The sequence below is a fragment of the Cellulosimicrobium sp. SJTW-1 genome (assembly GCF_047716875.1).
In the GTDB taxonomy this organism is placed as follows: Bacteria; Actinomycetota; Actinomycetes; order Actinomycetales; family Cellulomonadaceae; genus Cellulosimicrobium; species Cellulosimicrobium funkei.
The window spans coordinates 2,860,455-2,918,125 of sequence record NZ_CP136680.1 but is presented as its reverse complement, the minus strand read 5'-3'; the positions used below and the strand labels follow the sequence as shown (position 1 = coordinate 2,918,125).

Genomic DNA, 57,671 nt, shown 5'->3' with positions numbered 1-57,671 from the left:
CGAGGACCTGGAGGAGCTGGCTCGTCGCGATCATCGTCGCGAGGTTCGCCGTCTGGCCGCGGCTGAAGCGCGCCGCACGCTCGTGCCCGGGGTGGCGGGCGGCGGTCTCCGCGAGCGCCTCGCGCGCCTCAGCGGGCGAGCGCAGCCCGACGAACAGCACGACGAGCAGCGCGAAGAACGCGCCGAGCACGAGGTCGGCGACGCCGTGCGTGCGGTCGAACACCTGCCACACCTCGGCGTTGTAGAAGAGCACGAGGGAAAACACGAGCAGCAGCGGCAGCAGGCGCACGAGCCGCAGCAGGGCGGCGCCGAGCTCGTCGGTGACGCGCGCGAGCCCCCACCACAGCGACGACAGCACGCCGTACCCCACGACGACGCGCACGATCCCGAGCAGCACGAGGTTGCCGACGACGGTGAGCAGGGCGTCGCCCCACTGCCCGCCGAACACGACCGGCAGGAGGGCGGGCACGAGCACGAAGAACGCGAGCTCGGGGACGCCGACCGACTGGGGGAGCGTGGACCACGGCCGGCCGCGCACCACGTTGAGCCCCGCGTACGCGGCCGCGACGAGGGCCGCTGCGCCGAGGAGCGCGAGCGCGTTCGCCCACGCGGGCCAGCCCGAGCGCACCGCGCCGGAGAGCTCGGCGAGCAGCACGACGAGCAGGAACGGCGCCGACCGCCCGAACACGTCGCGGTCGAGCGAGTGCCCCTCGACGAGCAGCGGGAGCCCGTTGCGGCGGAACAGGCGCTCGCACGCGGCGGTGTCGAGGTGGTCGACCGCCGCGGGGGCGCCGGGCGCGGGGGCCGGGGACGCGTCGTCGGGCACGGTCATGGTCGCCGACCCTACCCGGGTCAGCCCAGGTCGGCGGCGACCGCGCGGCCCGCGACACGGCCGGAGTAGAGGCACCCGCCGAGGAACGTCCCCTCGAGCGCGCGGTGGCCGTGCACGCCGCCCCCGCCGAACCCGGCCGCCTCGCCCGCGGCCCAGAGCCCGGGCAGCACGGACCCGTCCGCGCGCAGGACCCGCGCGGAGGTGTCCGTCCACAGGCCGCCGAGCGTCTTGCGCGTCAGCACGGAGAGGCGGACGGCGAGCAGCGGCCCGTCCTTCGGCGTCGTCAGGGGTCGTGGCGGCGACACGCGGATGAGCCGGTCGACGCGGTAGCGGCGCGCCATCGCCGTCGCGACGACCTGCGGGTCCTTGCCCAGCCCCGTGCGGACCTGCTCGTCGCGCAGGCGGACGACGCGCGCCAGGGCCGCCGGGTCGACGTGCCCGCGCGAGCCCGGCGTCGCCTCGACGAGCGCGTTCATCCGGGCGGCGAGCTCCTCGGGGGTGTCCGCCCACACGAACTCCGGCGACTGCTCGGCGAACCGTGCGACCGGCCCGACGGCGCCGGGCAGCACCCGCTGGGCGAGGAGCCGCACGTCCTTGCCCGTGAGGTCGGGGTTCTGCTCCGAGCCGGACAGCGCGAACTCCGACTCCATGATCGCCTTGTTGAGCACGAACCAGGAGTGGTCGTCGCCGCGCTCGGTGACGTGCTGGAGCGCGCCGAGGGCGTCGAAGCCGGGGAACAGCGGGGCGGGCAGCCGGTTGCCGTCGGCGTCGAGCCACAGCGAGCTCGGACCCGGCAGGATGCGGATCCCGTGGTCCGTCCACACCGGCGAGTGGTTCGCGATCCCCTCCGGGTAGTGCCACATGCGGTCCTCGTGCACGAGGGCCGCGCCCGCGTCGGCGGCGACGCCGATCATGAGCCCGTCGGTCGAGTCGGGCACTCCGGAGAGCATGCGGGCGGGGAGCCGGCCCGCCGTCTGCGGCCAGCGGGAGCGCACGAGCTCGTGGTTCGCGCCGATGCCGCCCGAGGTCACGACGACGGCGCTCGCCGCGATCTCGACCTCCCCGACGACGTCGCGCGACGACGGCACCCCGCGCCCGGCGTCCGACGGCGCGAGCACCTGCGCGCGCACGCCCGTCACCGCGCCGTCGGTCACGACGAGCGACGTGACCCGGTGCCGGAAACGCACGTCGAGCAGGCCCGCGGCGCGCGCGTCCAGGGCGGCGCGTACGAACGGCTCGAGGATGCCCGGGCCGGTGCCCCACGTGACGTGGAAGCGGGGCACGGAGTTGCCGTGCGCGCCGGCGGCGGACCCGTCGGCGCCCGAGCGCACCGGGTACCCGCCGCGCTCCGCCCACTGCACGAGCGGGAACCACCGCACGCCCTTGTCGTGCAGCCAGCCGCGCATCTCCCCGGCGGCGAAGTTGACGAAGCCCTGCGCCCACGCGTAGCCGTGGCGGTCGGGGCCCTCGCCGCGGTCCGCGCCGGGCGCGAACTGCGCGGACCCGAGCCAGTCGTCGAACGCGAGCTCGGCGGAGTCCGTGACGCCCATGCGCCGCTGCTCGGGCGAGCCGACGAGGAAGAGCCCGCCGAACGACCACCACGCCTGGCCGCCCAGGCTCGCCGCCGGTTCCTGGTCGAGCAGGATCACCCGGCGACCCGCGGCCGTGAGCTCGGTCGCCGCGACGAGACCGGAGAGCCCGGCCCCCACGACGACGACCTCGGGGTCCTCGATCGTGGGCGGGGTGGGGGAGGAGTCGACCGCGCTGTCACTCATGCGGGAAGAGTAGAGCACGTGTCCAGACCCGGGCGGGCGACCACGCCTCTACTCCGGGGACCAGGCCTCTACCCCGGGCGACCAGGCCTCTACCCCGGGCGACCGGACCTCTACTCCGGGGGACCACGGCTCTACCTCGGGAGACCTCGGCTCTACCTCTGCGGGGTGGGGGAGACGTACACGCGCAGGCTCAGCGCCTCGAGCCCGACGACGTCGCCCGGGCGGGCGGCGCTCTCGCCCGGGGAGCGGTCCGGGTCGTCCGGGTGCTCCCAGTCGGAGTCCCACACGAGCTCCCAGCGCTCGGGCTCGCCGCCCGCGGCGGCCCGCAGGCGCGGGAGCGTCACGTCGACCGGGTCGAGCGCCCCGGTGAGCACGACGAGCACGTCGGCGTCGCCGGGCTCGGGGGCGGTGCGCAGCATCTGGAGCGTCCGGACGCCCGGGTCGTGCCACGCCCCGTGGTCGAGCGGTTCGCCGTCGGCGTCGAACCACGCCAGGTCGGGCACCGCCGTCGGGCGGGGGCCCTGCCCGCCGCCGGCCGCGGTGCCGGCCCCCGTGCCGCCTTCCCCACCGGTCCCCGTGCCGGCTGCCGCACCAGCCCCCGCACCGGACGCCGCGCCGCCGGGGCCGTCCGGCGCCGCCGGGCGCGGGCGGCCGGTGAAGAACGCGTCGGGGCGCAGCGCGGGGTGCTCGCGCCGCAGCGCGAGGAGGTGGCGCGCGGTGGCGAGCAGGTCCTTGCGCCACGGGGACAGGTCCCACGACACCCAGGACGTCTCGTCGTCCTGCACGTAGGCGTTGTTGTTGCCGCGCTGGGTGCGGCCCATCTCGTCGCCCGCGGTGATCATCGGGGTGCCCGCGGCGAGCACGAGCGTCGCGAGGAGGTTGCGGATCGAGCGGCGCCGCAGCGGGGCGATCTCGACGCCGAGCCCGTCGAGCACGCCGCCCGCGGTGGCGTCCGGGGTGACCGGGCCCTCGAGCCCGTGGTTCCAGGACCGGTTGTCGTCCGTGCCGTCCCGGTTGTTCTCGCCGTTCGCGAGGTTGTGCTTGTGGTCGTAGGCCACGAGGTCGGCGAGCGTGAAGCCGTCGTGCGCGGTCACGTAGCTCACCGACGCGACCGGCCCGCGCACGAGCGGCGGGTCCGAGTGGCCGAACAGGTCGGCCGACCCCGCGAGGCGCGTCGCGAGGTCGCGCACGCCGTGCCCCGGGCGCCCGTGCGACGCCTCGCGCGCGTCCGCGAGCCAGAACTGGCGGGCCGCGTCGCGGAACCGGTCGTTCCACTCCGCGAGCGGCGGCGGGAACTGGCCGGTGCGCCAGCCCCCGGGGCCCACGTCCCACGGCTCGGCGACGAGCTTGAGCCCGCACAGCACCGGGTCGGTCTGGAGCGCGACGAGGAACGGGTGGTCCGGGTCGAACCCGGTCGCGCCGCGGCCCAGCGTCACGGCGAGGTCGAACCGGAAGCCGTCGACCCCGACGACCTCGGCCCAGTACCGCAGCGAGTCGAGCGCGGCCCGCACGACCGCGGGGCGGCGGAAGTCGAGCGAGTTGCCCGTCCCGGTGACGTCCGCGAGGCGCGCGGGCGTGCCACCGTCGTGCAGGTAGTACCCGGCGTTGTCGAGGCCGCGCCACGACAGGTGGTACCCGTCGGCCCCGCCCTCGCACGTGTGGTTGTGCACGACGTCGAGCAGGACCTCGATCCCCGCCTCGTGCAGCAGGTGCACCATGCCGCGCACCTCGTCGAGCACGGCGGCCGGCCCGGCGTCCTGCGCGGCGCGCGTCGCGTACGCGGCGTGGGGCGCGAAGAACCCGAGCGTCGAGTAGCCCCAGTAGTTCGTGCGGCCGCTCGCGAGCAGGTGCGGCTCCGGCACGTTCGCGTGCACGGGGAGCAGCTCGACGGTGGTCACGCCGAGGCTCCGCAGGTGCTCGATCGCCACCGGGTGCGCGACGCCCGCGTACGTGCCGCGCAGGTGCTCGGGCAGCGCCTCCAGGCGCTGCGTGAGCCCGCGCACGTGCGCCTCGTAGACCACCGTGTCGCGCCACGGGACGCGGGGGCGGGGAGCGAGCGTCCCGGCCGGCTCGGCGACCACGACGGCGTGCGGGACGAACGGCAGCGAGTCGCGCGGGTCGGGCGGGCCGTACGGGTCGTCGCCGACCTGGCCGCGGATCGCCGGGTCGTCGACGAGCTCGCCGACGAGGCCCCGCGCGTACGGGTCGACGAGCAGCTTCGCGGGGTTGTGGCGCAGCCCGGCCGCGGGCTCCCACGGGCCGTGGACGCGGAAGCCGTAGCGCTGGCCGGGGCGGACGCCCGGGACGTGCGCGTGCCAGACGCCGTAGGCCGGCCCGGCGAGCGGGACCCGGCACTCGCGGTAGCGCGCCGGGTCGTGCGCGGGCAGCGCCGGGTCGACGACGTCCACGAGGCACAGCTCGACGGCGGTCGCGTGCGACGCGAGCACGGCGACGTCGACGCCGTCCCCGGCGGGGCGCACCCCGAGCGGCGGGACGAGGGCGTGCCGGTCGACGCTCCCGGGCGCGGTCGGCGGGGCGGGTCTCGGGTCGGGCGACGGCTCGTGCACCCGTCCATTGTGGCGGGTGTCACCGGCTCCTCCGGTCGCCCGCCGGTAGGCTTCGGCGGAGCGGGCCGGGTACCTCTCCGGCCGACCGCCCAGCGCACAGGGAGAGCAACCGATGCGGATCGTCGTCGCCGTGAAGTACGTCCCGGACATCCACGCCGACCGGGGCTTCGAGGACGGCCGCGTTGTGCGCCGGGCCGACGAGGGCACGCTCAACGAGCTCGACGAGAACGCGGTCGAGGCCGCGCTGCGCCTCAAGGAGGCGCTGCCGGAGGCGGAGCGCGAGACCAGCGAGGTGGTCGTGCTCACCGTCGCGGGGCCGGACGCCGACGGCGCCGTGCGCCGCTCGTTCCAGCTCGGCGCGGACCGCGGCGTGCGCGTGAGCGACGACGCGATCGCGGGCTCCGACTACTTCGGCACCGCGCGCGTGCTCGCCGCCGCGGTGCGCCGCCTCGCGGACGAGGCCCCGGTGGACGTCGTCGTCACGGGCATGGCCGCGCTCGACGGCCTGGGCTCCGTCGTCCCGGCGCTCCTGTCGGCCGAGCTCGGCCTGCCGCAGCTCACGCTGGCCGGGAAGCTCGAGGTCGAGGGCGAGCCGGGCGCGCGCACCGCGCGCGTCACGCGCGAGCTCGACGGCGTCGAGGAGGTCCTCGAGGCGCCGCTGCCCGCCGTCGTGTCGGTCACCGACCACGCGAACGACCCGCGCATGCCCAACTTCAAGCTCATCATGGCGGCGCGCACGCGCCCCGTGGAGGCGTGGAGCCTCGCCGACCTCGGCGTCGACGCCGCGCTCGTCGGCGACGCCGGAGCCCGCACGCGCGTGCTCGACGCGTCGCCGCGGCCGCCGCGCCCCGACGCCGAGATCGTCGTCGACAAGGGCGAGGGCGGCCGCGCCCTCGCCGAGTTCCTCATCCGCAACGACCTGGTCTGAGAGGCGTCCGCACATGAGCACCCCCGGGGCCCGTACCGTCCTCGTCCTCCTCGACTCCGCGGCCACCGAGCTGCGGACGCCCGTGCTGGAGCTGATCACCCTCGGCCGCGCGCTCGGGCGCGTGGAGGCCGTCGCGCTCGAGGCGCCGAGCGTCGGCGTCCTCGCCCAGCTCGGCGCGCACGGCGTCGCGCTCGTGCGCCAGGCCGAGCCGTCGTCGGGCGGGGAGGTCGTCACCGGCGACGCGCTGCACCTGACGCCCGTCGTCGCCGAGGTCCTCGCCGCCGCCGCGCGCGCGTCGCACGCCGACGCCGTCCTGCTGACGTCGTCGTTCCCGAACAAGGAGGCCGCGGCGCGCCTCGCGTTCCTCACGGGCGCCGGCCTCGTCGTCGACGCCTCCGCGCTGCACGACGACGGCACCCACCTCGTGGCCGACAAGCGCGTCTTCGCGGGCTCGTGGGACGTGCGCAGCGAGATCCTCACCGACCCGGCGGTGCTGACGCTCCGCGCGAACTCGGTCGTGCCGCAGCCGGCGGACGCCGCCGTCGCGACCGAGGTCGAGGCGCTGCGCGTCGAGCTGACGCCGGCGGCGACCGCGGCGCGCGTCGTGTCCCGCACGGTCGACGCGTCCGCGGGCGCGGGGCGCCCCGCGCTCGGGGAGGCCGCGATCGTCGTGGCCGGGGGCCGCGGCACGAACGGCGACTTCGGCCCCGTGGTCGAGCTCGCCGACGCGCTCGGCGCCGCCGTGGGCGCGACGCGCGACGCCGTCTACGAGGGCTGGCACGACCAGTTCGTCGGGCAGACGGGCGTCACCGTGGCGCCGCGCCTGTACATCGGCGCGGGCATCTCGGGCGCTCCGCACCACCGCGGCGGCATGCAGGCCTCGCAGGTGATCGTCGCGGTGAACAACGACCCGGAGTGCCCGCTGTTCGAGATCTCGGACTTCGCGGTCGTGGGCGACCTCGCGGACGTGCTGCCGCAGGCGGCCGAGGTGCTGCGCGAGCACCGGGCGTCGCAGGGCTGATCACCCGGCCGGCGCCGAGAGTTCACCCGGTGTCCTCCGGGCGGTGGCCGGCCGGTCATCGATCGTTCCTAGCGTCGGGCCGACTCCTCGGTGACGGGGAGGCCCCCCGACCCGTGGAGACGACCGATGACGATCACGCCTGCCCCTGAGCATCGCCCCCTGCTCTCCGTCGCGCCGCACGCGCGCGGCAAGCGCAGCCCCGTCACCTGCCGGCTGAAGTGCGCAGACGCGTGCTCGCACCCGGTCCCCAACGAGAGCGCGAACGAGACGTTCCGCGACGTGGTCGCGGGCGCGCTGTCGCGCCGCGCGCTGCTCGGCGGGCTCGCGGTGGGAGCCGCGGCCGTCGTGCTCGGCGCGCAGACCGTCGCCGCGCCGTCCGCCGCCGCCCAGGGCGTCGTGGCGCACGGCGGCCACGGCGGGGGCCGCCCGCAGAAGGGCCTCGCGTTCGGCGCGATCTCGCCCCAGCCCGCGACGCGCGACGCGCTCGTCGTCCCCGAGGGTTACCGGTGGCGCCCGGTGATCCGCTGGGGCGACCCGATCCTGCGCGGCGGTGCGCCGTTCGACGTCTCGCGCCAGACCCCGGAGCAGCAGGCGCGGCAGTTCGGCTACAACAACGACTACCTCGACATCCTGCCGTTCGAGCGCCAGCACGCCCTCGCCGGCGGCCGTGGCGCGGGCAAGGGGCCGGGCCGGGGGACGCGCGGGCTGCTCGTCGCGAACCACGAGTACACGAACCCGGCGATCATGTTCGACGCCTCGTACGACGCCCCGACCCGCCGCGCGATCGAGCGCGCGGCGCACGGCATGTCCGTCGTCGAGGTGCGCCGTCGTCGGACCGGGACGCCGTGGGACTACGTGGCCGACAGCCGGTACAACCGCCGCGTGCACCTGACGACCGAGTTCCGCCTCACCGGGCCCGTCGCGGGGTCGGACCTCGTCAGGACGGTCGCCGACCCGTCGGGCACGCGCGTGCTCGGCACGCTCAACAACTGCGCGGGCGGCACGACCCCGTGGGGCACCGTGCTCTCGGGCGAGGAGAACTACAACGGCTACTTCCGCACGTCGGGCACGGGTCACGACGCGCGCTACGGCCTGCGCGACGCCGCGACCGGGTACGGGTGGGAGCTCGACGACCCGCGGTTCGACGCCCGCAACCCCGGGTACGAGAACGAGCCGAACCGGTTCGGCTGGATCGTCGAGATCGACCCGTACGCGCCCGACGAGCCGCCGGTGAAGCACACCGCGCTCGGCCGGTTCAAGCACGAGGGCGCCAACGTGATCCTCTCGCGCCGGGGGAACGCGGTCGCGTACATGGGCGACGACGAGCGCTTCGACTACGTGTACAAGTTCGTCTCGTCGCGCACGATGCGCCCGGGGAACAGCGAGGGCGCGCGCCGCCACAACAAGACGCTGCTCACCGAGGGCTCGCTGTACGTCGCGCGGTTCCGCGGCGACTCGCCGGCGTCCGAGATCGACGGCTCGGGCGCGGTGCCGTCCGACGGCGCGTTCGACGGCCGGGGCGAGTGGGTCCCGCTCGTCGTCGACGGGCGCAGCGAGGTCGAGGGCATGAGCGTCGAGGAGGTGCTCGTCTACACGCGCGTCGCGGCCGACAAGGTCGGGGCGACGAAGATGGACCGCCCCGAGGACGTCGAGCCCAACCCGGTCACGGGTCGCGTCTACGTCGCGTGCACCAACAACACCGCGCGCGGGCCGGCGGCGGCCGAGGCCGCGACCGAGCCGAACCCGCGCAACACCAACCGCGACGGGCACGTCGTGGAGATCGTCGAGGACCGCGACGACGCCGCGTCGCTGACCTTCCGCTGGAACCTGCTGCTCGTCGCGGGCGACCCCGCGACGAACACCTCCACCTACTTCTCGGGCTACCCGAAGGAGAAGGTCTCCCCGATCTCGTGCCCGGACAACCTCGCGTTCGACGCCGAGGGCAACCTGTGGATCTCGACCGACGGCCAGCCGAGCACGATCCAGAAGTGCGACGGCCTGTTCAAGGTCACGCTCGACGGCCGCGAGCGCGGGCGGGTCGAGCAGTTCCTCTCGGTGCCGCGCGGCGCCGAGACGTGCGGGCCCGTCGTGGACTCGGCGGACCGCATGGTCTACGTCGCGGTGCAGCACCCCGGCGAGGACGGGACGTTCGACGCGCAGGTGTCGCACTTCCCGGACTACCTTACGCCGGGCGCCCCGGTGCCGCCGGGAGCCTTCGCCGGGCCGCGGCCCGCGGTCGTGCAGGTCTGGCAGGACTGACGCCCGGGCCCCACGCCACGACGGCCCCGGCGCCACGACGGCGCCGGGGCCGTCACGCGCTCAGAGCCCGAGCTGCTCCAGCCACGCGACGGCCGCGACGCCCTGGGCGCGCTGGAACGGTCGCAGGCGAGGGATGGTCGGGATCGCGGGCTGCCGCGCGGAGTGCAGAAAGTACCCGGCGATCCCCGCGACGACGGCGCGCAGGTCCGTGGGGTGCACGTCCTGGCCGAGCGGGTGCGCGGCGAACGTCGCAGCCGCCCAGGCGCCCCCGCGTGCGCGTCGCGCCGGGTCGGCGCTCACGGTGACGGGCTCGCACACCTCCCGGACGCCCTGCATGACGACGCTCGGCAGGAGCATCGCGAGGTCGAGCCACGCGGCGCCGCGCGACGCGTACGGCCAGTCGACGAGGTACACCTTCTCCGGGGTCAGCAGCACGTTGTCGGCGCGCAGGTCGCCGTGCACGAAGGACTCGCCCTCGCACGCGACGAGCGCCCCGCGCTCGGCCTCCGCGAGCGCGTCGAGGTGCGCCGCGGCCCAGGGCACGAGCGTGGCGAGGCCGGGGTCGGGGTGCGCGCGCAGGGCCCGCCAGCCGGTCGCCATGTCGGCGAAGTCGGGGCCGGTCGGCGGCAGGCGCATCGCCCGGGCGCCGGGCACGGACGCGACGCGGACGAGCGCCGCGAGCACGCGGTCGAGCTCGTGCGGGTCCCACGGCGTGCCGGGCGAGCGCCCGTCGACCGCCTCGTACGCGAGCGCGACCCAGTCGCCGTCGCCGTGGCCCCAGGCGAAGCGCGGCGCCGGGACCGCGCGGGGCAGCCGCGTCGCGACCTTCGCCTCGGCGCGGTGCAGGTCGGCGGCCACGGGCTCGTCGGCGGTCCGTGCGGCCTTGACGAAGAGGCGGGTGCCGTCGTCGAGCGTGAGGACGGACGCGAGCCCCGGGCTGAACCCCGCCGGGACCGACCGCTCGTGCACGACCCTGCCCCCGGCGACCGCCTCCAGCTCGTCGCGCAGCGCGAGCGGCAGGTCGGCCCAGAGCAGGCGCCGGCCGCCCGAGGCGACCGGGACGTCCCCGGCGGCCTCGACGGCGGGCGGCGCGACGTCGTCGGGCATCGAGAGGCCACTTCCCCTGTCGGTGGCTGGACGGTCCCGCCCGCGGCACGTTCCCGTCCCGCGGCGACGTGTGGCGCGCGACGGCGGTCCTGCGACCGGGCGAGCGCCCGGCGACGGCCGGGCGTAGATGTCCCACAACCTAGCGCTTTCCGCCGGGATGTCCAGCGCCGCCCACCCCTCGGACCACGAGCGCGGCCCTGCGGTTCGTAGACTGGGTGACCGTGACCCCTGCTCCCGGCCCCGCGACCGGCGCCCGCCCCGGCGCGCACGGCGGGCCGACCCCCGTTCCCGTGACGGCGTACCTCGACCACGCCGCCACGACGCCGCTGTCCCCGGCGGCGCGCGACGCGTTCGTCGACGAGCTGACCCGCACGGGCAACCCGTCGTCGCTGCACGCCGCGGGGCGCGCCGCGCGGCGCACGGTCGAGGAGGCGCGCGAGTCGGTCGCCGCCGCGCTCGGCGCGCGACCGAGCGAGGTCGTCTTCACGGCGGGCGGCACGGAGGCCGACAACCTCGCGGTCAAGGGCCTGTTCTGGGGCCGGCGCACCACCGACCCGCGCCGGCGGCGCATCGTCGTGTCCGCCGTCGAGCACCACGCGGTGCTCGACCCCGCGTTCTGGATGGCGGAGCACGCGGGCGCCGAGATCGTCCTGCTGCCCGTGGACGCCGAGGGGCGCGTGGACCTCGCCGCCCTGCGCGCCGAGATCGCGGAGCACGCGGACGAGATCGCCCTGATCTCCGTCATGTGGGCCAACAACGAGGTGGGGACGCTGCAGCCCGTGCCGGAGGTCGTGCAGCTCGCGCGCCCGCACGGCATCCCGGTGCACTCCGACGCCGTGCAGGCCGTCGGGCAGGTGCCGGTCGACTTCGCCGCGAGCGGTCTCGACGCGATGACCGTCTCCGGGCACAAGCTCGGCGGCCCGGTCGGCGTCGGCGCGCTCGTCGCCCGGCGCGACGCCCCGCTCACGCCCGTGCTGCACGGCGGCGGCCAGGAGCGCGGCGTGCGCTCGGGGACGCTCGACGCCCCCGCGATCCGCGCGTTCGGCGTCGCGGTCACCGAGGCGGTCGCGCACCGGGCCGAGCGGGCCGCGCACCTCGCCGCGCTGCGCGACGAGCTCGTCGCGGGCGTGCGCGAGCGCGTCCCGGACGCCGTCCTCAGCGGGCCCGAGCCCGGCGCGCACGACGACGTCGACCGCCTGCCCGGCAACGCCCACTTCACCTTCCCGGGCGCCGAGGGCGACTCCCTGCTCTACCTGCTCGACTCCGCGGGCGTGCAGGCCTCGACCGGCTCGGCGTGCCAGGCCGGCGTGCCGCAGCCGTCGCACGTCCTGCTCGCCATGGGCGTCCCCGAGGCGGACGCGCGGGGTGCGCTCCGCTTCTCGCTCGGCGTGACGTCCACGCGCGACGACGTCGCGCGCCTCCTCGACGCCCTGCCCCGGGCCGTGGAGCGCGCCCGGGCCGCAGGCCTCGCGTCGAGCCCGGCGCGCACGCGCGTCACGAGCCGCACGGGGGGTGCCGCGTGAGGGTCCTGGCCGCCATGTCGGGCGGCGTCGACTCGGCCGTCGCCGCGGCGCTCGCGGTCGAGGCCGGGCACGAGGTGGTCGGCGTGCACATGGCGCTCTCGCGCGACCGGGACCAGTTCCGCACCGGCTCGCGCGGGTGCTGCTCGATCGAGGACGCGGGGGACGCGCGCCGCGCGGCCGACGTGCTCGGCATCCCGTACTACGTGTGGGACCTCTCCGAGCGGTTCGAGGACACGGTGGTCGCCGACTTCCTCGCCGAGTACGAGGCCGGGCGCACGCCCAACCCGTGCGTGCGCTGCAACGAGCACATCAAGTTCGAGGCGCTGCTCGACAAGGCGACCGCGCTCGGGTTCGACGCGGTGGCGACCGGCCACTACGCGCGCGTCGAGACGCGGGAGGTCCCCGACGCGTCCGCGCCGGACGGGGTGCGCACGGTGCGCGAGCTGCACCGCTCCCCGAACACGGCGAAGGACCAGTCGTACGTCCTCGCGGTCATGGGTCCCGAGCGGCTCGCGCGGGCGATCTTCCCGCTCGGCGGCTTCGCGTCGAAGGACGAGGTGCGCGCCGAGGCGGCGCGGCGGGGTCTGTCGGTCTCCGCGAAGCCCGACTCCTACGACATCTGCTTCGTCGCCGACGGCGACACCCAGGGCTTCCTGCGCGCGCGCCTCGGCGCACGGCCGGGGGAGATCGTCGACGCGGAGGGCACGGTGCTCGGCGAGCACGACGGCGCCTACGCGTACACGGTCGGGCAGCGCAAGGGGCTCGGGATCGACCGGCCCGCGCCCGACGGCCGCCCGCGCTACGTGCTCGACGTCCAGCCCGCGAGCAACCGGGTGGTCGTCGGCCCGGCCGAGCTGCTGAGCGTCGACCGGATCGAGGCGGGGTCCGCCGTCTGGTTCGACGACGCGCGCCCGCCCGCGGGCGAGGCGGCCGACGTCGAGGTGCAGGTGCGCGCGCACGGCGCGCCCGTCCCCGCGCGCGTGCGCGCCGTCCCCGGCGGGTCGATCGAGGTCGAGCTCACGGGCACGCCGCTCCGGGGTGTCGCGGCCGGTCAGTCGCTCGTCGTCTACGCCGGCACGCGCGTGCTCGGGCAGGGCACGGTCGACCGGGCGTACCGGACCGGCCGAGGCTCCGGCGCCCCGCGCGAGCCGGAGGCTCAGCCGACGCCGACGGCCGCCGGGTGAGCGAGCGCCCGCACGAGCGCCGACTCGTCGCGCACGCACCAGTGCTCGGCCGCGCGTCCCTCGGTGAAGCGGAGCACGTGCATCTCGCGGACGCGGAACCGGCGGCCCGTCGGCGCGACGCCGCGGAAGTAGCCGGTGTGCCGCGCGCTGAGCTCGACGTGCAGCGCCACGAGGTCGCCCTCCGCGACCGCGTGCAGCACCTCGACGTGCTGGTCCTCGAACGCGTCCGCGTACCAGTGCATGGTCGCGACGAGGCCCTCGTCGCCGCCGTCGCCGCCCGGTGCCGCGTCGTGGTTGCGGAAGCCCGGCGCGAGCAGCGCCGCGACGGCGTCGGCGTGGTTGCCCGGGATCGCGTGCGTGTGCACGGCGACGGCGGCGGCCTTGTTCTCGTGCGTGCCCATGGCGGGGTCCTTCCGCGGGACGGCCGTGCGGCCCCCGGACCCCGGCGGGGTCGCGGCACGGCTCGGTGTTCCGGTGTGCTCCTGGAGAGAGGTGGACGGCACGTGGTTCGTGACGAGGTGCGCGGTCTCCCGCGCGAGGCGGCCCGCGGGGGTGCGGCATGACCGCGGTGAGCGGGCTCGGGCCGTGGCCCGGCGGCGAGGGCGCGGACGTCCTCGAGGCGCAGCTCACGGTGCTCGGCGACCTCGCCGACGTGCCGACGGGCGTGCGGGGCGTGCCGTTCCTCGTCCAGCTCCCGGGCCGCGGGCCCGGGGCCGACGCGACGGGGCGGACGGCGGCGCTGCTGCCCGGGCTGCCCGTCGAGCTCGGCCCCCACGGCTGGAAGCTCGCGGACCACGGCGGGGCGGACCTGCGCCGCGCGGAGGCGTACCTGCGCGAGGACGTGGAGGCGCTCGCCATCGCGGGCGCCGGGTACGCGGGGCCGCTCGCCGTGACGGTCACCGGGCCGTGGACGCTCGCCGCCGAGGTGTACCTCGCGCGCGGCGACCGCGTGCTGTCCGACCGCGGCGCGGTGCGCGAGGTCGTCGAGGCGCTCGCCGCGGGCGTGGCCGAGCACGTCGCGCAGGTGCGCCGCCAGGTCCCGGGGGCGGACGTCGTCGTGCAGGTGGACGAGCCGCTGCTCGCGCAGGTGGGCGCGGGCGTGCTGCCCACGTTCTCGGGCTACTCGCGTCTGCGCACCGTCCCAGGCCCGGACCTCGTGGACGGGCTGCGCCCGGTGCTCGACGCCGCGCGCGCCGCGTCCGCGTCGACGGTCGTCCACGTGGGCCCCGCCTGGGTGGGCGTCGCGCCGGTCGTCCTCGCGGGCGCCGACGCGGTCGGCCTGACGCTCGGCGCCTGGGACGAGCGGTCCTGGGAGACGGTCGCGCGCGCGGTCGAGCGCGGCGTGCGCCTCTGGGCCGCGCTGCCGCCCGCGAAGGTCTCGCAGTGCGCGGGGCCGGCGCTGGGTGAGCTCGCCGACCTCGTCAGCGTGCCGTGGCGCCGCATCGGGCTCGGGCTGCCCGCGCTCGACGACGTGACGCTCCTCGGCGCGCCGCGGTCCGGCGTCGGGGGTGACCTCGGTGGCGGGGTCGCCGGCACGCCCGACGAGCACCGCGCGCTGCTCGCGAACCTCGGCCGCGTCGCCGACGTCCTGGCCGAGCGCGCCCACGCCTGAGCGTCGCCCGGACACGCCCTGAGCGCTTTCCGCGCACGGCTCCGGGTGCGTACGCTTGACCTCGCGCGACGGTCACGACGGCGACGTGCGGACGGCCGTCCCGCGGCCTCCGGACGGCGCGGGAACGGCCGGGCGCAGACCCTCGTCCCCCCACCGCGAAGGATCTCCATGCCCGTCCTGCGAGCCGTGCTGTTCGACCTCGACGGCGTCCTCACGCCGACCGCCGAGCTCCACATGCGCGCCTGGGAACGGCTGTTCGCGCCCTACTGCGCCGCGCACGGCCTCGCCCCGTACACCGCCGCGGACTACTTCGCGTCGATCGACGGGAAGCCCCGGTACGACGGCGTCGCGACGTTCCTCGCGTCGCGGGGCGTCACGCTGCCGCGCGGCGAGGTCACGGACGCGCCGGGGGAGTCCACCGTGTGCGCGCTCGGCAACCGCAAGGACGAGATCGTCAACCGCATGTTCGCCGAGGAGGGCATCGCGCCGTACCCGGGCTCGGTCCGGTTCCTCGACGCCGTGACCGCGGCGGGCGCGGCGGTCGCCGTCGTGTCGTCGTCGCGCAACACGCCCGCCGTCCTCGCGGCGGCCGGGCTCACGCACCGGTTCGCGGTCGTCGTGGACGGGAACGTCGCGGCGCGTGAGCACGTCGCTGGCAAGCCCGCACCGGACACGTACCTGTACGCGGCCCAGCTCCTCGACGTCCCCGCCGCGGAGGCCGTCGTCGTGGAGGACGCGCTCTCGGGCGTGCAGGCCGGCGCGGCCGGCGGGTTCGGGCTCGTGCTCGGCGTCGACCGCGGGGTGGGCGCGGACGCGCTGCTCGCGCACGGGGCCGACGTCGTCGTGGCCGACCTCGGCGAGCTCGACGCGACGGTCCTCGACCGTCCTCGCGCGGCGACCGCCGACGCCGTCCGTCCCGCCGTGACCGCCCCCGCCGACGAGGAGGCGGGCGCGTGATCCGCCGGACCGCCGACGAGCGCGGCACCGTCGACCGCCTGCGCTTCCCGGCCGACCCGTGGCGGCTCGTCGAGTCGCAGTTCTCCGCGGAGGACCTGGGGGTCACCGAGACGCTGTTCGCCGTCGCGAACGGCTACCTCGGCATGCGCGGCAACGTCGAGGAGGGCCGCGAGTCCCACTCGCACGGCACGTTCGTCAACGGCTTCCACGAGACGTGGCCCATCCGGCACGCGGAGGAGGCGTACGGCTTCGCGCGCGTCGGGCAGACGATCGTCAACGTCCCGGACGCCAAGGTCATCCGCCTCTACGTGGACGACGAGCCCCTCCTGCTGCCCGTCGCGGACCTCATCGACTACGAGCGCTCGCTCGACCTCCAGGACGGCGTCCTGCGCCGCGAGCTGCTGTGGCGCACGCCGTCGGGCAAGCGCGTGCAGATCCGCTCGCAGCGCATGGTGTCGTTCGTCGAGCGCCACCTCGCGGTCATGACGTTCGAGGTCACGCTCCTCGACGCGGCCGCGCCCGTCGCGATCTCGTCCCAGATCCTCAACCGCCAGGACGGCCAGGACGAGTACCACGTGCGGTCCGCGTCGCTGGGGGAGGGCTTCGACCCGCGCAAGTCGAACCAGTTCACCGGGCGGGTGCTGCAGCCGCAGACGCAGTTCGGCGACGACGAGCGCCTCGTGCTGTCCTACCGCTGCACCAACTCCGGCATGACGCTCGCCGTCGCGGCCGACGACCTGCTCGAGACCGAGAACGAGTGGGACGTGCGCACGCTCGCCGAGGACGACCTCGCGAAGCACGTGTTCCGCGTGCACGCCGAGCCCGGGCGGCCGATCCGGCTCACCAAGCTCGTCGCGTACCACACGTCGCGCGGCGTGCCGTCGCGCGAGCTCGTGGACCGCTGCCGGCGCACGCTCGACCGGGCGCGCGAGACCGGCGTCGAGGCCCAGCTCGCGCTCCAGCGCGAGTGGCTCGACGACTTCTGGGCCCGCTCCGACGTCGAGATCCCCGGCCAGCCGGGCGTCCAGCAGGCCGTGCGCTGGAACCTGTTCCAGCTCGCGCAGGCCACCGCGCGCGCCGAGGGCAACGGCGTCCCCGCGAAGGGCCTCACCGGCTCCGGGTACAGCGGGCACTACTTCTGGGACACCGAGATCTACGTCCTGCCGTTCCTCACGTACACGAGCCCGCGGTACGCGCGCAACGCGCTGCGCTTCCGCTACCAGATGCTCGACGCCGCCCGGCGCCGCGCCGCGGAGCTGTCGCAGAAGGGCGCGCTCTTCCCCTGGCGCACGATCAACGGCGAGGAGGCGTCCGCCTACTACGCGGCCGGGACGGCGCAGTACCACATCGACGCCGACGTGAGCTACGCGCTCGTGCAGTACGTGCGCGCGACGGGCGACGAGGACTTCCTGCGCCGCGAGGCCGCGGACATCCTCGTCGAGACCGCGCGCATGTGGGAGGACCTCGGCTTCTGGCGCGCCAACGGCGACGACAACTTCCACATCCACGGCGTCACGGGGCCGGACGAATACACGACCGTCGTCAACGACAACCTCTTCACGAACGTCATGGCGCGCTTCAACCTGCGCGCCGCGGCGTACGTCGTCGAGCGCATGAAGGCCGACCACCCCGAGGACTACGCGCGTCTCGTGGACCGGCTCTCGCTCGGCGCGTACGAGGCCGCGGAGTGGGTCCGGGCGGCCGACCACATGTCGATCCCGTACGCCGAGAGCATCGGCATCCACCCGCAGGACTCGCACTTCCTCGAGCGCGAGATCTGGGACCTCGCGCACACGCCCGAGGACAAGCGGCCCCTCCTGCTGCACTACCACCCGCTCGTCATCTACCGCTACCAGGTGCTCAAGCAGGCCGACGTCGTGCTCGCGCTGTTCCTCCAGGGGCAGCACTTCAGCGCCGAGGAGAAGCTCGCCGACTTCGAGTACTACGACCCGTTGACCACGGGCGACTCGACGCTCTCGGGCGTCGTGCAGTCCATCGTCGCGGCCGAGGTGGGGTACCACGAGCTCGCGCTCGAGTACTTCGTGTCGTCGATCTTCGTCGACCTCGCGAACCTGCACGCCAACGCGTCCGACGGCGTGCACGTCGCGTCCGCGGGCGGCACGTGGTCCGCGCTCGCGTACGGGTTCGGCGGCATGCGCGACTCCGAGGGCGACCTCACGTTCGACCCGCGCCTGCCCCAGGAGTGGGAGTCGCTCACGTTCCGCGTGCAGTGGCGCGGCTCGCGGCTGCGCGTCACCGTGCTGCCCGACGCGATCGAGCTCGACGCCGAGACCGGCGACGGCGCGCAGGTCGTCGTGCGCGGCGAGCAGGTGAAGGTCGTCCCGGGCGAGGTCGCGCGCGTCGCGCTCGACGGCCAGGGCCCGGTCAGGCCGGGCCGCCCGAGCCTGCGCGCCCTCTCCGGCAACCGCCGCGAGGACGGCACCCTCATCACCGCGACGGTGCCGCACTCCTGAGGCCCGCCCGCACCTCGCCGACCAGGTGGTCCTGGCGCGTCCGGTCTCGCGGACGCGCCAGGACCACCTGCTCGGCCCGGCGGGAGCGCCCGGTCAGCCGAGGCGCTCGGCGAGGAAGCGGTAGTGCACCGCGGCCATGTGCGCGGCCTGGGCGTTGTTCGCGGCGCCGCCGTGGCCGCCCTCGATGTTCTCGTAGTACGTGACGTCCTTGCCCTCGCCGAGCATCTTCGCGGCGAGCTTGCGCGCGTGGCCCGGGTGGACGCGGTCGTCCTTGGTCGACGTCGTGAACAGGACCGGCGGGTACTCGCGCTCGGCGTCGAACAGGTGGTACGGCGAGAACGTGCGGATGAACTCCCACTGCTCGGGGTCGTCCGGGTCGCCGTACTCCGCGGCCCACGACGCCCCCGCGAGGAGCTTCGTGTAGCGGCGCATGTCGAGCAGCGGCACGCCGACGATGACGGCGCCGAACAGCTCGGGGTACTGCGTGAGCATGTTGCCGGCGAGCAGGCCGCCGTTGGAGCGGCCCTCCATCCCCAGGTGCTCGGGCGTGGTGATCCCGCGGGCGACGAGGTCGCGCGCGACGGCGGCGAAGTCCTCATAGGCGCGGTGCCGGTTCGCCTTGAGCGCGGCCTGGTGCCACGCGGGCCCGTACTCGCCGCCGCCGCGGATGTTCGCGACGACGTAGACGCCGCCCTGCGACAGCCACGCGCGGCCGAGCGCGCCGGAGTAGGCGGGCGTGAGCGAGATCTCGAAGCCGCCGTACCCGTACAGGAGCGTGGGCGCGGTGCCGGTCCCGGTGCCGCCGTCGCCCGTCCCCGCGACGAGGTCCGCGCGGCCCACGACGAAGTACGGCACGCGGGTGCCGTCGTCGGACGTGGCGAAGTGCTGCGCGACCGTCATGCCGGCGGCGTCGAAGAACGCGGGGTTGGACTTGACGACCTCGGGCGCGCCCGCGTCGCCCGGGTGCTCGCCGAGCGACAGGAGCGAGAGCGTCGTCGGCGTGAGGTAGTCGGTCGTGACGAGCCAGAGGTCGTCGGTGTCGACGGGGTCGACCGCCCCGACGGCGACCGTGCCCAGCGCGGGCAGGCCCGGGATCTCCGAGCGCACCCACGGCGCGTCCGCGGCCTCCTGCCCGACGGCGCCCCCGGCGTCCGGCGGCGTCAGCACGTGGAGCCGGTTCTTCACGTCGTCGAGCACGTTGACGACGAGGTGGTGGCGCGTCCACGTGGCGCCGGCGAGCGACGTCGTCGCCGTCGGCTCGAAGAGCACGGTGAAGCCGCGGTCGCCCGCGAGGAAGTCGTCGAACCGGGCCGCGAGGAGCGACCCGGCGCGGTACGTCGCGCCGCCGACCGTCCAGTCGTCGCGCAGCTCGACGAGCAGCCACTCGCGCCGCACGCCGACCTCGGCGGAGTCGGGCACGTCGATCTTCGTCAGGCGCTGCTCGGGCGTGCCGGCGCGCTCGGCGAGGTAGAGCTCGTCGGAGTAGAACGCCTTGGAGCGGTGCACGAAGTCGCGCTCGAACCCGGGCGTGTGCGAGCGCCAGGCGGAGATGTACATGTCCTCGTCGGTGCCCTCGTAGACGGTCACCGCGGCGTCGAGCGGGGTGCCGCGCGTCCAGCGCTTGACCACGCGCGGGTACCCGGACGGCGTGAGCGTGCCCTCGCCGAAGTCGGTGAAGACGTAGACGGTGTCGGCGTCGATCCAGCCGAGCGAGCCCTTGGCCTCGGCGCGGTGGAAGCCGCCGTCCTGCGGCGCGACGAACCGCTTCTCCACGAGGTCGAACTCGCGCGTGACGTCGGCGTCGGAGCCGCCGGGGGAGAGCTCGACGAGCGCGTGCCGCCACGGCTCGCCCGCGGCGAGCTGCTCCGGCGTCGGGCGCAGGACGCTTGCGCCGTGCCAGACCCACGACTCGCCCTCGGCCGCGGCGAGCGCGTCGAGGTCGAGGACGGTCTCCCACTCGGGGTCGTCGGTGCGGTAGGACTCGAGCGTCGTGCGCCGCCAGACGCCGCGCTCGTGCTGCGCGTCGCGCCAGAAGTTGTAGTACCGGTCGCCGATCTTCGAGACCTCGGGGATCTTCGCGTCGGAGTCGAGCACCTCGCGGATCGCGCGCTCGGTCGCGGCGAACTCGTCGGCGGTCTCGAGCGTGTCGGCGACCTCGGCGTTGCGGGCGCGGACCCAGGCCAGCGCCTCGTCGCCCTCGACGTCCTCGAGCCAGAGGTACGGGTCGTGCGGGGTGCCGTCCGCTCGGTCGGTCGCGGCGCGGCTCTCGGTCGCGGGCGAGGGGCTCGTCGTCTGCTCGGCGGTCATGGTCACCCACCCTACGGCGCGCGGGCCGTGGTGCGGAGGTCACGAGGAGGCGGGGACCTTCGGCCCGCATCGGGGCCGGACCCTTGTGGGGACGGACGGCTTGTGAAAACCTTCACAAGTAGAGAGACCGCCGAAGGAGCCGGGGCATCCCGGCCCCGGCACACCCGCGGCCGACGCCCGGCGAGGTCGGGCACCGGAGGGGACGCATGAGCGCGAAGAGCGCCAGCACGAAGGTCGAGAACCGCACCGAGGACACCCGCACGACGCACGAGATCGACGTCCTCGTCGAGCGGGCCCGCAAGGCGCTCGACCAGTACATGAGCCTCACGCAGGAGGACGTCGACCGGATCGTCCTCAAGGCGTCCGTCGCCGGCCTGCACCAGCACGGCCACCTCGCGCAGATGGCCGTCGCCGAGACCGGGCGCGGCGTCTTCGAGGACAAGGCGACGAAGAACATCTTCGCGTGCGAGCACGTGCCCAACTCGATGGCGAACCTCAAGACGGTCGGCGTCATCGGTCGCGACGAGCTCACGGGCGTCGTCGAGATCGCCGAGCCCGTCGGCGTCGTGTGCGCCGTGACGCCGGTGACGAACCCGACGTCGACCACGATCTTCAAGTCGCTCATCGCGCTCAAGACGCGCAACCCCGTGGTGTTCGCGTTCCACCCGAGCGCGCAGCGCTCGTCGGTCGAGGCGGCCCGCATCGTGCGCGACGCCGCGGTCGCGGCCGGGGCGCCCGACGACTGCATCCAGTGGGTCGAGCACCCGTCGATCGAGGCGACCAGCACGCTCATGCACCACCCGGGCGTCGCGCTCATCCTCGCGACGGGCGGCAACGGCATGGTCCGCGCGGCCTACTCGGCCGGCAAGCCCGCCCTCGGCGTCGGCGCGGGGAACGTCCCCGCCTACGTCGAGAAGAGCGCCGACCTCGGCCGCGCGATCAACGACGTGGTCATGTCGAAGGCGTTCGACAACGGCATGGTGTGCGCCTCGGAGCAGGCGCTCATCCTCGACGACGTGATCTACGACGACGCGATGCGCGAGCTCGCCCGACTGCACGCCTACCGGGTGACGCCCGCCGAGAAGGCGATGCTCGAGCGCCTCATCTTCGGGGTCGAGGCGAACGGCACGAACTGCGCCGGGGCGAAGCTCAACCCGAAGGTCGTGGGCAAGTCGCCGGTGTGGATCGCGCGCGAGGCGGGGTTCGAGGTCCCCGACGACACGTCGATCATCCTCGCCGAGATCGACGACGTCGGCCCCGACGAGCCGCTGAGCCGCGAGAAGCTCACGCCCGTCCTGGCCGTCCTGCGGGCGCGCGACACCGAGCACGGCGTCCGCCTCGCGGAGCGCATGGTCGAGCTCGACGGCCTGGGTCACTCGGCCGCGATCCACACGTCCGACGAGGCGCTCGTCGAGCGGTACGGGTCGCGCGTGAAGGCCGTGCGCGTGCTGTGGAACAGCCCGACGTCGCTCGGCGGCATCGGCGACATCTACAACGCGCTGCTCCCGTCGCTCACGCTGGGCTGCGGCAGCTACGGCGCGAACTCGGTGTCGAACAACGTGTCGGCGGTCAACCTCATCAACGTCAAGCGGATCGGGCGGCGCAACAACAACATGCAGTGGTTCAAGGTGCCCGCCAAGACGTACTTCGAGCCGAACTCGATCCAGTACCTCGCGCAGATGCGCGACGTGCACCGCGTCACGATCGTCACCGACAAGGTCATGAGCCGCATCGGCGTCGTCGACCGCGTGCTCGACGTCCTCGCCCGCCGCGAGGAGAAGGTCGCGATCCAGATCATCGACGCGGTCGAGCCGGAGCCGAGCGTCGGCACCGTGAACCGCGGCGCCGAGTCGATGCGCGACTTCGAGCCCGACACGATCATCGCGATCGGCGGCGGGTCGCCGATGGACGCCGCCAAGGTCATGTGGCTGCGGTACGAGCACCCGGAGATCGAGTTCTCCGACATGCGGGAGAAGTTCTTCGACGTGCGCAAGCGCGCCTACAAGTTCCCCGAGCTCGGGGGCCGGGCGAAGCTCGTGTGCATCCCGACGTCGTCGGGCACCGGCGCGGAGGTGACGCCGTTCGCGGTCATCACCGACCCGGAGACGGGCTTCAAGTACCCGCTCGCGGACTACGCGCTCACCCCGACCGTCGCCATCGTCGACCCCGTGCTCACGGACACCATGCCCGCGAAGCTCGCGGCCGACTCGGGCTTCGACGCCCTCACGCACGCGACCGAGGCGTTCGTCTCCGTCTACGCGAACGACTTCACCGACGGGCTGTGCCTGCAGGCGATCAAGATGGTCTTCGAGCACATCGAGGACTCGGTCACGCAGGGCGCGGCGGCCCCGAAGGCCCGCGAGAAGATGCACAACGCGGCGACCATCGCGGGCATGGCGTTCGGCTCGGCGATGCTCGGCATCGTGCACGCCATGGCGCACACCGTGGGCTCGACCTTCCACCTCGTGCACGGGCGCACCAACGCGGTGCTCCTGCCGCACGTGATCCGCTACAACGGCCAGGTGCCCACGAAGCTCACGAGCTGGCCCAAGTACGAGCGCTACGTGGCCCCGGAGCGGTTCCAGGAGATCGCGAAGCACCTCGGGCTGCCGGCCTCCACCCCGGAGGAGGGCGTCGAGTCGTACGCGAGGGCGGTCGAGGAGCTGCGCGCCAAGGTGGGCATCGAGGCCACGTTCGCCGCGCAGGGCGTCGACGAGCGGGCGTTCATGAGCCGCCTGGACGACCTCGCGCTCCGGTCGTTCGAGGACCAGTGCGCCCCGGCGAACCCGCGGATGCCGGTCCTGGAGGACATGCGCGACATCCTCGTCGCGGCCTACCGCGGCAGCAGCCGCGAGGTCGTGCGGGCAGAGCGGCTCGCGGCCCACGAGGGCGCGAGCACCGAGGACGGGCAGGCGGCGACCCCGCCTGCCGGGAGCGTGGTGGCCGGCTGACCCTTCCCGGCCCCACGAAACCCGGAGCCCGACGGCGCGAGTCCCCTTCCGCCGTCGGGCTCCGTCGTGTGACGGGAGGGCCTGCGATGTGCTATCTATGAGTAGCACGCGTCGCGCGGGCGCCCCTCGCGGAGCGGGGGGAGGGGGTCGTTCGAGAACGGGGTGATACCGATAAGTCTGTAGACCGAGGAGTAGCGCTGGGTGACGGTTGCACGCGTGCAAGGAGATCTGCAGCGCGCGCTGGGTGAGAACCTGCGGACCCTCCGGGTCGGCCGCGGGATGAGCCAGGAGGACTTCGCCGAGTTCCTCGGCGTCCACCGGACCTACATGGGCGGGGTCGAGCGCGGGGAGCGCAACCTGACCCTCCGCTCGGTCGAGAAGCTCGCCGAGCGGCTCGACGTCGACCCCGTCTCGCTCCTCCGTCCACCGCCTTCGTAACGGCGCGGTCCGGCGTGTCGGACGCCCCCGGCATCATGGTCCCGTCGCCGGGGAGGTGATCGGCATGACCGACGTGCTCGACAGCACGACAGGGGGATCAGCAGTGTGGGCTTCGCCGCTCGGGAGGCCGTCCTGGCAGGTGGACGACTGCCCGCCGTGGTGCGTGGCCGTCCACGAGGAGGGCGACCACCCGCACGACCGCAAGCACCTCGGCCCGGAGCTCACGGTGCCCGCCACGACCCTCGCGGCGCACGCGTCGCCGGACGGCGTGCACCGGGACGAGCGGTCGGCGTCGGAGCTCGTGGTGTCGCTCCACCGCAGGGACGGGTCGCACGACACGTGGGTCTACGTGGGCGACGGGTTCGAGCAGCGCCTCGAGGTGCTGCTCGGCGACATGTGGCGCATCGTCGAGGCGTTCGGGCACGCGGTCGAGGGCCTGCCCCCGGAGGCGTGAGCCGGCTCAGGCCGTGCCGCCCGGCCGCACGAACCCGGCCTCGTACGCGAGGATCACGAGCTGCACCCGGTTCGTCAGCCCGACCTTGGTGAGCAGCGACCGCACGTGGCTCTTCACGGTCGCCTCGGTGAGGTGCAGCTCCGCCCCGATCTCGCGGTTCGACAGGCCGCGCGCGACCGCGAGGAGCACCTCGCGCTCGCGCGGGGTCGCCGCGTCGAGCCCGGTGACCGCGGACCCGGTCTCGACGGCGTCGGAGGCCGCGAGCGGCGCCTGCCGGGCGAGCTCGACGTAGGTCGAGATGATGCGGCCCGTGACCGCCGGGTCGAGCAGGGAGTCGCCGGCGTGGACGCGGTGCACGGCGTCGACGAGCGACTGCGGGTCCGCGTCCTTGAGGAGGAACCCGGCGGCGCCCGCGCGCAGCGCGCCGTAGACGTACTCGTCGTCGTCGAACGTCGTGAGGACGAGCGTCCGCACCGCCGCGAGCTCGGGGTCGGCCACGATGCGCGCGGTCGCCTCGATGCCGTCCAGCCGGGGCATGCGCACGTCCATGAGCAGGACGTCCGGGCGCAGGGCGCGCGCCATGGCGACCGCCGTCTCCCCGTCCCCGGCCTCGCCGACGACCGTGACGTCCGGCTCGTTGTCGAGGATCATGCGCAGGCCCAGCCGGATGGTCGCCTGGTCGTCCACGACGACGACGCGGACCGGCGTCGTGCCCGTGCCGGGGGCGCTCACGCCGCCGCCCGGGGGACGCGCGCCTCGACCGTCCAGCCGCCGCGCCCGTCCGGCCCGGCGGACAGCGCGCCCCCGGCCGCGAGCGCCCGCTCGCGCATGGAGGTCAGGCCGTGGCCCTGCCGCCCGTCGGTGCTCGGCAGCGGCGGTCCGGCGTCGTGGACGCGCAGGCGCAGGTCGCCCGCACGGTCGGTCAGCGTCACGGTCACGTCGCGGGCGAGGGAGTGCAGCAGCACGTTGGTCAGGGCCTCCTGGGCGATGCGGACGACGGCGAGGCCGGACTCGGCGCTCGTCGCGGGCCACGGGTCGGGGAGCGTGAGGTCGACGGCGCGCCCGGCGTCGCGCAGGCGGCGGGCGGCCGCGCGCAGCTCGTCCGCGGCCCGGTCGCCGTCGGGCGTCGGGGCGAGGGCCGCGGTGCCGCCGTCGGCCTCGGTGCCGCGGCGCAGCACCTGCACGACGGACCGCATCGCGGTGAGCGCCTGCTTCCCCTCGTCGGCGATCCACCGCACGGCCTCGGCCGGCGCGTCCGGGCGGTTCGCCGCGACGCGGTCCGCCGCCTGGGCGCGCACGACGATCGCCGACATGTGGTGCGCGACGACGTCGTGCAGCTCGCGCGCGATCCGCGTGCGCTCGGCGAGCACGGCGCGCTCCGCGAGCTCAGCCTGGAGCTCCTGGAGCTCGGCGTTGCGCTCGCGCAGGCTCTCGGACGTGAGGGCGAGGCGGCGGAAGAAGTACCCGGCGGCGACCGCGACCAGCACGAGGGCGAGCGCGAGGACGACGTCGGACGGGGAGTTCGCGACCCAGAGCTCCTCGACGAAGAAGGCTCGGGGCGGCAGGACGAGCCCCGGGCGCCCCGCGAGCTGCAGCGCGAACGCCGCGAGGCCGGCGCCGACGGTCGCCAGGACCGGCGGCACCGCCCCGGACCGGGTCGCCGCGAAGGCCGCGATCATGAGCGGCACGAGCTCGAACGGGGTCTGCATGATCCAGGGGATCGCGAGCGGGTAGAGCGTGACGGTGCCCCAGAACAGCGGGCCGGGCGCGACGCGCCGCAGCGCGAGCGCGAGCACGATCCCCAGGCCGGCGATCCGGTACGAGTCGGGGAAGCGCGGGTACCAGTAGTCGCCGCGCTCCATGACCATGACCACGGTGAACCACACGGCGCCCGCGACGAGCGCGGTCGCGAGGTCCTGCGCCCACACGGGCAGGCGGGTCGTCGGGGGCACGCGTCCACGGTAGCGGGGGCGGGTCGTGCGCGGCACCGCCCCGGGAGGGAACCCGGCCCGTGCCGCCTCCGCCCCAGGGCGGAACGACGTCGGGCCGGGGGCGGACGCTCCCCGTCCGGCTGCACCGCACGGCGGGGTCGAGGAGTCGCCGTCGGGTCGATGTGGCGCGAGGTCGCCGCGGGCGAGCCTCGTCAGATGGCCACGACACCCCTGCGCCCCACGCCGCCCGCCCGCCACGTCCCGGGGCCTCGCGGCCCGCGGCGCGTCGCCCGGACCGTGCTCGGCGTCCTCGCCGTCGGCGCGCTCGGCGTGGCAGGCGCGCTCACGTACCTCACCGTGACGACGCACGACGGCGACGCCGTCGCCGACCCGTCGCCCACGTTGCGCCCCCAGACCGCGACCGGGCTGGACCCCGAGCTCGAACGCCGTTTCGACGAGGCGCGGGCCGCCGCCGACGCCGAGGGGGTCGAGCTGACGCTCACCTCGGGGTGGCGCACCGCGGCGGAGCAGGAGCAGCTCGTGGAGGCGGCGCTCGAGCGCTACGGGTCGCCCGAGGAGGCCCACCGGTGGGTGCTCCCTCCCGAGACCTCGGAGCACGTCGCGGGCCTCGCGATCGACGTCGGGCCGACGGACGGCGCGCTGTGGCTCGGCGAGCACGGCCCCCGGTTCGGCCTGTGCCGCACGTACGCGAACGAGATGTGGCACTTCGAGGCCGCGACGGAGCCGGGCGGGACGTGCCCGCCGATGCACGAGGACGCCTCGCACGGCTGGGGGTGAGGGCCCGCCGGGGTGCGGTCCGGGGGCGGCGGATGTGGGCGGTCCGCGCGATGATGTGCGGGTGAGCGAGAGCACCCCCGCGACGTCAGCGCCGACCCCCCCGACCCCGACGGACGAGGACGTGCCCGCGGCGTCGTCCGCCGCCGAGCTCGACGAAGCCGCGGCGCAGCGGCGCTGGGCCGAGCTCGTCGCCCAGGTCGAGGCCGACCAGCGGGCCTACTACGAGGAGGACCAGCCGGTCTCGTCCGACGCGGAGTACGACGCGCGGATGCACGAGCTGCAGGCGCTCGAGGCCGCGCACCCCGCCCTCCAGACGCCCGAGTCACCGACGCAGCGCGTGGGCGGCCGGGCCGCGGCCGGCTTCGCGACCGTCCAGCACCTCGAGCCCATGCTCTCGCTCGACAACGCCTTCAGCGCCGAGGACCTCGCCGCGTGGGCTGCACGCGTGCACCGCGACCTGGGCGTGGCCGCGGACGCCGAGGTGGACTACCTGTGCGAGGTCAAGATCGACGGCCTCGCGATCGCGCTGCTCTACGAGAAGGGCCGTCTGGTGCGGGCCGCCACGCGCGGCGACGGGCGCACGGGCGAGGACGTGTCCGCCAACGTGCGGACGATCCCGAGCATCCCGCAGCGCCTCGCCGGCGACCCCGCGACGCACCCCGACGTCATCGAGATCCGCGGCGAGGTGTTCATGGGTGTCGCGGACTTCGCCGCGCTCAACGAGAAGCTCGTCGCCGCGGGCCAGGCGCCGTACGCGAACCCGCGCAACACCGCGGCCGGGTCGCTGCGCCAGAAGGACCCGGCCGTCACCGCGAGCCGCAACCTGCGCATGTACGCGCACGGCGTCGGCGCGCTCCAGTGGGAGGCAGGCGAGCACGCCGAGCTCGCGCGGCAGTCCGACGCCTACGCCCTGTTCGAGCAGTGGGGCGTGCCGGTGTCGCCGCACAACCGGGTCGTGCACGGGCTCGACGAGGTCATGGACCGCATCGCCTACTTCGGCGAGCATCGGCACGACATCGAGCACGAGCTCGACGGGATCGTCGTCAAGGTCGACGAGCTCGCGCTCCAGCGGCGGCTCGGCGCCACGAGCCGCGCGCCCCGGTGGGCCATCGCCTACAAGTACCCGCCCGAGGAGGTCAACACGCGCCTCCTCGCGATCCAGGTCGGCGTCGGGCGCACGGGCCGCGCGACCCCGTACGCCGTCATGGAGCCGGTCAAGGTCGCGGGCAGCACGGTGCGCCAGGCGACACTGCACAACCAGGACGTCGTCCGCGCGAAGGGCGTGCGCATCGGCGACATGGTGGTGCTGCGCAAGGCGGGCGACGTCATCCCCGAGATCCTGGGCCCGGTCGCGGCGCTCGCGGACGACGGCTACCCGCGCGAGGACTTCGTCATGCCCGCGGACTGCCCGGAGTGCGGCACGCCGCTGCGCCCCATGAAGGAGGGCGACGTCGACCTGCGCTGCCCCAACGCCGAGTCGTGCCCCGCCCAGGTGCGCGGCCGGGTCGAGCACATCGGGTCGCGCGGGGGCCTCGACGTCGAGGTGCTCGGCGAGGTGACGGCGGCCGCGCTCACGCAGCCGCTCGAGCCGGCCGAGCCGCCGCTGCGCACGGAGGCCGGGCTGTTCGAGCTGAGCGTCGAGCAGCTCGTCCCGATCCGGGTCGTCGTGCGCGACTCCGAGACCGGGCTGCCGCGCGAGTACGACGGCACGGGCGAGCCGGCCGAGATCACGATGCCCGACGGCTCGACCGCGACCGTGAAGTCCGTGTGGCCGTTCCGGAAGAAGCGCAAGCTGTCGAAGGCCGCGGAGCGCGCGGCGATCGAGGCGGGGGAGCCCCTCTTCGAGGCGTCGACCAACGCGACGAAGCTCGTGGAAGAGCTCGAGCTCGCGAAGACGAAGGACCTCTGGCGCATCCTCGTCAGCCTGAACATCCGGCACGTGGGCCCGGTCGCGGCGCGTGCCCTCGCGGACTGGTTCGGCTCGCTCGACGCGATCCGGGCGGCGACGCGCGACGAGCTCGCCGCGGTCGAGGGCGTCGGGCCCGTGATCGCCGACCAGGTCGTCGAGTGGTTCACCGTCGGCTGGCACGTCGAGATCGTCGACCGCTGGCGGGCGGCCGGGGTGCGCTTCGAGATCCCCGACCACCCCGGCCCCGGCGCGCGCCAGGAGCCGACCGGTCCGCTCGCCGGGCTGACGGTCGTCGTGACGGGGTCGCTCGAGGGGTTCAGCCGCGACGGCGCCAAGGAGGCCGTCATCGCGGCGGGCGGCAAGGCGTCCGGGTCGGTCTCGAAGAAGACGGACTACGTCGTCGTCGGGGCGAGCGCCGGCTCCAAGGAGACCAAGGCGCGCGACCTCGGGCTGCCGATCCTCGACGAGGAGGGCTTCGTCGCGCTCCTCGCCGGAGGGCCCGACGCCGTGGCCGACCGCCTCGGTGCGGGCCCGGCGTCGGACGACGCGGGCGATGCCCCGGCCACGGACGGCGGGGCAGAGCCCGGCGCGGACGGCTGAGCCGCGCGTCGGGCCGGGCGCCTACGATGCTCCGGTGCTCGACGCCACCACCGCCCCGTCCCGTACCCTCCCGACCCTGCGCGGCGCCCACCTCGTGGGCTCCGTGAACCTGCCGACCGCGCGCGAGACCTTCCGTGCGGTGGGGGAGCACCACGGCGACCACGTGCGCCGCGTCCCCGACGGGGAGGTCGGCGAGCGGTTCCACTGGATCCTCTTCCAGGGTGAGCGGTTCTCCGCCGTCGACGGACTCGCGCGCGTCCCGGTGGACCCGGTCGTCGTCGCAGGGTTCGACGTGCGCCCGCACGTCCTCGACGGCTCCGTCGACGCGGCCGACCTGCGGTTCGGCCCGCTCGGCTACGCCGACGCGGCCCTCGCCTCGTACGCCGACTTCGTCGCGCTGCGCGAGGAGGGCGCCCTGCCGGCCGGGGCCCGCTTCCAGGTGTGCCTGCCCTCGCCGCTCGCGCCGGTGACGGCGTTCGTCGCGCCCCAGGACCGCGCGGCGGTGCACCCGGCGTACGAGGCCGCGCTCGTCCGCGAGCTCGCGGCGATCAGCGCCGCGATCCCCGCGGAGGACCTCGCGGTCCAGGTCGACCTCGCGACCGAGTTCGCGTTCGTCGAGGGCGCGAACCTCGGCGGCGGGGCCGCGCGCGCGTGGTTCGACGCCGAGGCCGGGGGAGACGAGGACGTCGTCGTCGGCTGCGCGCGCCGGGCGGCGGCGTTCGCCCGGCACGTCCCCGCCGGGGCCGAGCTGGGGTTCCACCTCTGCTACGGCGACGTCGCGGAGAAGCACTTCGTCGAGCCGACGGACACCGCGAACCTCGTCCGCGTCGCGAACGCCCTCGTGGAGCACCTCGACCGGCCGGTCCAGTGGGTCCACCTGCCGGTCCCTATCGCGCGCGACGACGTCGCGTACGTCGCGCCGCTGGCGGACCTGCGCCTGGACCCGGCGACCGAGCTCTACCTCGGGCTCCTGCACCACGAGGACGGTGTCGAGGGCGCACGCCGTCGGCTCGCCGCGGCGGCGTCGGTGCTCGGCGACCGCCCGGTCGGCGTTGCGACGGAGTGCGGCTTCGGCCGCGGCCCGAGCGAGCGCACCACCGGCCTGCTCGACCTGCACGCCGCGGTGCTCGCGGCGGTCTGACGGCTCAGCCCCGGGGCCGCCGCCCGACGACCTCGCGCAGCCGCGCGACGCCGTCGGGCGGGACGGGGAGCGACGGCCCGCGCGGGGGAGCGGTCGGTACGCCGAGCAGGGTGGCGAGGGCGTGGAACCCGCTCACCGGGCGCAGGTCGGCGAGCACGGCGGTCAGGTCGTGCAGCCAGCGGGCGACCCGCGCATCGGGCACCGTGCCCGCGGTGCGGGTGCGGCGGAGCGCGACGTACTCCGCGGGGACGAGCGCGGCGAGCCCGGTGTGCCAGGCGTCGGCCGGCTCGGCGCCGCGCACGAGAGGGACGTCGCCGCTCAGCCCGACGCTCACGCCGAGGCTGTCGGTCGCGGCCCGCAGCTCAGCGACCCGCCCTCCGGGTCGCGCGGGCGTCGACGCCGCGTCCTTGACCGCGACCACGGTCGTCGTGCGGGCGAGGTGCGCCAGGGCGCCCGGCGTGAGGTCGTACGCGGTCTGGACGCTGCGGTTGTAGAAGCACACCGGCAGGTCGACGTCCGCCGCGACCGCCTCGAACAGCGCCACGACCTCCGCCTCGTCGAGCGGGAGGTAGGAGAACGGCGCGAGCACGAGCCCGTGGGCGCCCGCGTCGCGCGCGGCACGGGCCCGTGCGAGGACCTCGCGCGTCGACGCGCCGCTCACCGCGACGTGGACGGGCACGGCCGTGGCGCCCGTCGACCCCGCGGACACGGCCGCCCGCACGACGGCGTCGCGCTCGTCCGGGTCGAACGTGACCCCGGCGCCCGACGACGCGAGCACCACGACGCCGTCGACGCCGGCCCCGGCGGCGTCCCGGACCAGGCGGCCGAGAGCGTCGAGGTCGGGGGCGTCGTCGTCGGTGAGGGGCGTGATCGGGTAGGCGAGCAGGCCGCGGAAGCCGGTCACGCGCGCGGGCTCAGCGGCTCGCCCAGAGGATGCCGCGCTCGACGATCGTGCGGATCGGAGGCACCTCGAGGTCGGCGAGCTGGTGCCCCGCCGCGCACACGAAGATGCGTCCGGCGCCCCAGCGGCGCGTCCACACGGCGGGGGAGACGACGGGCTCGTGCCACGGGTCGCCGTCGCGCGGGAGGATCGTCGTGGTCGCGAGGACGTCGTTGTACGAGTCGGCGAGCACCCAGTACTGCTCCGAGTGCAGCGCGATCGAGTCGATCCCCGCGACGATCGGGTGGTCCCCGCGCTCGGGCACGATCTCGATCGTGTGGTCCACGAGGTCGTGCGCGTGGGCGGCGAACTGCCCGCCCACCATCTGCAGGTAGTCGGTGGCGAGCCGGAACGAGTCGACGATGCCGCCGTGCCAGCCCGCGAACCCGGTGCCGTTCGCGATGGCCGTGCGCAGGCCGCGCATCTCGTCCGGGAGGATCTCGCCCATCGTCCAGCACTGCACGACGAGGTCGAGGCTCGTCATGAACTCCTCGTCGGCGTACGCCTCGAGCGACCCCTCGAGCGTCACGTCGTAGCCGGACGCCTCGAGGAACGGGATGAACAGCTCGGCGGCCTCCTCGGGTGCGTGCCCGGGCCACCCGCCCCGGACCACGAGCGCTCGACGGTTCCGCTCGGTCATGACTCCTCCTCGTGCTTCGTCACACTCGTCGCGCCCGCGCGCGCGGGCAGCGGCCCCCGTCGACCGCGCTCAGGCGATGAGCGCGTCGATCGCTGCGGGCGAGAGTACGTGATCGACGGCCATGGCGCTCGCACCGAGCACGCCGGCCTGACCTCGTGCCTGCGAGGTGACGATGCGCAGGTGCTGCGTCGCGAGGGGCAGCGAGCGCTGGTAGACGATCTCGCGGATGCCCGCGATGAGGTGCTCGCCCGCCTCGGCGACGATGCCGCCGATGACGATGAGCGAGGGGTTGAGCAGGCTGACGCACGCCGCGAGGACGGAGCCGATGTCGCGCCCGGCCTGGCGCACGGCCTGGCTCGCGGCGAGGTCGCCGCCGCGCACGAGCGCGACGACGTCGGAGCTGGTGGTCGCGTCGAGGCCCGCGGCGGCGAGGGCCGCGGCGACGGCCTGGCCGCTCGCGACGGCCTCGAGGCAGCCCACGTTCCCGCAGCGGCACGGGACGTCGGCGGCGCTCGGGACGGCGACGTGCCCGATGTCGCCCGCGGCGCCCTGCGCGCCGCGCCGGAGCTCGCCGTCGGCGATGATGCCCGAGCCGATGCCCGTCGCGACCTTGACGAAGAGCATGTCGGTGACCGCGGGCCACGCGGTGCGGTGCTCGCCCAGCGCCATGATGTTCACGTCGTTGTCGACGAGCACGGAGGCGTCGAACCGCTTCTGCAGGATCCCGGGGACGTCGACGTCGTCCCACGCGGGCATGATCGGCGGGTTGATGGGCCGTCCGGAGGAGTGCTCGACGGGGCCGGGGAGGCCGACGCCGACGCTGACCAGGTCGTCGATGCTGCGCCCGGTGGTCGCGACGAGCTTCTCGCCGGTGTCCGCGACCCACGACAGGACGACGTCGGGACCGTCCGCGATCGCGAGGGCCGCGTCGGTCTCGGCGAGCACGTTGGACGCGAGGTCCGTGACGGCGAGGCGGGCGTGGGTCGCGCCGAGGTCCACGGCGAGCACGATGCGCGCCTCAGGGCTGAAGGCGAAGGTCACGGGCGGGCGCCCACCGGTCGAGCTGGCCTCGCCCGCGGGGGCGATGAGGCCGGCCGTCATGAGGAGGTCGATCCGGGCGGCGATGGTCGACCGCGCCTGCCCCGTGATCGCTGCGAGGTCCGCACGGGTGCGCGGCTGACCGTCCCGGAGCAGCTGGAACATGTCGCCGGCACCGGTCGGGCGCGGCGCGAACTTCAGCAGTTCCTCCATGGGCACAGTGAATCACGGAGCCTCTCGTCGGTCGTCCGTACCAGGCGGACGAGTCATCGGCTTTTGCTTGACGATCGCCAAAAGGTACCCTACTGTCCCCTCCCAAGGCGACATGGACGTCGTCGAAAGGTGTGGAGGCCCGACGGTGGGCCTCCGGTCCGGGCGACGACCGCCCCACGAGCTCCCCCTGGTCCCCGATCGCACGTCGCATCGTCGGCATCCCTGCTCGTACAGGGCTTGCCGGACACTATCGCCTCCGCAGCACCCCGTGGCACCCCGGGAGCGGCGGGAGCGTTCCCATCCGGCGACCAGGGCGCGCACACTTTTGTCGGTCACGGAGTGGTAACAGTGGCAAAAGACGTCAACCTTATGATTGACGCTCGTCAAAAGGTTCGCTAGGTTCACCGCATGGTCACCGCAGACCCTCCCCAGCCGCTCCTGCAGATGCAGGGCATCGTCAAGGTCTTCCCCGGGGCTCGTGCGCTCGACGGCGTCGATCTCGAGATCCTCCCGGGCGAGGTCCACTGTCTCCTCGGCCAGAACGGGGCCGGCAAGTCCACGCTCATCAAGGTGCTCGCCGGTGCCCACCAGCCCACCGAGGGCAGGATCCTCCTCGACGGCGAGCCCATCACCATCTCCGACCCCGTCGCAGCGCTGAAGCACGGCGTCGCGACGATGTACCAGGAGCTCGACGTCGTCGACGGCCTGACCGTCGCGGAGAACGTCTACCTCGGGCACGAGCTCGCGACCATGGGGTTCTCCCAGCGCCGCGAGGCGGTGCGCAAGACGCGCGAGCTGCTCCAGCGGCTCGGGCACTCGGAGGTCTCGCCGAGCACGGAGGTCGGACGGCTGTCGGCCGCCGGCAAGCAGATCGTCTCGATGGCCCGGGCGCTGTCCCACGACGCGCGCGTCATCATCATGGACGAGCCCTCGGCGGTGCTCGACTCGGAGGAGGTGGGCAACCTCTTCCGTGTCGTCAAGGAGCTGACCAAGGCGGGGGTCGCCGTCGTCTACATCTCCCACCGGCTCGAGGAGATCCGCGAGATCGGCGACCGCATCACCGTCCTCAAGGACGGCCGGACCGTCGCGCAGAACCTCCCGGTGTCCGAGACCCCGACGGCGAAGCTCATCACGCTCATGACCGGGCGCTCGGTCGAGTACGTCTTCCCGGACTCCGACGGCCCCGTGGACGCCGCTCCCGTCGTACTCGACGTCGCGGGGCTGAGCCTGCGCGGCGTGTTCGCGGACGTGTCGTTCCAGGTGCGCGCCGGGGAGATCGTCGGTCTCGCCGGGCTCGTGGGCGCGGGCCGCTCGGAGATCATCGAGACGGTCTACGGAGCGCGCAAGGCGACCGCGGGCACCGTGACCGTCGACTCCACGAGGCTGCGGCCCGGGTCCGTGGCCTCCGCCGTCGGTGCCGGGATCGGGCTCGCGCCCGAGGAGCGCAAGAGCCAGGGCCTGCTCCTCGACGAGCCCGTCTACCGCAACGTCACGCTCTCGACGTTCTCGCGCTTCGCGCGCTTCGGTCTCCTCGACGAGAGCGCCGAGCGCAAGGCGGCGAAGGAGCAGGCCGACTCGCTCGAGCTGCGCCCCACCGGCGTCGACCGGGCCATCCGCACGCTGTCGGGCGGCAACCAGCAGAAGGCGATGCTCGCCCGCTGGCTCGTCCACGGCTGCCGCGTGCTGCTCCTCGACGAGCCCACGCGCGGCGTCGACGTCGGCGCGCGCGCCGAGATCTACGCCCTCATCCGCAGGCTCGCCGACGAGGGTGCCGCCGTCGTCGTCGTGTCCAGCGAGATCCCCGAAGTCCTCGGCCTCGCCGACCGCGTCCTCGTCGTCTCCGAGGGTCGCGTCGTCCACGAGGGGCCCTCGAGCTCCATCGACGAGCACCAGGTGCTCGACATGGTCATGGAAGGAAGTGTCGCGTGAGCGAGCAGCAGGTGTCGGCGTCGATGCCGACGAAGAAGCCGGAGGCCGACGAGTCGGCCCGGGTCGAGAAGGCCGCGGGCGAACGCCGCAAGAGCGGGTTCATGTCCGGCGCCGCGGGGCGGAACATCGGCCTCGTCGTCGCTCTGCTCCTCCTGTGCGTCGTGGGCTTCGCGACGGGCGGCGAGCGGTTCGCGAGCGTCAGCAACCTCATGACCATCCTCAGCCTCGGGTCGATTCTCGGCGTCCTGGCCATCGGCATGACGTTCGTCATCACGACGGGCGGCATCGACCTGTCGGTCGGCTCCGTGGCCGGGCTGGCCTCCGTCTGGGCGACGACGCTCGCGACGCAGTCGTACGGCTGGGTCGTCATGGTGATCTGCGCGCTCGCGGTGGGCATCGGCGCCGGTCTCCTCAACGGCCTGATCATCGCCTACGGGAAGGTCGTGGCGTTCATCGCGACGCTCGCGATGCTCGTCGCCGCCCGCGGCCTCGCCGAGCTCATCGCGCAGAAGCGCACGCAGATCGTCCAGGTCGACGGGTTCAACGACGTCTTCCGCGGCAACCTCCTCGGGGTGCCGAAGATCGTGTGGATCTTCGCGGTCGTCGCCGTGCTCGGCTGGTTCCTCTTCAACCGCACCACGTTCGGCCGCCGGACGGTCGCCGTCGGCGGGAACCCGGAGGCCGCGCGCCTCGCGGGCATCAAGGTCAAGCGCCACCTCCTGTACGTGTACGCGCTGTCCGGGCTCACCGCCGGCATCGCCGCCGTCATGTTCCTCGCCCGCACGAGCGCCGGCTCCTCGACGAACGGCCTGCTCATCGAGCTCGACACCATCGCGGCGGTCGTCGTCGGCGGCACGCTCCTCGCGGGCGGCCGGGGCACGATCGTCGGCACCGTCCTCGGTGTCCTGATCTTCACGACGCTCACGAACGTCTTCATCATCAACAACATCGACAGCTCGGTGCAGCAGATCGCCAAGGGCGCGATCATCGTCGGCGCGGTCCTGCTCCAGCAGCGCCTCTCCCGGCGCACCACCTAGCGACCCCGGGCCCCGCGGCGCCCCCGCACCACGCCGCAGCCCGACGAGCCCCGCACCACCCCCACCCCGCCAGTTCCCCTGAGGTTCCACCCGCAGGACAGCATCGAAGGAGATCCCATGTCCGCACGCACCACCCTCCGCCGCCGCATCACGCTCGCGACGGTCTCGGCCGCCTCGATCGCGCTGATCGCGACGGCGTGCACCTCCAACACGCCGCAGGACGAGGGCACGGCCGAGGGCGACGGCGGGGGCAGCGCCAACCAGGCCGTCTCCGACAACGACGCCCCGGGCGACCCGATCGTCATCGGCTTCTCGGCCCCCGCCGCCGACCACGGCTGGATGGGCGCCATCACGACCGCCGCCGAGGCGGAGGCCGCGGAGTACGAGGACGTCGAGCTCCGTGTCGCCGACGGCACGAACGACGTGAACGTCCAGATCAGCCAGATCGAGGGCTTCATCAACGACGGCGTCGACGCGATCGTGCTGCTGCCGTTCGACGGCGCCGCGCTCACCGAGGTCGCGACCAAGGCGATGGACGCAGGGATCCCCGTCATCAACGTCGACCGCGAGTTCTCCAGCCCGTTCGCCGCCCGGACGACGGTGCTCGGCGACAACTACGGCATGGGCGTGAGCGCCGGCCAGTACATCTGCGAGCAGCTGGGCGACAACCCGGACGCCGTGGTCGCCGAGATCGCCGGCATCGACTCGCTGCCGCTCACGCAGGACCGCAGCCAGGGCTTCGAGGACGCGCTGTCCGACTGCGGCCTCGACGTCGACAACCGCGTCGCCGCGGACTTCACGGTCCAGGGTGGCGAGGCCGCGACGGCCAACCTCCTCCAGGCCGCGCCGCAGATCGACGCCATCTGGAACCACGACGACGACCAGGGCGTCGGCGTGCTCTCCGCGATCGAGAACGCGGGCCGCGACGAGTTCTTCATGGTCGGCGGCGCCGGCTCGAAGCAGGTCATGGAGCACATCCAGGCCGGTGACTCCGTCCTCCAGGCGACGGTCGTCTACCCGTCGACGCAGGCCGCGGACGGCATCAAGCTCGCCCGCCTCGTGGCGCACGAGAAGAACCTCAGCGACCTCGCGTCGTCCGACGTGCCGCGCACGGTCCAGCTCTTCGCGCCCGTCGTGACGAAGGACAACGTCGACCAGTACCTGCCCACCGCGTTCCAGTCCTGACGGACCCGCTGACACCCGTCAGCACGCAGCAGGAAGCACGCGGACCACGCCCACGGTCCGCCCGGGTACCGCCCGGCCGGACCGTGGGCGTGCGCCGTGAGAAGCACGGAAGGAACGTCATGGCAGGAAACGACGGCGCGCAGCTCGGCGTCGGCATGGTCGGGTACTCGTTCATGGGGGCAGCGCACTCGCAGGCCTGGCGGACCGCCCCCCGGTTCTTCGACCTCCCCCTCGACCCGCGGATGCGGGTCCTCGGCGGCCGCAACCCGGAGGCGGTCGCCGCCGCCGCGCAGCGGCTCGGCTGGGAGTCCACGGAGACGAGCTGGCAGGCGCTCGTCGGCCGGGACGACGTCGACCTCGTCGACGTGTGCACCCCCGGCGACACCCACGCCGAGATCGCGATCGCCGCGCTCGAGGCCGGCAAGCACGTGCTCTGCGAGAAGCCGCTCGCGAACACGGTCGCCGAGGCCGAGAAGATGGTCGCGGCCGCCGAGGCCGCCGCGCGGCGCGGGCAGGTCGCGATGGTGGGCTTCACCTACCGCCGCGTGCCGGCGATCCAGCTCGCGCGCCAGCTCGTGGCCGACGGCCGCATCGGCACCGTGCGGCACGTGCGCGCGCAGTACCTCCAGGACTGGATCGCGGACGAGGACGCGCCCCTGTCGTGGCGTCTGGACAAGACCAAGGCCGGCAGCGGCGCGCTCGGCGACATCGGCGCGCACGTGATCGACCTCGCCCAGTTCATCACCGGCGAGCGGATCACGAGCGTCTCCGGCCTGCTCGAGACATTCGTCAAGGAGCGTCCCGTCGCGACGGAGTTCGCCGGTCTCTCGGGGCAGGGCGGCACCGAGCGCGGCCCCGTCACCGTGGACGACGCCGCGATCTTCCTCGCCCGGATGTCCGGCGGCGCGATCGGCACGTTCGAGGCGACCCGGTTCGCCTACGGCCGCAAGAACGCGATCCGGCTGGAGATCAACGGGTCGAAGGGCTCGGTCGCGTTCGACTTCGAGGACATGAACGTCCTGCACTACTTCGACGCCGCCGACGACCCGGCCGTCGCGGGCTTCCGCCGCATCGTCGTGACGGAGCCGCAGCACGCGTACGTCGGGCACTGGTGGCCCGCGGGCCACGGCCTCGGCTACGAGCACGCCTTCACGCACCAGGTCGTCGACCTGGTCGAGGGCATCGCCGCGGGGACGCACCCGGCGCCGACCTTCGCGGACGGCCTGGTGGTCCAGCGCGTGCTCGACGCGGTCGAGCGCAGCGCGGCGTCGGGCGGCTGGGTCGAGCCCTAGGTCTCGACCCGCCGCACGGACGGCAGACCGGTCGTCGGCCGCGCGCAGGTGCACGGCCGACGACCGGACGACGAGAGGAGGTACGACCGCCGCGCTGGCGGCGAGGAAGGTGCCCGGCGGAGCACCGAGACAGTCCGCCGACGAGCCCGGGACGGACGGCAGGCCGATGGCGCCGACCCGGCGGAGCGCAGCACAGTTCCCCATCTCGACGAGGAGACCTTGTGAGAAACGTGCTTGGAGGATCGCTCGCCATGAGGCGCACGGTCGCGGCAGCAGCCGCGGCGGCGATCGCTCTCCCCCTGACCATCGCGACGGCGGTGTCGGCCACGGCGGCCCCCGCCGCCGGGAGCGTCGCTCCGGCGGCTCCGGTCGCCGCCGCCGCCGACACCGCACCGTTCGACGTGCTCGTCTTCAGCAAGACCGCCGGGTTCCGGCACGGGTCGATCCCCGCGGGCATCGCGGCGATCCAGCAGCTCGGCGCGGAGAACGACTTCGACGTGACCACGACCGAGGACGCGGGAGCGTTCACGGACGAGAACCTGGCGCAGTACGACGCCGTCGTGTGGCTGTCCACGACGGGTGACGTCCTCAACGACGACCAGCAGGCCGCGTTCGAGCGCTACATCCAGAACGGCGGCGGGTACGCGGGCATCCACGCGGCGTCCGACACCGAGTACGACTGGCCGTGGTACGGCGAGCTGGTCGGCGCGTACTTCAGCAGCCACCCGCAGAACCAGGACGCGACCGTCAAGGTCGAGGACCACGCCCACGAGTCGACGGCGCACCTGCCGTCGCGCTGGGACCGCTACGACGAGTGGTACAACTACCGCACCAACCCGCGTGACACCGTGCACGTGCTCGCGAGCCTGGACGAGACGTCCTACACCGCGGGGTCGGGCGCGATGGGCGCCGACCACCCGATCGCCTGGTGCCAGGCGTACGACGGCGGCCGCTCGTGGTACACCGGCGGCGGCCACACGAACGAGTCCTACGCGGAGCCGGAGTTCCTCCAGCACCTGCTCGGCGGCATCCAGACCGCCGCGGGCGTCGTGCCGTCGGACTGCGCCGCGTCGCAGTCGGACAGCTACGAGGTCGTCTCGCTCGACGAGGAGACGTCCAACCCGATGATGCTCGACGTCGCCCCCGACGGGACGGTCTTCTACGTCGAGCGCGACGGGCGCGTCCGCCTCATCGACCCGGAGAGCAACCAGACCACGACGGCGATGACCCTCGCGGTCACGCAGGCCAACGAGGACGGGCTCACGGGCGTCGTCCTGGACCCGGACTTCGGGGAGAACGGCTGGGTCTACCTCTTCTGGTCGCCGCAGGACGTCGGGACGGACGGGCCGCACAACCGCGTCTCGCGCTTCACGTATGACGAGGCGACCCGGACGATCTCGGCCGCGAGCGAGGAGAAGGTCCTCGTCATCCCGACGCAGCGCGAGACGTGCTGCCACGCGGGTGGTGACATGGTCTTCGACGGCGACGACAACCTCGTGATCGTGACGGGCGACAACACCAACCCGTTCGAGTCGGCCGGCTACGCGCCGCTCGACGAGCGCGCGGGCCGCACGTCGTACGACGCGCAGCGCACGTCGGCGAACACGAACGACCTCCGCGGCAAGGTGCTGCGCATCCACCCGGAGGACGACGGCACGTACACGATCCCCGAGGGGAACATGTTCGCCCCGGGCACGGACAAGACGAAGCCCGAGATCTTCGCGATGGGCTTCCGCAACCCGTTCCGCATCGGCGTGGACCAGAAGACGGGCAACGTGCTCGTCGGCGACTACGGCCCCGACGCGCAGAACGCCAACCCGAGCCGCGGCCCGGGGAACACGGTCGAGTGGAACATCGTCGCGGAGCCGGGCTTCTACGGGTGGCCGTACTGCACCGGTGACAACGCGGCGTACATCGACTACAACTTCGCGACCGGCCAGTCGGGCCAGGCGTTCGACTGCGCCAACGGCCCCGTGAACGACTCGCCGAACAACACCGGCCTGACCCAGCTCCCGCCGGCCGTCGCGGCCGACGTCTGGTACAACTACGCCGGCAACCCGCTCTTCCCGGAGATCGGCGGCGGCGGCGCGCCCATGGGCGGCCCCGTCTACGACTACGACCCGGAGCTCGACTCGGACGTCAAGTGGCCCGAGTACTGGGACGGCAAGGCGATCTTCGGCGAGTGGAACCAGGGCAAGATGTACTCGTTCCAGCTCGACGGGGAGAACCGCGACGAGCTCGTCGACATCAACCGGATCCTGCCGAAGCACTTCGACCCCGCGGCGGGCTTCTACCGCGCGATGGACTTCGACTTCGGTCCGGACGGCTCGCTCTACGTCATCGACTGGGGCCAGGGCTTCGGCGGCAACAACACGACGTCGGGCATCTACAAGGTCAACTACGTGCAGGGTGATCCGACGCCGATCGCCCGCGCCAGCGCGGACGTGACCAGCGGCGCCGCGCCCCTCACGGTGCAGTTCTCCTCGGAGGGCACCCGCCACCCGGCGGGCGACCCGATCTCGCTGCAGTGGACGTTCGGCGACGGGTCCGACCCGTCGACCGAGGCGAACCCGGTGCACACCTACACCGAGAACGGCAGCTACACCGCGCAGCTCGTGGCGACCGACGCGAACGGCCAGACGGGCTTCGCGAACGTCAGCATCGTCGTCGGGAACCAGGCGCCGAGCGTGACGATCACGTTCCCGGACAACGGTGGCGTGTTCGAGTGGGGCGACCAGGTGCGCTACGTCGTCGAGGTCGAGGACCCCGACGGCGAGGTGGACTGCTCCAACCTGCAGATGATGACCGCGCTCGGGCACGACGCCCACGCGCACCCGATGGAGGAGCTGACCGGCTGCGAGGGCGTCATGCAGACGGCCCGCGACGAGGGCCACGGGCTCGAGGCCAACATCTTCTGGGTGCTCGAGGCGTTCTACACCGACGACGGCGGCGAGGTGGGCGTCCCGCTCACGACGAACTCGCTCCAGATCCTGCAGCCGAAGCTGCTCCAGGCCGAGTACTACACCTCGACGGGCCGGCTCCCCGGCTCGGCGAGCACCGGTGACCCGGGCGTCCAGACGGAGCAGACCAGCGACAGCGCGGGCGGCGGCCAGAACCTCGGCTACATCGAGGTCGACGACTGGTGGGCCTACGAGCCCATGTCGCTCTACAACGTCGAGGGTCTCGGCATGCGCGTCGCGTCGCCCTCGGGCGGCACGTTGTCCGTGCGCTGGGACGCGCCCGACGGTCCGGAGATCGGCCGGGTGACCGTGCCGAACACCGGTGACTGGCAGGCGTACACGATGGCGACGACGGCGATCACCGACGTGCCCGAGGGCACGGGGACGCTCTACTTCGTCAACGTGGCGGGCCAGATGAACGTCAACTGGCTCGAGTTCGACGGCCGCGGCGTCACGGACAACGTGCGCCCGACCATCGACACGTTCGAGGTCACCCCGACGGAGGGCACCGCGCCGCTCGAGGTCACGGCGTCGGTCACGGCGACCGACCCCGAGGACGAGGCCGTCACGTTCGCGTGGGACGCGGGCCTCGGCGACGGGTTCGTCGACGGCACCGACTCGTTCGCGGTCACGTACGACCAGCCGGGCACCTACCGGCTCCAGGTGCGGGCCACCGACGAGCGCGGCGCGTACTCGGTCGAGTACACGACGGTGACCGTCAAGGCGCCCGAGACCGGTCCGGGGCTCTGCTTCTCCGGCCGCTCGGACGACTTCCTCGGCACCGACCTGGACGAGGACCGCTGGACCGTGACGAACCGCGACCAGAACCTCGTCGTGCGCGACGGGCGCCTGGTGGTCCCCACGGCGACGCGGGACTTCTACGGCACGGACAACACGGCCGTGCCGAACCTGGTGCTCCAGGACCTCCCGGACGGACCGTTCACGGCCACCGCGAAGGTGACCCTGCCGGCCCGCCAGCAGTACCAGCAGGCCGGTCTGCTGATCTGGGAGGACCAGGACAACTACGCGAAGATGGTGCTCCAGGGCCGGTCGGCCGCTGCGGACCCGGCGACGCGGATCTTCCAGTTCATCCGTGAGGAGAACGCCCAGCCGAACGAGGTCAACGAGTCCAACTCGGCCGCGCTCGGTGCCGACTACCCCGACACGGTCTACGTGCGGTTCGTCAGCGACGGCGCGAGCCTCCAGGCGGCGTACTCGGCCGACGGCATCGACTTCACGACGATGCCGCAGACCAAGTCGATCGCCGACCTGGAGAACGCGAAGATCGGGCTCGTGGCCCTCAAGGGCAACAACACGACCACCCCGGTCGTCGACGCCGAGTTCGACTGGTTCCACATCACGCCCGACGACACGGCGGCGGCCCCCGGGCCGGACGACGAGTTCGACGGCGACGCCCTCGACACGTGCCGCTGGTCGATCGTCCGCGAGGACCCGACCGGCTACCGCGTGGCGGACGGCTCCCTGCAGATCGACACGACGCCCACGGACATCTACGGGACGGACAACCGCCCGGTGCCGAACATCGTGCTGCAGGACCAGCCGGGTGACGAGTGGACGATCGAGACCGTCGTCGACGGCTCCGCGTTCGACCGTCAGTACCAGCAGGGCGGTCTGATCGTCTACGGCGGCGACGACGACTACGTGAAGCTCGACTACGTGGTCGACAACCAGGCCGGCCAGGCGCGCAACGCCCGGATCGAGCTGCGCAGCGAGGTCGGCGGCGTGGTGCAGAACCCGCAGCCGCAGACGGGGAGCCTCGCCGAGTCGGTGTGGCACCTGCGCCTCACGCGCTCCGGTGACACGTTCACCGGCGCGTACAGCGCGGACGGCGAGACGTGGACCACGTTCGACGAGAGCGTGACCAACGCGCCCGCCGCGGACGCCAAGGTCGGTCTCTTCGCCCTCGGGGCGTCGGCCGACACCGGTGCTCCGGCGTCCTTCGGCCACTTCCGGGTGGTCGAGGACGAGGCCGAGCCGATCGCCGTCACCATCACCGCGGAGACGCGCTGCATGGCCGGCAAGGTGTTCGTCGCGGTCCGCGCGGCGAACGACGACACGGTCCCGCTCGCGATCACGCTCGAGACCCCGTACGGGTCGAAGCAGGTCGCGGACGTCGCGCCGGGTGCGAACGCGTACCAGTCGTTCGCGTCGCGCGCCGTCGCGGTCGACGCGGGCACCGTGACCGTGACCGCCACGGACGCCGAGGGGAGGACGTTCTCCGGGACGGCGGACTACGCGGCCCGGTCCTGCTCCTGACGAGCTCCGGCGGGTCGGTGCGCTGAGCACCGGCCCGCCGGGCACCGCGCTCGGCGCGCGGGCGCTCGGGCGTCCGGGCGGCCCATCGGCCGGGCCGACCGTACGCTGCCCGCACGACGAGCACGACGGGGACCTCCGGGTCTCCGGCCCCGGCGCCCGGGAACGGGCGCTCCGGCCCGGCGCCGGGGCACCCCGGGGGACCGGCGACGACCGCCGCCCCCCACCGCACACGGACCCACGACGAGGTGATGACCCGATGTCCCGTACGCCCCGCCAGCGCACCAGCCCCCGACCTCCGGGCGGCACGCGGCTCCTGCCGCTCCGCCGGACGACCGCCCCCGTGCGGCGCCGCCCCCGCGCGCTCCTCACCGCGGCGCTGGGCCTCCTGCTCGGCGGCGTGCTCGCGCTCGTCGGCGCGGCCCCGGCCGGCGCCCACGGCGGCGACGTCGTCATCTCGCTCGGCACGGACGGCCAGGGCGGCGTGTCCGCGAACCTCACCTGGAAGGTCGACGGCCACCCCGTGGAGGAGGCGGCCGACGTCTCGGTGACGGGGGAGTCCGCGGCCGGCGAGACCGTCGGCCCCCTCACGCTGCGGTCGGCGTCCGAGGGCGTCGGCTGGTACACGTCCGACCCCGGCGTCCTCGCCGACGGCAACTGGACGCTCACCGCCACGATCACCCACCCCGCCGAGGCCACCGCGACGGCGCAGGTCGACGTCGTGCCGTTGCCGGAGCCCGCCCCGCGCGAGGGCGACGACGCGGCGGCGCAGGAGGGCGGCGAGGCCGCCGGTGCGGAGGGTGACGCGGCGGGCGCCGACGCGGCCGGCGACGACGCCGCCGCAGGCGACGACGCCGCCGGAGAGGGCGCCGCGGGCGACGGCACCGCCACGGACGACGGGTCGACGAGCGCGCTCGTGTGGGTCGCCGTCGCCGTGGTCGCCGCGCTGCTGCTCGCCGCGGGCTACGTCGTCGTGCGGCGCCGCGCGCGCGCGTCGGGCACCGACGAGGCCGCGGGGGACACGCCCCGCCCCCTGACCAAGACGTCCGCCCGGTGACCCCGGGCACGAACCGAGAACGACCGAAGGAGACACGACCATGGCACGACCGATCACCCTCTTCACCGGGCAGTGGGCCGACCTGCCGTTCGAGGAGGTGGCACGCCTCGCGTCCGGCTGGGGCTACGACGGCCTGGAGATCGCGTGCTGGGGCGACCACCTCGACCCCTGGCGCTGGGACGACGACGAGTACGTCCAGGGCAAGCTCGACCTGCTGGCCAAGTACGACCTCAAGGTCTACGCGATCTCGAACCACCTCAAGGGCCAGGCGGTGTGCGACGACCCGATCGACCAGCGCCACCGCGACATCCTGCCGGACGTCGTGTGGGGCGACGGCGACCCCGAGGGCGTGCGCCAGCGCGCCGCGGAGGAGATGAAGCACACCGCGCGCCTCGCCGCGAAGCTCGGCGTGAAGACCGTCGTGGGCTTCACGGGCTCGGCGATCTGGAAGTACGTCGCGATGTTCCCGCCGGTCTCCCAGGAGGCGATCGACGCCGGGTACCAGGACTTCGCGGACCGCTGGAACCCGATCCTCGACGTGTTCGACGAGGTCGGGGTGCGGTTCGCGCACGAGGTGCACCCGAGCGAGATCGCGTACGACTACTGGACGACGGTCCGCACGCTCGAGGCGATCGGGCACCGCGAGGCGTTCGGCCTCAACTGGGACCCGAGCCACATGGTGTGGCAGGACCTCGACCCGGTGAGCTTCCTGTGGGACTTCAAGGACCGCATCTACCACGTGGACTGCAAGGACACGAAGAAGCGGATGCACAACGGCCGCAACGGCCGCATGGGCTCGCACCTGGCCTGGGCGGACCCGCGCCGCGGCTGGGACTTCATCTCCACGGGCCACGGCGACGTGCCGTGGGAGGACGCGTTCCGCATGCTCAACACGATCGGCTACGAGGGCCCGATCTCGGTCGAGTGGGAGGACGCGGGCATGGACCGTCTCGTCGGCGCGCCCGAGGCCCTGGAGTTCGTCAAGAAGTACGCGTTCGACGCGCCTGACGCGGCCTTCGACGCCGCGTTCTCGACCAAGTAGCACCGCAGTCTCCCCGTCGGCCGGCGTCGCCGGCCGGCGGGTGGGGGCAGTCCGACGCGCCACCGCCCCCGGTCGTCCCGACGGCCGGGGGCGGTGGCGTGCGCGCGTCCGGGCACGACTATGTGAGCCTTCACATTTGTTTTGCGGCCAGGGTTATCTAACCGTGACGGTCAATGTTCGGCTTTTGCTTGACCCTCGACATAAGTGCCCCTACGTTGTCATCCATGCGAGCCGACGACGTCGCGCAGGACGTGCGTACCCCGGTGCTGGAGCCGGAGACGCCCCTCCCGGGAGCGACCACGCCAGGGGCCTCGACCGCCCGAAGCACCTTCCCCGCCAGCAGCCCCGACGAGCTCGGGCTGCCCGCCGCCGGGTATCGCGCCGGGATCCTCGGCACCGGGTTCATGGGCGGGGTCCACGCCCGGGCCGTGCGCACGGGCGGAGGCCGCGTCGTGAGCGTCGCCGCCGCCGACCTCGACATCGCGCGCGCCGCCGCGCCGGGTCTCGGCGCCGAGCGCGCCGTCGCGACGGTCGAGGAGCTGCTCACGGACCCCGAGGTCGACGTGGTGCACGTGTGCACGCCCAACCACCTGCACGTCCCCCTGGCGCGCGCGGCGCTCGCCGCCGGCAAGCACGTGGTGTGCGAGAAGCCGCTCGCGACCGACGTCGCGGGCGCGGTCGAGCTCGCCGGCCTCGCGGCCGCGGCGCGCGAGCGGGACGGTCGCGTCGCCGTCGTGCCGTTCACCTACCGCTTCCACGCCATGGTCCGCGAGGCGCGCGAGCGCGTGCGCCGCGGCGAGGTGGGCACCGTCTCGCTCGTGCACGGCTCGTACCTGCAGGACTGGCTGCTGCGCGACTCCGACGACAACTGGCGCGTCGACCCCGCCCTAGGCGGCGCGAGCCGTGCGTTCGGTGACATCGGCTCCCACTTCTGCGACCTGCTGGAGTTCACGACGGGCCAGCGCATCGTGCGCCTCGTCGCGCAGTCGGCCACGGTGAACCAGCACCGTCGCGGCGCCGACGGCGTCGTGCACGAGGTCGCGACCGAGGACGCCGTGACGCTCCAGTACGCGACGGACGGCGGCGCGCTCGGCTCGGCCGTGATCTCGCAGGTGTCGGCCGGCCGCAAGAACCGGCTCTACCTGGAGATCTCCGGCTCGGAGTCCACCCTCGCGTTCGACCAGGAGCAGCCCGAGACGCTCTGGGAGGGCCGGCGCACGACGTCGCGCCTCCTCGTGCGCGACCCCGAGACGCTCTCCCCGGCGGCGGTCCGGTACTCGCGCCTCCCCGCCGGGCACGCGCAGGGCTACCAGGACTGCTTCGACGCGCTCGTCGCCGACACCGCCGCGGCCATCGGGGGCGCCGTCCCGGACGGCCTGCCCACGTTCGACGACGGCCTGCGCGCCGCACGGCTCGCCGACGCCGTGGCCACGTCGGTGCGCACGGGCGGCTGGGTCGAGGTCGCGTCGTGACCGCGACGACGACGCGCGAGCCGCGTCCCGCCGCGGGGGAGGGCGACGACCGGCCGCTCCTGCGCCTGCGCGGCATCGGCAAGGAGTTCTTCGGGAACTCCGTGCTGCGCGGGATCGACCTCGACGTGCGGCCCGGCGAGGTCCACGCGCTCGTCGGCGAGAACGGCGCCGGCAAGTCGACGCTCATGAAGATCATCGCCGGCGTGCACCGCCCCGACGCGGGCACGCTCGAGCTCGACGGCGAGACGACGACGTTCGCCTCACCGCTCGCCGCGCAGCACGCAGGCGTGTCGACGGTGTTCCAGGAGTTCAACCTCCTGCCCGAGCGGTCCGTCGCCGAGAACGTCTACCTCGGCCGCGAGCCGCGGCGCGCGGGCCTCGTCGACCGGCGGCGCATGCACGCGGACACGACCGCCCTGCTCACCGAGCTCGGCCTGACGGGGCTCGCGTCGTGGACGCGCGTCGGCTCGCTCTCCGTGGCGCAGCAGCAGATCGTCGAGATCGTCAAGGCCGTCTCCTACGACGCGCGGATCATCTCGATGGACGAGCCGACGGCGGCGCTCGCCGACCAGGAGGTCGAGCTCCTCTACGAGCTCGTGCACCGGCTCAAGGAGCGCGGCGTCGCGATCCTCTACGTCTCGCACCGCCTCAAGGAGATCTTCGACCTCTGCGACACCATCACGGTGCTCAAGGACGGCAACCACGTGCTGACGACGCCGACGGCGGACATCGACGCGGACCGCCTCGTGCGCACGATGGTCGGTCGCGACTTCGCGGGGTACTTCCCGGACAAGGACCCCGCGATCGTCCCGGGCGAGGTGCGGCTCGCGCTCGAGGGCGTCGGCAACACGCAGGTCGACGACGTGTCGTTCGAGGTCCGCGCGGGCGAGATCGTCGCGCTCGCCGGGCTCCAGGGCTCGGGGCGCACGGAGATCGCGCACGGCGTCTTCGGCATCGCGGGCTTCACGCGCGGCCGCGTCCTCGTCGGCGGGAAGCCGGTCGACGTGCGCTCGCCGCGCCAGGCGGTCCGCGCCGGCCTCGCGCTCGTCACCGAGGACCGCAAGGCCGAAGGGCTCGCGCTGGGCCAGTCGATCCTCGCCAACGCGCGCCTCGTGCTCGACGCCGTCGTGCCCGGCCAGGCCGACCGGCGCGCGAAGCGCATCCCGGGCATCCTGTCCTCGCTCGAGCTCGTCGCGAGCTCGCAGGAGGCCGAGGTCCAGTACCTGTCGGGCGGCAACCAGCAGAAGGTCGTCCTCGCGAAGTGGCTCGTCACGGACCCGCAGGTCATCGTGCTCGACGAGCCGACGCGCGGCATCGACGTGGGCGCCAAGCGCGCGGTCTACGACCTCATGCGCGAGCTCACCGCGAACGGCGTCGCCGTCCTGTTCATCTCGTCCGAGCTCCCCGAGGTGGTCGCCATGGCCGACCGCGTGCTCGTCATGCGCGACGGCCGCCTCGCGGGCGAGCTCCCCGCGGGCAGCGACGAGGAGACCGTCATGGCGCTCGCCACGGGCGCGGGCGAGGACACCTCCGGCGAGCACGTCCAGGTCGACCTCGGCGCCCTCGCCGACGCCGACGACCTCCCGGGCGCCGACCCCGGCACCACGCCCCGCAGCGCCCCGCACGCCCCCGACGGCCCGAAGGAGCACCGATGAGCACCGCGGTCGCGACCGCCGCCCCCACCGCGAGCCGCGCCCCCGCGCGCCGCCGCCGGCTGGGCTCGACGGAGATCGTCTACCTCGCCCTCGTCGGGATCCTCGTGATCGCCGGCGTCCTCGTGGCCGTGGGCGGCGGCAACCTGTTCAGCACGGCGAACACGGCGTACATGCTCACGCAGACGAGCCTCCTCGGCTTCGTCGCGATCGGGCAGACGTTCGCCGTCCTGTGCAAGTCGCTCGACCTGTCCGTCGGCTACGTGGTCGCGCTCAGCTCGATCGTCGGCGCGACGACCATGGCGGGCGACCCGTCACGCGTCTGGCTCGGCGTCCTCGCGGCGGTGGGCGTCGCGGCGGTCGTCGGCCTCGTCAACGGGCTCGTCATCGCGAAGCTGCGGGTCAACGCGTTCATCGCGACGCTCGGCGTCGGGCTCATCATCAAGGGCTACCTCGACACGCAGTTCAAGGGCCCGGCGGGGGAGGTGCCCGCCTCGTTCCAGATGTTCGGGTACACGCGTGTCGGGCCGGTCCCGGTCTCGACGATCGTCATGCTGCTCGTCGCGGCCGCGGGCGTCGTGCTCCTGACGCGCACCCGCCCCGGGTACCACATGTTCGCCGTCGGGGGGAACACCGACGTCGCGCGGCTCTCGGGCATCCGGACGGACCGGACGCTGGTCCTCGCGCACGTGCTGTGCTCGGTCTGCGCGGGCGTCGCCGGTCTGCTCATCGCCGCGCGCTTCGGCACCGGCAACGCGCTCGTCTACTCCTACGGTCTCGACCTCGACTCGATCGCCGCCGTCGTGCTCGGCGGGACGCTCCTCATGGGCGGGCGCGGCTCGGTCGTCGGGACGGTGGGCGGCGTGCTCATCCTCGCCGTGCTCGACACGGTGTTCAACGTGCTCGACGTCGACCCGTTCTTCAAGGACGTGCTGCGCGGCGTCATCATCATCGCCGCCGTCGCCCTGTACGCCCGGCGCCAGATCGACCCGGCGAGCAGCCGGGCCCGCTTCCGCCCGACCCGCACCGGAGGTGCGTCCGCATGACCACCGACACCACGCGCCGGACCATCCCGGCGCGCGCGCCGCGGGCCGGCTGGCTCGAGCGCCTCACCGCGGGCGGCAGCTGGACCGTGTTCGCTCTGCTCGTGCTCGTCTTCGCGGTCATCCTCGTGATGAACCCGTCGTTCGGCGAGCCCATGTCGCTCATGGCGTTCGTCAAGAAGGCCGCGCCGCTGGTCATCCTCGCGATCGGGCAGTACTTCGTCATCGTCTCGGGCGAGTTCGACCTGTCGGTCGGGTCGCTCGTGGGCGCCCAGGTCGTCATCGCCGCGAAGCTCATGGACGGCGAGGACTCCATGACCTGGCCCGTCATGGCCCTCATGATCGTCTTCGGCCTCGCGGTCGGGCTCGTCAACGGCCTCGTGACCACGCTGCTCAAGGTGCCGTCGTTCATCACGACGCTCGGCATGATGCTCGTGCTCTACGGCGCGATCCGGCTCTGGACGGGCGGCGCCCCCACGGGCGCCCTCACCGACGGGTTCCGGCAGTGGGGACGCGGGGGCATCCCCGACACCCCGGGCCAGTTCCAGGTGCCGTACGCGCTGCTCGTCGTCGTCGTGCTCGGCGTGGCCGCGGCCCTGCTCATGCGCCGCCCGTTCGGCCGCACGCTCGTCGCCACGGGCGACAACGACGTCGCGGCGGGCTACGCGGGCGGCTCGGTGTGGTGGGTGCGCACGCGCGCCTTCCTCCTCTCGGGCTTCCTGGCGACCGTCGCGGCGATCCTCATCGGCGGGTACGCCGGCGTCACCGCCCAGGTCGGGCAGGGCCTGGAGTTCATGGCGATCACCGCCGTCGTGCTCGGGGGCGTCGTCCTCGGCGGCGGGCGGGGGACCGTGATCGCCGCGATGGCGGGCGCGCTCACGCTCGAGGCGCTGTTCACCCTCTTCAACCAGCTGAGCCTGCCGTCGACGATCCGCCCCGCCGTGCAGGGCGTGATCATCATCGCGGCCGTCGCCTACGCCGCGCTGCCGCGCCGGTCGCGGCGCCGCGCGTCCGCCCCCGACGCCCCGCCGGCGGCGGGCCCGACCCCCGCACCGAAGGAGCCCGCCCCCGCGAACGCCTGAGCCCCGCGCGCCCGGCGACGACGCCCGCGCCCCTCCCCGCGCACGACCCCTGCCGGACCCCCGCGCACGGCCGTGCGGCAGCACCCGAGCTGTACCCCCTTCCCCGCACGTTGCGGGACGACGACGTCTCACCAAGGAGAAGAAGGACATGCGACGTACACGAGCACTCCTGGCCGGCACGGCGGTGGCCACGCTGTTCCTCGCGGCCGCCTGCACGACCGACACCCCCACCGACACGGGCGGGGAGACCTCGGCCGAGGAGAGCCCCGCGGGCGAGGAGTCCGGCGGCGCCGACTCCGAGTGGTTCGTCCAGGCGGACTACGACCGCCAGCTCGCCCAGCGCGAGGTCGTGCCCGAGGGCCCGGCCGACCAGCCGTGGCTCCAGGCCATCGAGCCCGAGTACGTGGACACGGCCGAGTTCGCGAGCGCCGAGGGCGGCAACACGCTGTGCTTCTCGAACGCGTCGGTGTCCAACCCGTGGCGCGTCACCGGGTTCATCACCATGCAGCAGCAGGTCGACGTCCTCACCGAGGAGGGCGTGATCGGCGAGTTCCGCGTCTCCGACGCCGCCGACGACGACAACAAGCAGATCTCCGACATCCAGGCGTTCGTCGCGGCGGGCGACTGCGACGCGATCATCATCTCGCCGTCGACCACCGCGACCCTCACGCCCGCCGTCGAGGCGGCGTGCGAGTCGGGCAAGCCCGTCATCGTGTTCGACCGCGGCGTCAACACCGACTGCATGGTGACGTTCATCCACCCGATCGGCGGCTACGCGTACGGCGCCGACGGCGCCGAGTTCCTCGTCGAGAACCTCGAGCCCGGCTCGAAGGTCCTCGCGCTGCGCATCCTGCCCGGCGTCGACGTGCTCGAGAACCGCTGGGCCGCGGCCGACAAGATCTTCTCCGAGTCGGAGCTCGAGGTCGTGGGCGCCGAGTTCACCGGCGGCGACGGGGCGAAGATCAAGGACATCGTCACGCAGTACCTCCAGCGCGGGGACGTGGACGGCATCTGGATGGACGCCGGCGACGGCGCCGTCGCGGCCGTCGAGGCGTTCGAGGACGCGGGCAAGCCGTACCCCGTCTTCATGGGCGAGGACGAGATGAGCTTCCTGCGCAAGTGGAAGGACACGGACATGACCGCCATCGGCGCCGTGTACTCCAACTTCCAGTGGCGCACGCCGATCCTCGCGGCGCAGATGATCTGGGCCGGCGAGCAGGTGCCGTCCGAGTGGGTCCTGCCGCAGTCGCCGGTCGTCGCCGAGGACCTCGACGCCTACCTCGAGGCGAACAAGGACATGCCGTCCCTGCACTACGCGAAGTTCGGCGGCGAGGACCTGCCCGGGTTCCCGGAGGCCTGGACCGACCGCTGACGCCAGCACCACCCCGGTCCGGCCGCGCGGCCGGACCACCTGGGGCCGCCCGGTCGCCGTCCGGCCGGCCGGGCGCCCTGCCCGCCCGCCCGACGGCGCGGCGTACCTCCCGCACGGGGGCGCGCCGCGGCGTCGGGCACGCGGGCGGGACGGCCGAGTGCTCGGACCCGACGAGAGAGAGCGACGTGGCTCTTCCCGGCCCGACCCCCGCGCACCGCGCGACCGACCTGCTCGCGCCCGACGGCGCGCCCGTCCCGGTGCGCCGGCGCGCGCTCGGCGTCAACACGTGGGTGTGGACGTCGCCCCTGACCGACGACGCGCTGCGCGGCATCGCCCCGCGCGTCGCGGGGTGGGGCTTCGACGTGCTCGAGCTGCCCGTCGAGAACCCGGGGGACTGGGACCCGGCGACGGCGGCCGCCGTGCTCGCCGACCACGGCCTCGCCGCGAGCGTCTCGCTCGTCATGGGCGAGGGACGCGAGCTCGTCGCCACGGACGCCGCGACGGTGCGCGCCACGCAGGACTACCTGCGCCACGTCGTCGACGTCGCGCGGACCGTCGGCGCCCCGGTGATCGGCGGCCCGGCGTACGCGTCGGTCGGGCGCACGTGGCGGCTCGGCCCGGCCGAGCGCGAGGCCACCTACGAGGAGCTCGCCGAGCACCTCGCCCCGGTCGTCGAGCACGCCGTGGCGGCGGGCGTCGTCGTCGGGCTCGAGCCGCTCAACCGCTACGAGACGAGCCTCGTCAACACCGTCGACCAGGGGCTGGAGGTCGTGCGGCGCCTGCCCGCGGCCGGCATCGGCCTCATGCTCGACGTCTACCACATGAACATCGAGGAGACGGACCTGCCCGCCGCGGTGGCGCGCGCGGGCGAGCGCATCGCGCACGTCCAGGTGTGCGGCAACGACCGCGGCGCACCCGGCACCGACCACCTCGACTGGCGCGGCCTGCTCGCCGCGCTCGACGCGACCGGCTACGACGGACCGCTCGTCATCGAGTCCTTCACCGCCGAGAACGCGACGATCGCCACGGCCGCCTCGATCTGGCGCCCGCTGGCGCCGACCCAGGACGCCATCGCCGTCGATGGCCTCGCCTACCTGAAGGGACTGATGCCCGAGCCGGAGAGCACGTAGCCGTAGTCGCAGACGACCGCCGGCGCCGGCACGCCGCGGGATGACGACCACCCTGCCCGGACGACGACGTCCGGGCCCGCACGTCATGCCCCTGGAGGCACCACGATGACTGCACGACGCCCACGCAGGGCGAGATCGGTCGCCGCACTGACCGTCGGGGCGCTCGCGTTCACGCTTGCGCCCGTCACGATGGCCGCTGCCGCGGACGACCCCGTCCCTGCGGACGAAGAGCACAAGGTGCTCATCTTCACCAAGACGACCCAGTTCCGGCACACCGAGGCGATCACGCAGGGCACGCCCGTGCTCGAGGCCGCGTTCGCCGAGGTCGGCATCGAGTCCGACCACACCGAGGACTCCTCGGTGTTCACCGACGACAACCTCGCGCAGTACGACGCCCTCGTCATGTTCCAGACGTCGGGCGACCCGTGGAACGCGGACGAGAAGGCCGCGCTCGAGCGCTACCAGCAGGCGGGCGGCGGCATCGTCGCCATCCACAACGCGACCGACATGCGCGGCAGCTACCAGTGGTGGGACGACATGATCGGCGCGCTCATGCCCGGTCACGCCGCCACGGGCAACAGCCCCGGCCTGCCCGGCACGGTCCGCGTCGAGGACCGCACGCACCCGTCGACCGAGCACCTGTCCCAGCGCTGGACGCGCGCGGACGAGTGGTACAACTTCTCGGCCAACGTCCGCGGCAGCGCGCACGTCCTCGCCACGATGGACGAGACGACGTACGACGCCGGCGGCAACAAGATGGGCTACGACCACCCGATCTCCTGGTGCAAGCCGTACGACGGCGGTCGTGCCTGGATGACGGGCATGGGCCACTTCGGGGCGCACTACACGCAGGAGCCCGACTTCGTGCAGCACGTCGTCGGCGGCGTGCAGTGGGCCGCGGGCCTCGTCGAGGGCGACTGCGGCGGCACCGACTGGGGCTCGTTCGAGAAGGTCGCGCTCGACTCCAACACGAGCGCCCCCTTCGGCATGGACGTCGCGCCCGACGGCCGCGTGTTCTACACCGAGCTCGTGCGCGGCCAGGTCCGCGTCTACGACCCGCGGACGCAGAACACGACGACGGCGCTCACCCTCCCCGTGTACTCGGGCGGCGAGGACGGCCTGCTCGGCATCGCGCTCGACAAGGACTTCGCGGAGAACGGGTACCTGTACCAGTACTACTCGCCCGCGAGCGCGAACGACTCCGACCCGGCGAACTTCTTCAACCGCGTCTCGCGGTTCACGGTGTCCTCGGACGGCCCGGGCGCGACCGTGATCGACCCGGCGTCGGAGAAGGTCCTGATGGAGATCCCGGCCGGGCGCCTGCCCGACGAGCCGGGCCACACGGGCGGCGGCCTGCTCGTCGACCACGAGACCGGTGACCTGTACATCGGCGTGGGCGACGACGTGAACCCGCACTCCGAGCCGTCGGGCGGCTACGCGCCGATCTCCGAGCGCGACGGCACGTTCCACGACGCGCGTGCGACGTCGGCGAACACGAACGACCTGCGCGGCAAGGTGCTGCGGGTCCACCCCGAGGACGACGGCACGTACTCGATCCCCGAGGGCAACCTCTTCGCGCCGGGCACCGAGAAGACGCTGCCCGAGATCTACGCGATGGGCTTCCGCAACCCGTTCCGGTTCACCATCGACCCGAAGACGGGCAACCTCGGCGTCGCCGACTACTCGCCCGACAACGGGTCGGACAACCCGGCGAACCGCGGCCCGGCCGGCATCGCCGAGTGGAACCTCATCAAGGAGCCCGGCTTCTTCGGCTGGCCCCTGTGCATGGGGAACAACGAGCCGTTCCGCGACGTCGACTACCGCACGAGCCCGGTCACGGTCGGTGACTTCTTCGACTGCGACGCCCCGGTCAACGACTCGGTGAAGAACACCGGCCTCACCGAGCTCCCCGCCGCGCAGCCGGCGGACCTCTGGTACGGCTACCAGCGCTCGTCGGTGCCCGGCGTCATCAACGCCGGCGGCGGCCTCGCGCCCATGGGCGGCCCGTTCTACGAGTACGACCCGGAGCTCGACTCCGACACGAAGTTCCCGTCGTCCTACGACGGCAAGGCCTTCTTCTACGAGTGGGCCCGGAACAAGATGTACACGATCGACCTCAAGGACCCCGAGGCCGCTCCCGGCGTGACCGACGTCGAGAAGGTCAACCCGTTCCTCCCGCAGGAGCAGTTCCTGGCGCCGATCGACTCGAAGTTCGGGCCCGACGGCGCGATGTACGTGCTCGACTGGGGCGGCGGCTTCGGCCGCGACAACCCGAACTCGGGCCTGCACCGCATCGACTACCTGTCGGGCTCGCGCTCGCCGGTGTCGAAGCCGGTCGCGACGCCGGACTCCGGCATCGCGCCGCTCGAGGTGTCGTTCGACGGGACCGGGAGCACCGACCCCGAGGGCGAGGCGCTCACGTACGCGTGGGACTTCGACGGTGACGGCACGACGGACTCGACGTCCGCCGCCCCGAGCCACACCTACACGGAGAACGGCGTCTACGACGCCCGCCTCACGGTGACCGACCCTGCCGGCAAGGTGGGCACGGCGACCGTGCCGATCACGGTCGGCAACACGCGGCCCGAGGTCGACTTCGGCCTGCCGCCCACGGGGTCGTTCTTCACCTTCGGCGACGACATCACGTGGGACGTGGCCGTGACGGACGCCGAGGACTCGCCGGACGGCGAGACCATCGACGACGAGCAGGTCATCATCCAGCCCGCGCTCGGCCACGACGCGCACGCGCACCCCTCCGAGCCGCTGCACGGCCGGACGGGCACGGTCGCGACGAGCCTCGGCGGCGGCCACGGCGAGGACATGAACGTCTTCTACGTAATCGACGCGCGCTACACCGACCGCGGCGGCGTGGACGACGTCCCGGCCCTCACCGGCTCGGACACCACGCTCATCTTCCCGAAGAAGCGCGAGGCGGAGTTCCACGCCGACTCCGACGGCACCACGACGATCCCGAGCCGGGACGTCGAGGGCGGCGGCTCGGTCATCACCGGGTCGAACGGGGCCTGGGCGTCGTACGACCCGGTGAGCCTGTACGGCGTGGAGGCGCTCACGCTGCGCGTCGCCGCGGCGGCCGAGGGCACGATCGAGCTGCGGCGCGACGCCGCGGACGGCGAGCTCCTCGGCACGGCGGAGGTCCCGCAGACGGGTCTCGGCACGTTCACCGACGTGACCGTGGACGTCACCGACCCCCGGGAGCCGTTCACGCTCTACGTCGTCTTCCCCGGCGCGGGCGAGCGTCGCCTCAACTTCGTCGAGGCCGACGGCAAGGGCGTCTCCGCCACCACGCGGCCGAAGGTGCGCATCACCGCGCCCGAGGCGGGCGTGCGCCTGGAGCAGGGCGAGATCACGGTCACGGCCAAGGCCGACGACACGGAGAACACGGTCACCGAGGTCGAGTTCTTCGTCGACGGCGAGTCGATCGGGACCGACACCGAGGCGCCGTACGAGGCCACGTGGGAGGTGACGGCGGACAACAACTACGAGCTGACCGCGGTCGCGACCAACGACAAGGGCCTCTACACGCG

General features: G+C 73.9%; 39 protein-coding genes (2 of these 39 cut by a window edge). 28 read left to right on the top strand and 11 right to left on the bottom strand.

The window, feature by feature from the left end:
- The 3 genes from RSE42_RS13230 to glgX form a co-directional block, all read right to left on the bottom strand.
- A protein-coding gene (locus RSE42_RS13230) for a hypothetical protein (RefSeq protein WP_051028353.1) crosses the window boundary here: on the bottom strand, window positions 1–832 show its 5' portion. It extends 344 nt beyond the left edge of the window; 832 of the gene's 1,176 nt are visible here — the first part of the coding sequence; it begins with the start codon at window positions 830–832; its stop codon lies off the left edge, out of view.
- Between the two features lie 20 nt (window positions 833–852).
- On the bottom strand, window positions 853–2,607 hold the full coding sequence (locus RSE42_RS13225; RefSeq protein WP_415296569.1) for an FAD-binding dehydrogenase: 1,755 nt from the start codon (window positions 2,605–2,607) through the stop codon (window positions 853–855).
- A 152-nt stretch (window positions 2,608–2,759) separates the two neighbouring features.
- Window positions 2,760–5,174 (bottom strand): glycogen debranching protein GlgX, encoded by a 2,415-nt coding sequence (gene glgX, locus RSE42_RS13220; RefSeq protein ID WP_415296567.1) that lies wholly within the window; start codon window positions 5,172–5,174, stop codon window positions 2,760–2,762.
- A 112-nt stretch (window positions 5,175–5,286) separates the two neighbouring features.
- On the opposite strand from glgX, the gene RSE42_RS13215 reads away from it, so the two are divergent.
- The 3 genes from RSE42_RS13215 (at window position 5,287) to RSE42_RS13205 (ending at window position 9,382) form a co-directional block, all read left to right on the top strand.
- Window positions 5,287–6,102 (top strand): electron transfer flavoprotein subunit beta/FixA family protein, encoded by an 816-nt coding sequence (locus tag RSE42_RS13215; protein WP_034655378.1) that lies wholly within the window; start codon window positions 5,287–5,289, stop codon window positions 6,100–6,102.
- A gap of 13 nt (window positions 6,103–6,115) precedes the next feature.
- Window positions 6,116–7,123, top strand: coding sequence for an electron transfer flavoprotein subunit alpha/FixB family protein (locus RSE42_RS13210; RefSeq protein ID WP_085387578.1), 1,008 nt, complete (start codon window positions 6,116–6,118; stop codon window positions 7,121–7,123).
- 126 nt (window positions 7,124–7,249) lie between these two features.
- On the top strand, window positions 7,250–9,382 hold the full coding sequence (locus tag RSE42_RS13205; RefSeq protein WP_415296564.1) for a PhoX family protein: 2,133 nt from the start codon (window positions 7,250–7,252) through the stop codon (window positions 9,380–9,382).
- A 60-nt stretch (window positions 9,383–9,442) separates the two neighbouring features.
- Here RSE42_RS13205 and RSE42_RS13200 read toward each other — a convergent pair whose 3' ends face one another.
- Complete coding sequence (locus tag RSE42_RS13200; RefSeq protein ID WP_137281228.1) at window positions 9,443–10,489, bottom strand: aminoglycoside phosphotransferase family protein; 1,047 nt, start codon at window positions 10,487–10,489, stop codon at window positions 9,443–9,445.
- 290 nt (window positions 10,490–10,779) lie between these two features.
- Between RSE42_RS13200 and RSE42_RS13195 the strand changes: the two genes are divergently transcribed.
- Window positions 10,780–12,012: a cysteine desulfurase family protein gene (locus tag RSE42_RS13195; RefSeq protein ID WP_163188941.1), complete on the top strand. Its 1,233-nt coding sequence runs from the start codon at window positions 10,780–10,782 to the stop codon at window positions 12,010–12,012.
- A complete protein-coding gene (gene mnmA / locus RSE42_RS13190; protein ID WP_415296563.1) occupies window positions 12,009–13,196 on the top strand; it encodes a tRNA 2-thiouridine(34) synthase MnmA in 1,188 nt (395 codons plus the stop codon). The genes RSE42_RS13195 and mnmA overlap by 4 nt, the downstream gene beginning before the upstream one ends.
- On the opposite strand, the gene RSE42_RS13185 is transcribed toward mnmA, so the two are convergent.
- Window positions 13,169–13,597, bottom strand: coding sequence for an ester cyclase (locus tag RSE42_RS13185; RefSeq protein ID WP_163188928.1), 429 nt, complete (start codon window positions 13,595–13,597; stop codon window positions 13,169–13,171). The genes mnmA and RSE42_RS13185 overlap by 28 nt on opposite strands.
- Window positions 13,598–13,755: 158 nt before the next feature.
- Here RSE42_RS13185 and RSE42_RS13180 point away from each other — a divergent pair, with 158 nt between their 5' ends.
- The 3 genes from RSE42_RS13180 (at window position 13,756) to RSE42_RS13170 (ending at window position 18,239) form a co-directional block, all read left to right on the top strand.
- Window positions 13,756–14,808, top strand: a complete 1,053-nt coding sequence (locus RSE42_RS13180; protein WP_415296560.1) for a hypothetical protein — start codon at window positions 13,756–13,758, stop codon at window positions 14,806–14,808.
- 168 nt (window positions 14,809–14,976) lie between these two features.
- A complete protein-coding gene (locus tag RSE42_RS13175) occupies window positions 14,977–15,765 on the top strand; it encodes an HAD family hydrolase (protein ID WP_061268720.1) in 789 nt (262 codons plus the stop codon).
- Window positions 15,762–18,239 carry a glycoside hydrolase family 65 protein gene (locus tag RSE42_RS13170; RefSeq protein ID WP_021482269.1) on the top strand — a complete coding sequence of 826 codons (2,478 nt, stop codon included), beginning with the start codon at window positions 15,762–15,764 and terminating at the stop codon, window positions 18,237–18,239. The genes RSE42_RS13175 and RSE42_RS13170 overlap by 4 nt, the downstream gene beginning before the upstream one ends.
- 93 nt (window positions 18,240–18,332) lie before the next feature.
- Here the strand turns inward: RSE42_RS13170 and RSE42_RS13165 are convergent, their stop codons facing one another.
- Window positions 18,333–20,546 (bottom strand): prolyl oligopeptidase family serine peptidase, encoded by a 2,214-nt coding sequence (locus RSE42_RS13165; protein WP_415296557.1) that lies wholly within the window; start codon window positions 20,544–20,546, stop codon window positions 18,333–18,335.
- 206 nt (window positions 20,547–20,752) lie between these two features.
- Here RSE42_RS13165 and adhE point away from each other — a divergent pair, with 206 nt between their 5' ends.
- From adhE to RSE42_RS13150, 3 genes are all read left to right on the top strand, one after another.
- Window positions 20,753–23,497: a bifunctional acetaldehyde-CoA/alcohol dehydrogenase gene (gene adhE, locus RSE42_RS13160; protein ID WP_389303874.1), complete on the top strand. Its 2,745-nt coding sequence runs from the start codon at window positions 20,753–20,755 to the stop codon at window positions 23,495–23,497.
- Window positions 23,498–23,713: 216 nt separating this feature from the next.
- A complete protein-coding gene (locus RSE42_RS13155) occupies window positions 23,714–23,935 on the top strand; it encodes a helix-turn-helix domain-containing protein (RefSeq protein WP_031315411.1) in 222 nt (73 codons plus the stop codon).
- Window positions 23,936–23,999: 64 nt separating this feature from the next.
- Entirely contained in the window at window positions 24,000–24,389 is a 390-nt protein-coding gene (locus RSE42_RS13150; protein ID WP_128082891.1) for a DUF6907 domain-containing protein, read from the top strand.
- A 6-nt stretch (window positions 24,390–24,395) separates the two neighbouring features.
- On the opposite strand, the gene RSE42_RS13145 is transcribed toward RSE42_RS13150, so the two are convergent.
- Together RSE42_RS13145 and RSE42_RS13140 are read right to left on the bottom strand one after the other, a co-directional pair.
- Window positions 24,396–25,121: a response regulator gene (locus RSE42_RS13145; RefSeq protein WP_031315413.1), complete on the bottom strand. Its 726-nt coding sequence runs from the start codon at window positions 25,119–25,121 to the stop codon at window positions 24,396–24,398.
- A complete protein-coding gene (locus tag RSE42_RS13140; RefSeq protein ID WP_415296555.1) occupies window positions 25,118–26,341 on the bottom strand; it encodes a sensor histidine kinase in 1,224 nt (407 codons plus the stop codon). Before RSE42_RS13140 ends, RSE42_RS13145 begins: the two co-directional genes overlap by 4 nt.
- A 195-nt stretch (window positions 26,342–26,536) precedes the next feature.
- On the opposite strand from RSE42_RS13140, the gene RSE42_RS13135 reads away from it, so the two are divergent.
- From RSE42_RS13135 to RSE42_RS13125, 3 genes are all read left to right on the top strand, one after another.
- Window positions 26,537–27,118, top strand: a complete 582-nt coding sequence (locus tag RSE42_RS13135; protein ID WP_415296553.1) for a M15 family metallopeptidase — start codon at window positions 26,537–26,539, stop codon at window positions 27,116–27,118.
- A gap of 61 nt (window positions 27,119–27,179) precedes the next feature.
- Window positions 27,180–29,627: an NAD-dependent DNA ligase LigA gene (gene ligA, locus RSE42_RS13130; RefSeq protein WP_370512503.1), complete on the top strand. Its 2,448-nt coding sequence runs from the start codon at window positions 27,180–27,182 to the stop codon at window positions 29,625–29,627.
- Window positions 29,628–29,661: 34 nt separating this feature from the next.
- Window positions 29,662–30,768 (top strand): hypothetical protein, encoded by a 1,107-nt coding sequence (locus RSE42_RS13125; RefSeq protein WP_415296551.1) that lies wholly within the window; start codon window positions 29,662–29,664, stop codon window positions 30,766–30,768.
- Between the two features lie 4 nt (window positions 30,769–30,772).
- Here the strand turns inward: RSE42_RS13125 and RSE42_RS13120 are convergent, their stop codons facing one another.
- From RSE42_RS13120 to RSE42_RS13110, 3 genes are all read right to left on the bottom strand, one after another.
- Window positions 30,773–31,672: a dihydrodipicolinate synthase family protein gene (locus RSE42_RS13120; RefSeq protein ID WP_409141566.1), complete on the bottom strand. Its 900-nt coding sequence runs from the start codon at window positions 31,670–31,672 to the stop codon at window positions 30,773–30,775.
- Between the two features lie 10 nt (window positions 31,673–31,682).
- Entirely contained in the window at window positions 31,683–32,348 is a 666-nt protein-coding gene (locus tag RSE42_RS13115; RefSeq protein WP_021483712.1) for a ThuA domain-containing protein, read from the bottom strand.
- 69 nt (window positions 32,349–32,417) lie between these two features.
- A complete protein-coding gene (locus tag RSE42_RS13110) occupies window positions 32,418–33,599 on the bottom strand; it encodes an ROK family transcriptional regulator (RefSeq protein ID WP_034655387.1) in 1,182 nt (393 codons plus the stop codon).
- A gap of 408 nt (window positions 33,600–34,007) precedes the next feature.
- Between RSE42_RS13110 and RSE42_RS13105 the strand changes: the two genes are divergently transcribed.
- From RSE42_RS13105 to RSE42_RS13040, 14 genes are all read left to right on the top strand, one after another.
- Window positions 34,008–35,528, top strand: a complete 1,521-nt coding sequence (locus RSE42_RS13105; protein WP_043655207.1) for a sugar ABC transporter ATP-binding protein — start codon at window positions 34,008–34,010, stop codon at window positions 35,526–35,528.
- On the top strand, window positions 35,525–36,565 hold the full coding sequence (locus tag RSE42_RS13100; RefSeq protein ID WP_255434557.1) for an ABC transporter permease: 1,041 nt from the start codon (window positions 35,525–35,527) through the stop codon (window positions 36,563–36,565). The genes RSE42_RS13105 and RSE42_RS13100 overlap by 4 nt, the downstream gene beginning before the upstream one ends.
- A 117-nt stretch (window positions 36,566–36,682) precedes the next feature.
- The gene (locus tag RSE42_RS13095) at window positions 36,683–37,750 is read left to right on the top strand and encodes a substrate-binding domain-containing protein (RefSeq protein WP_021479937.1); all 1,068 of its coding nucleotides are present in this window, start codon (window positions 36,683–36,685) and stop codon (window positions 37,748–37,750) included.
- A 119-nt stretch (window positions 37,751–37,869) separates the two neighbouring features.
- Window positions 37,870–39,042 (top strand): Gfo/Idh/MocA family protein, encoded by a 1,173-nt coding sequence (locus RSE42_RS13090; RefSeq protein ID WP_021479936.1) that lies wholly within the window; start codon window positions 37,870–37,872, stop codon window positions 39,040–39,042.
- Window positions 39,043–39,293: 251 nt separating this feature from the next.
- Complete coding sequence (locus RSE42_RS13085) at window positions 39,294–44,279, top strand: ThuA domain-containing protein (protein WP_415296547.1); 4,986 nt, start codon at window positions 39,294–39,296, stop codon at window positions 44,277–44,279.
- Between the two features lie 256 nt (window positions 44,280–44,535).
- On the top strand, window positions 44,536–45,333 hold the full coding sequence (locus RSE42_RS13080) for a hypothetical protein (protein WP_144722670.1): 798 nt from the start codon (window positions 44,536–44,538) through the stop codon (window positions 45,331–45,333).
- 40 nt (window positions 45,334–45,373) lie between these two features.
- On the top strand, window positions 45,374–46,375 hold the full coding sequence (locus tag RSE42_RS13075) for a sugar phosphate isomerase/epimerase family protein (protein ID WP_021483379.1): 1,002 nt from the start codon (window positions 45,374–45,376) through the stop codon (window positions 46,373–46,375).
- Window positions 46,376–46,599: 224 nt separating this feature from the next.
- A complete protein-coding gene (locus RSE42_RS13070; RefSeq protein WP_415296545.1) occupies window positions 46,600–47,847 on the top strand; it encodes a Gfo/Idh/MocA family protein in 1,248 nt (415 codons plus the stop codon).
- On the top strand, window positions 47,844–49,502 hold the full coding sequence (locus RSE42_RS13065) for a sugar ABC transporter ATP-binding protein (RefSeq protein WP_083711953.1): 1,659 nt from the start codon (window positions 47,844–47,846) through the stop codon (window positions 49,500–49,502). Before RSE42_RS13070 ends, RSE42_RS13065 begins: the two co-directional genes overlap by 4 nt.
- Window positions 49,499–50,545: an ABC transporter permease gene (locus RSE42_RS13060; protein ID WP_085387595.1), complete on the top strand. Its 1,047-nt coding sequence runs from the start codon at window positions 49,499–49,501 to the stop codon at window positions 50,543–50,545. Before RSE42_RS13065 ends, RSE42_RS13060 begins: the two co-directional genes overlap by 4 nt.
- Window positions 50,542–51,624, top strand: a complete 1,083-nt coding sequence (locus RSE42_RS13055; protein WP_415296542.1) for an ABC transporter permease — start codon at window positions 50,542–50,544, stop codon at window positions 51,622–51,624. Before RSE42_RS13060 ends, RSE42_RS13055 begins: the two co-directional genes overlap by 4 nt.
- Before the next feature lie 148 nt (window positions 51,625–51,772).
- On the top strand, window positions 51,773–52,996 hold the full coding sequence (locus tag RSE42_RS13050) for a substrate-binding domain-containing protein (protein ID WP_076406053.1): 1,224 nt from the start codon (window positions 51,773–51,775) through the stop codon (window positions 52,994–52,996).
- Between the two features lie 185 nt (window positions 52,997–53,181).
- Window positions 53,182–54,126, top strand: coding sequence for a sugar phosphate isomerase/epimerase family protein (locus RSE42_RS13045; RefSeq protein WP_369824885.1), 945 nt, complete (start codon window positions 53,182–53,184; stop codon window positions 54,124–54,126).
- A 189-nt stretch (window positions 54,127–54,315) separates the two neighbouring features.
- Window positions 54,316–57,671, top strand: partial view of a ThuA domain-containing protein gene (locus RSE42_RS13040; protein WP_415296540.1) — the 5' portion only. The gene runs 2,143 nt beyond the window's last position; the window shows 3,356 of its 5,499 coding nt (coding positions 1–3,356); it begins with the start codon at window positions 54,316–54,318; the stop codon falls past the right edge of the window.

Bases quoted from the DNA above. Each gene is read 5' to 3' on its own strand.
- RSE42_RS13165 (WP_415296557.1), bottom strand. From the start codon at position 20,546: ATGACCGCCGAGCAGACGACGAGCCCCTCGCCCGCGACCGAGAGCCGC.
- RSE42_RS13150 (WP_128082891.1), top strand. From the start codon at position 24,000: ATGACCGACGTGCTCGACAGCACGACAGGGGGATCAGCAGTGTGGGCT.
- RSE42_RS13210 (WP_085387578.1), top strand. From the start codon at position 6,116: ATGAGCACCCCCGGGGCCCGTACCGTCCTCGTCCTCCTCGACTCCGCG.
- RSE42_RS13115 (WP_021483712.1), bottom strand. From the start codon at position 32,348: ATGACCGAGCGGAACCGTCGAGCGCTCGTGGTCCGGGGCGGGTGGCCC.
- RSE42_RS13215 (WP_034655378.1), top strand. From the start codon at position 5,287: ATGCGGATCGTCGTCGCCGTGAAGTACGTCCCGGACATCCACGCCGAC.
- RSE42_RS13060 (WP_085387595.1), top strand. From the start codon at position 49,499: ATGAGCACCGCGGTCGCGACCGCCGCCCCCACCGCGAGCCGCGCCCCC.
- RSE42_RS13090 (WP_021479936.1), top strand. From the start codon at position 37,870: ATGGCAGGAAACGACGGCGCGCAGCTCGGCGTCGGCATGGTCGGGTAC.
- RSE42_RS13205 (WP_415296564.1), top strand. From the start codon at position 7,250: ATGACGATCACGCCTGCCCCTGAGCATCGCCCCCTGCTCTCCGTCGCG.
- RSE42_RS13055 (WP_415296542.1), top strand. From the start codon at position 50,542: ATGACCACCGACACCACGCGCCGGACCATCCCGGCGCGCGCGCCGCGG.
- RSE42_RS13175 (WP_061268720.1), top strand. From the start codon at position 14,977: ATGCCCGTCCTGCGAGCCGTGCTGTTCGACCTCGACGGCGTCCTCACG.
- RSE42_RS13110 (WP_034655387.1), bottom strand. From the start codon at position 33,599: ATGGAGGAACTGCTGAAGTTCGCGCCGCGCCCGACCGGTGCCGGCGAC.
- RSE42_RS13180 (WP_415296560.1), top strand. From the start codon at position 13,756: ATGACCGCGGTGAGCGGGCTCGGGCCGTGGCCCGGCGGCGAGGGCGCG.
- adhE (WP_389303874.1), top strand. From the start codon at position 20,753: ATGAGCGCGAAGAGCGCCAGCACGAAGGTCGAGAACCGCACCGAGGAC.
- RSE42_RS13080 (WP_144722670.1), top strand. From the start codon at position 44,536: ATGTCCCGTACGCCCCGCCAGCGCACCAGCCCCCGACCTCCGGGCGGC.
- RSE42_RS13075 (WP_021483379.1), top strand. From the start codon at position 45,374: ATGGCACGACCGATCACCCTCTTCACCGGGCAGTGGGCCGACCTGCCG.
- RSE42_RS13105 (WP_043655207.1), top strand. From the start codon at position 34,008: ATGGTCACCGCAGACCCTCCCCAGCCGCTCCTGCAGATGCAGGGCATC.
- RSE42_RS13200 (WP_137281228.1), bottom strand. From the start codon at position 10,489: ATGCCCGACGACGTCGCGCCGCCCGCCGTCGAGGCCGCCGGGGACGTC.
- RSE42_RS13135 (WP_415296553.1), top strand. From the start codon at position 26,537: ATGGCCACGACACCCCTGCGCCCCACGCCGCCCGCCCGCCACGTCCCG.
- RSE42_RS13085 (WP_415296547.1), top strand. From the start codon at position 39,294: ATGAGGCGCACGGTCGCGGCAGCAGCCGCGGCGGCGATCGCTCTCCCC.
- RSE42_RS13185 (WP_163188928.1), bottom strand. From the start codon at position 13,597: ATGGGCACGCACGAGAACAAGGCCGCCGCCGTCGCCGTGCACACGCAC.
- RSE42_RS13095 (WP_021479937.1), top strand. From the start codon at position 36,683: ATGTCCGCACGCACCACCCTCCGCCGCCGCATCACGCTCGCGACGGTC.
- RSE42_RS13070 (WP_415296545.1), top strand. From the start codon at position 46,600: ATGCGAGCCGACGACGTCGCGCAGGACGTGCGTACCCCGGTGCTGGAG.
- RSE42_RS13225 (WP_415296569.1), bottom strand. From the start codon at position 2,607: ATGAGTGACAGCGCGGTCGACTCCTCCCCCACCCCGCCCACGATCGAG.
- RSE42_RS13050 (WP_076406053.1), top strand. From the start codon at position 51,773: ATGCGACGTACACGAGCACTCCTGGCCGGCACGGCGGTGGCCACGCTG.